The organism is uncultured Candidatus Kuenenia sp. (genome assembly GCF_900696675.1).
GTDB classification, from domain to species: Bacteria; Planctomycetota; Brocadiia; order Brocadiales; family Brocadiaceae; genus Kuenenia; species Kuenenia stuttgartiensis_A.
The window spans coordinates 1-57671 of sequence record NZ_CAADGZ010000006.1; the positions used below are offsets into that span (position 1 = coordinate 1).

Consider the following 57671-nt stretch of genomic DNA (forward strand, 5'->3'; position numbering starts at 1 on the left):
CACCACATGTCATGAAACGTCTTGAACATGTATTGGATGAATCTTGTGATTCGCTTAAAAGAGGGTCAGTTGTTGTTGTAGAAGAGACACGACATCGTATCCGTAAATTACCCATAAAGACCGAAGATGATCGGTGATAACAATGAAACCAATTATTTTTATGGAGATTAAATTTTAAGCACTAATTGGACACAGATAAACTTTGTGCAGCCTTTGGCCGCAACCAAATTCGAAATATAAAACAATTTCAAATGACAAAAAACCCAATGCTCCAGACTTGTAGAGACGCACAGCCGTGCGTCTCTACTAATCAATGCCTTACGGTTGCTTCGACAAGCTCAGCACGAGTATGCATTTTGAAAAACGAGCATAAAAAACAAGAAGTTGATGGATAGTAGTACGGATGAGCACGAATGAAGATAAAATTTTGTATAAGGATTTATCTTATAAAATTGTTGGATTAGCCATGCAGGTGCATAATAAACTGGGGTATGGCTTTTTGGAGAAAGTTTACGAGAATGCCTTGATGGTACTGTTTAGGCGTGAAGGTATTCAGGCAAAACAGCAAGCGCCAATAACTGTCTACTTTGAAGATGAGGTAGTAGGCGATTATTACGCAGATATTTTAGTCGAAGATAAAATTATGTTGGAGCTTAAATCTTCAGAAGGGATAATTGATGCCCACAGAGCACAAACTCTTAATTATTTAAAAGCAACAAAACTGCGGTTGGCAATTATCCTGAATTTTGGGAAAGAGAAGTTGGAGTACGAAAGAATAGTTCTATAAATTGTTATTTATTGTCTTAATTCGTGGCTAATAATATAGGGGATTATTATGAATTCTGTGCAGACTTCTTATGAACATATCGTTATAGGTGAAAGAGGCATTCCTTTAATTGCCGGTACCACAATGAAGGTGGTTGAACTTGTTGTTGAAAAGCTAGCATATGGATGGAGTGCAGAAGAGTTATTTTTTCAGCATCCCGATCTCAGTTTAGGTCAAATATATTCCGCACTAGCTTATTTTGCTGATCACCAAGCCGAATTTGAAAAAGATATAGAGAACCGTTTGGAACTTAGTATTAAGCTGGAAAGAGACGCTGGGACTCCACCTTTACTAACCAGATTGAGAACAAAAGGATTAGTTACGTGATTGCTCTGTATATGGACGAACACGTCCCAAGGGCGATTACAATTGGATTAAGGCTAAGAGGAATTGATGTTCTCACAGAAATAAAGAATCAGATAATATTTTTGCCGTTAAAAAAGTAGAAGTTTATCGTCTTTATTTGTGTAAATTTGTGTTTATTTGTGGCTAAATAATGTCTGATAAAAGTAAGGAAAGATTTTCAACTATCAAAGAACTCAATAAGGATGTTTATGACATTCTTATTAATGACAAACTCGAATTTGATCGCCTAACACGATTAAAAAAGAGAGTTAAGCAGTTACTAAGAAAATACAAGGTGGGGGGATTAAGTGCCATTTTCAATAACCTGTTTTCAAAGAAGGTTATTGATAGAATAAATTCCCCTTCAGATAAAAAGAAAATACTTTACATCACAATTACTCCTTCATTCAATCTGCTCCGCCAGAGTATCTATATTCGAAAAAGTGGAGACTACGAAACGATTCTTCTTATGGAAAGTCCGTGGTTGCTCAAGCTCATGGAAAAGCATTTTGATGTTGTACATATTTATGATACTTACTATGAGCTGGCACACATTCTTAAAGAGGTAAAACCTTATCTAATACATGTACAGGGATCAATGCTGGGCTCGGATTTTTTGTGTATGTTAGCCAAACTGTTAAGCAGTTCAAAAATTGTTTTTGAATTTTATGATGTACCGAGTCTTACCATTAATAGGGAAGATAGTATCAGCGCCTGGGGAAAGAAAGATACGGAGCTTGGATTTTTTGCAGAACAATACGCATGCGAAAATGCAGATGGCATTATTTTAGGCTATTCTAATGAAGCAGCAGAGATATTAAAAAAACAATACAACATAAAAGCCCCGATTTTAGAGTTCCATACTTACGTTTGTAACGAATTTCTCACCAACGGGAACAATGCTAAATATTCACAAAAAGAAGGTAAAATCCATTTAGTGTATGGTGGATACGTATATACAGCTAATATTCCTAAAAACGTAAATGATAGTTTTCAATTTGTAGAATTAATAAAGGAAATCACAAGACAAGGGATATATCTGGATATTTACACTTCTCCACACATGAGTGCAATAAAGTTTGAACAACTCTTCGCAGACTATATAGTTCTTTCCAAAGAAAATGACCTTTTCCGATTCATGAAAGGTTTTCTTCCCCATGAAGCGGTCAACGAATTTTCGCGATATGATTTTGGAATGCTGCATTTGTTTGATCAGGGATCTTCTTTGAATAAATCTAATAAAATTCGGTTGCCTGGAAAATTCTTTTTCTATCTTGAGGCAGGGCTTCCCATTTTAATCAGTGAAGAGTTTGAGTACGGGTCAAAGTTGGTAAGAGAGCATGAAATTGGTATCGTTGTGAGTCAAAAGGATATGTATAACCTTTCTAAAATAATCCCTACGTATGATTACGAAAAATTAAGAAATAATGTCATGGCTGCACGGAAAAAACTTTCTATGGAAGCCAATATTGACAGACTTCTTGATTTCTATGAAGATATTAGGAAATCGTAGAAGAATTTCCGGAGAAACCCGTGTTGCGTATTGATAAACTATATGAAATCTTGCTAAAGTTACACGCGGCGCTTCCCTATAAGTTGGGAAATGGTTTTGCCTTGCCGCTATTGAAAATAGGATTGGAGCTGACGTATCGATGTAATATGAAGTGCATATTTTGTTTTCAACAAGAACTAAGGGGGAAAAAAGAAACCAACGAGTTGTCGGCAGATGAGTTTATTAACTTTATCTCGCAGATTCCTCGGTATACGCTCATTACCTTTACAGGAGGTGAGCCTTTCATCAAGAAGGATAATCTGGAAATAATTAAACATGCCCTGAAAAAACATTGGTGTAATATCATCACCAATGGTGTGATGATGACAGAAGAACATGCGAAAACCTTTGTTGATAATAAATTGGTGCTATTGGGGGTATCAATAGATGGAATTGGCAAATCTCATGATCATGTAAGAGGGTTGAGCGGGGCATACGATAAAATAATACACAACGTAAAATTACTTCAAGGATATAAAAAAAGCAAAAAAGCAAAATACCCCAAGCTTGACATTAAGACCGTAATTATACAAGAAAATCTTGATATGCTGGAAGATGTATACCAATGTGCCGTTGATCTGGATGCAGATTTTCTAACACTATCTCTCTTGAAAGGATCGCCAATGCAATATCGGTCGGAGTTTATGGGTAATCTGAAGGACGATATGCTTTATGCCTCTTCACCGGTAGAACCTTACGTTGACCCAAAAGAAATGGTTCGTAAAATATCCAAGATCATGGAGATGAGTCAAGGCAAGAGATTAAAGATTAGATTATATCCTATGACGTCGCATGCACAAGGCATGGAAACCCATTTCGACAACACAAGGGAACTCATACACCGTTATAAACCATGCCTGATGCCATGGTCATGCTTAATGATTTCTCCGGTGGGGGACGCCTACCCATGTATAGTATATAAAGTTGGAAATATCAGGGAATCGAGCTTGAAATCTATTTGGAATTCTTCAAGATATCGGGAATTCAGGAGAAAACTCAGCGTTGCGGGCCTTTTTCCAAGCTGTGTCGGTTGTTGTCTTCTTCACGAAAGACCTCACGCAAATCTTGCAAATTAGGAGTGTGTACCTGTAGGGTCACTTCAAAGCCTTTCAGGCAAGGTGGTATACTGTAAGAGTTCACAAATAGGGATTTCTAAAATTAGATTTAACTTTTGTTGACATAAATAGTTATAGCATTTCTGGAATCACATTTTGTGCACCCCTTGAGTATATATTAGAATGTTTGTTTAAATAGAATTTTTTAATCTAAAAAGTGATCTATGAAATATAAACTAAGCGCCATAATGCCTGCTTTAAACGAAGAAGGTAATATTGTTGATGCGGTGGAAAATGTTATCGACTCTTGTCGGAAGGTTGGGTGTTCCGTAGAAGTGATTGTGGTGAATGATGGCAGTACGGATAAAACGGAACTCATGGTAAATGGTTTAATGGAAAAATATCCGTTTGTTAAAATGATCCGCCATGACAAGCCCAAAGGTATAGGAGCTTCATATTGGGAGGGTGTTCGAAAATCACAGGGGGAGATGGTTACGTATATCCCTGGAGATTTTCAAAACGACGCTTACGAAACCTTGCGTTATTTACCGGTAATGGATCATGTCGATATTGTGATACCATTTTTTTACAATATGAATGTGCGAACATGGAGCCGAAGAATGATATCAAAATTTTATAAGGGAATTATTAATGTGTCATTTGGCATATTGTTAAACTACATGAATGGTCCTGTGATATTTAGAAAATGTGTCCTGGAGAATGTTGTATTAAAAAGCACTGGTTTTTTTTATCAAACAGAGCTATTGATCAAGTGCCTGAATAGTGGCTATCTGTATGCGGAAGTTTCCTGCGCGGTCAACGAGAGAACAATCGGAGTATCTAAAGCACTTACGCTCCGTTCGTTTTATAAAGTCATAACCGATTATCTCTACACAATGGCTGCTGTCTACGTATTTGACCGGAAAGATAAATCCATCATGCCGAATTCAGTTACCGCTTTACGGCATGAACAGCATGCGGAATTTATAAAGAACCAGCAATTGGGCGGAAAGGCGGCGGGATGAAAGCCACATTCGTCAATTTCTCACAAAACTTCTTCGACAAGCTATCGGTTTATCCTCTGGCAGCGCAACTGAAGAAGCATGCAATTGGCCTGGACTATATAAACATCAATAATTTTAGAAAAGCCATTCGCTATCTGGAGAAGACCTGTCCGCATATAGTATTGTATTCCGCCTTCAGCAAGGACATTTCTATTTATGTCCGATTTGACAAAATACTCAAGGAAACACTTCCCTATCAGATCAAGTCGATAATTGGTGGAGCGGGGGCAACCTATGATTCAGAGCTGCTGGCAAAGAGTTCTATTGATTTCTTATGTGTGGGAGAAGCAGAATATGCCCTTCCGGCGTTTCTGACAAATGGATTTGTTCCCCACAAGAACATTATTACCATGGGAGATAAATACCCTACGGAGTTTTACCCTTTTGCCGACTTAAATGAGCTACCTTTTGAAGATCGAGGGGTAGTTTATGATGAGGATAAGGTTTTGCGAAACATGGCGGCTAAACAGTTTCTCAGTGGTCGAGGGTGCCCTTATCGGTGCACTTATTGCCACAACCACGTCTTCAATGAACGATTCAAGAGCTGTGGGCCTATAGTTCGGCAAAAGAAGGTTGATTATATTATTGAGGAGATAAACCGCGTAAAAGCCTCTTATCCCTTACGGAGAGCGGTCTTTTATGACGATACTTTTATTCTCAACAAAAAATGGCTCAGGGAATTCTGCGGTTCCTTTCCCAAAGAAGTGGGCATTGAGTACACCTGTCAAATTCGTGCTAACCTTATTGATGAAGAAATAGTAAGTTTGCTAAAAGAGTCTCAGTGTGTCCTTGTAACCTGGAGTATCGAATCAGGGAATGATCACACCAGAAACAAAATACTCAAGAGGAACATGAGCACGGATGATATTTTGAATACGGGGAGATTGCTCGCCAAATATAAAATACCCAGTAGAATAGGTAATGTTATTGGCACGCCGGGCGAATCGTTTGATAACATCCTGGAAACGCTGGAGTTGAATATTGAAAGCCGTCCGCAGTTGGCAATGGCTTGGACTTTTGTCCCATATCCTGGACTGTCATTGACAGATTACGCATTAAAAAACGGGTTCCTAAATGCCGGACACCCAGATGACCTCCCCGCAAATTATCTTCGTTCTATTCTCAATTTCTCCAAAGAAGATAAAAAGAGAATTGCCAACCTAACGTTCCTTTTTCCTGCAATGGTGAAACATCCCAACTTGCTCTATCGCAAGAAGAAAGTATTTTATTTCTTAATGAGTTTGTCCCCAGGGATGTTGAGAATTTTCTGGGAGATCTATTACGGTTATCAGGCGTATAGATTGGTGTTCAGCGTGAAACAACCATTTGTATTCAAATTTCGCCTTCTTCTAAGGCATTTAGGAAACATTTATCATTACATTGTTAGGTTTTGATTTTATGTTGAAAAAAATATTATCTGAGAAAAGTATATTGTTTTTTATATTATTTATAGCCGTTTTCCTGCGTTTTTCTTCGCTTGCTGTTTTTATGTATAAAAACGATATTACCATTAGTGAAAATGGAATGTCTGCATATCCTCTCGGTGACGATTCTCAGATATACTATAATACTGCAAAAAATCTTGTGGAAGGTAAAGGGTATAGCATAACAACTACGGAGATATACCAGGAATTGCCCGTATTCTTCAAACCAACCGGTATTCCCAATACGTATTATCAAAATTACTATCCCCCTGTTTATTCGGTATTTTTAAGCATCTTGTACCGTTTATTCGGCACGAGTATCTTAGTATACGCCATACCTCAGATAATTCTTGGAGTCGCGACTTGTTATCTTGCATACTTTATCGCGAGGACCGCTTTTTCCTCGAAGATGGGATTGTTGGCTTGCTTTCTCCTGGCAATTTATCATCCTTTAATATGGTGGACCGCGTATATTCGAGCCGAAACCTTGTTTATATTTTTACTACTTCTTACCATTATTTTCTTGATGAAGGCTGTCCAAAAAAATCTTGATCTAAAATATATCATTTTTTCAGGGATTGCTTTAGGTATATCTTGCTTATGCAGAGCGGTAGTGTTGTATCTGCCGATATTCATTGTGTTTTATTTTGCAATACTACTCTTTAAAAAAGACAAAAAAAGACTCTTTTTGGGCACTACTGTTTTTTTATTAACATTTTGCGTTACACTGGCGCCTTGGTCTTACAGGAACCATAAAATTTTCAAAACGTACTCCGTTACCTCTAGCGATGCATGGGCTACCTTTTATGGTTGTAATGTTATGTCGCCAGACTTGCCATTTTTTGATTTATACGAATTGAAATTTCCTGATGAAAAAGTGGAGATCCTGTTGCCGGGTGATGAAAAGGCGGCAAGTATTGCCTTTGTAAAAGACCGCCCTTTAACTTACGCAAAATTATGCCTCAAAAGATGTATTGCTTTTTGGAGTCCTATCACAAAAAAGCCTTCATTGATAAAAAAAGTTTTGGACACTATTATTTACATCTTTGTCTTTCCAATGGCTTTTTACGGTTTTTATAAATCAAAATGGTGGTTCGATGTAGGGGCAGGTTTGAAACCTGCCCCTACTCTTCTTATTACGGTTATTTTGTATTATACGATATTACACTCTTTGGTAGGTGTTGATGATGCCCTCATATATCGATATCCCATAATTCCTTTGATATGCATTTTTTCTGCATATGGGTATTATGCATATTTCACGCGTATAGGGCACAGACCAACACTGGTAAACACAGATAAAACATTAGAGAGTGTAATGGAGCAAAAAATTGATACGTGATTTACAATTATATAAATTAAGAATACCTGCCAAAAGAAAGGCTATCATATATGAAGGATAGAATTACAATAGACCCTAATATATGCCATGGACAGCCATGTATTAAAGGAACGAGAATAATGGTTTATCTCATCCTGGAGTTAATCGAAGCGGGTCTTACGCCTGATAAAATTATCAGGGATTACTACCCATCTTTAACAAAGAAAGATGTCCAATCGGCGATACATTACGCTGTGACCTTGATAAAAGATGAAGAATACATACCTTACGAGGGAGTTTTGTAAGGAATGTTTCTTGCCGATGAAAATATCCCACCAAAAGTTGTAGAATTTCTAAGAAACAAAGGCTACAAGGTAAAAGATGTTAGGGAAGAAAATTTAAACGGCATATCTGACGATGCATTGATTAACTTAGCGAAGAAAGAAGTTTTTGCCTTAATAACTTTTGATAAACACTTTGGGAATATCCTTCTGTATCCACCAAAAGAGTATCACGGAATCATTCGCATTAATATCCATCCGCCTATTTTAGAAGATATCTTTGAAGCCTTTAACAAATTTTTAAAAAGGTTTGATCTCTCGACACTCGCTGGGATTTTGGTGATACTAGAGAGAAAAGGGTTCAGAATAAAAAGATAACTAAATTATGACAAAATCAAACAGCAACCATAGAATATCCATTGTCGTCCCTACCTATAATGAAAGAGAGACCATTATAAGTTTTCTGGAAAAGGTAACTAATCAGATTACAAAGAATAATTTTGATGCAGGAATCATTGTTGTTGATGATGGGTCTCCAGACGGGACCGCAGAGTTAATAAACGATTTTAGTAAGACGCACCCTAATGTCACTTTACTCAACAGGCGTGAAAAAAGGGGACTGGCTTCTGCCTGTGTTTATGGTTTCAACCACACAAATAGCCACATTCTTGGTGTAATGGATGCTGATTTGAGCCATGCCCCCAGTGCGTTACCTTACCTGCTGAACCCGCTTTTACATAACATGTGTGATATTACGGTGGGAAGTAGATATGTGCCTGGTGGGCGTATTTTAAACTGGCCGTTTAGTCGTTACATGCAGTCCAGACTCGCATGTGCCGTGGGTTCACTGCTTACCAGTATCAGGGATGTTACATCGGGTTTTTTCTTTTTTAAACGAGAGGTTATTGATGGGGTTCAGCTTGACCCTCTGGGTTTTAAAATCTGTTTAGAGATTCTCGTCAAGGGGAATTATCAGACAGTTATGGAAGTACCCTATACCTTTTGTGACAGGATAAGTGGAAAAAGTAAAATGGGTATGAAACAAATTATAGAATACGGTAAACAATTAAAAAGGCTTTACAAGTATAAAAAGAAGAGAAATGTCCAACTATAAAGCCCTCCTTATTAACCCCCCCAGAATACAGGGATATGCATGGACGCGGGAAGGCCGTTGCCAGGAAAAAGAGGGCGTGTTGGGGACGGTAAAGCCACCAATTTCCCTGGCTCTTTTGGGGTCAATACTCAGAAAGAATGCAGTAGACTTTAAACTGCTCGATGCAAATATATTGGATCTTGATTCCAAAGAAATATGTCACTGGTTATCTGAAAATCAATTCACTCCGGAGGTAATCATTTACGGTACGACAACACCCACCATAGTTGATGACACACGAGCCCTTTCCTCAATTAAAAAACGCTATGGCTCAAAACTCATAGCGTTTGGTGCGCATATCACAGGGTTGCCAGAGGGGACGTTGGAGGCATTACCTGAAATCGATATTGGTATTATTGGTGAGCCAGAGTGTGTTATTCTTGATATCATAAAGAATGGAAATCTTCAGGAACTTGAAAAGGTTAATAATATCGTTTACAGGAATTCTACAGGAAAGATTGTTGTTAACAAAATACACCTTTTACAAAACGGGTTAGACGATCTTCCCCTGCCTGCATGGGACTTGCTCCCATTAGAAAAGTATACTTTGCCTTTTACGGGGGAAAGATACCTCCTTGTTGAAACAAGTCGAGGTTGCCCGTTCTCCTGTGATTTTTGTGTAGCCCCCCTGTTTCACGGAACGGTATTCAGACAGAAAAGAGCTTCCATGGTGGTGGATGAAATAGAAACGTTACAGAAGAAATTTAAGATAAATACCTTCTATTTGTGGGGAGATACCGTCACTCTTCATAAGAAGTTTATGAGTGATTTTTGTGATGAGGTTGTCAGGAAAAAACTGGATATCAAATGGTTTTCTAATAGTCGTGCAGATACATTGTCGGATTTCGCTCTCGTAGAAAAAATGAAAGCATCGGGGTGCTGGATGCTTTCCATAGGGATAGAATCTTTGAATGAAAAAACATTAGATAGTATAAATAAGAAATTAAGTGTGGAAAAGATTGCAGATTCGCTAAAATTACTTAAAAAGGTGGGGATTGTTTCTTTTGGGTTTTTCATCCTCGGCCATCCGGATGAAACAATGAACGATATTAACAAAACACTGGAAATGATCCTTAAACTGCCCCTTGATTATGCTAATTTTTATCCCGCAGTTCCTTATCCTGGTACACAATTCTATGAAAAGTGTGTTAAAAATAATTACCTGGTAAAGGGAAATGAATGGCAAAAGATGGAGTATTCTCACTACGTCCTCAAAACAAATGAATTTGATGAGGCAATCGTAATGAATGAAATATCACGTGCGAAGAGGAGATTCTATCTTAGATTGTCTTTCATTGTCAATCATGTGAGATTAATTGGTTTTTATAATACCGTGGTTTTTATTATTAAATACCTGTATAAAATGGCACATGTTTCTCATCATAAACATCATGCTACTAACAGCATATAGGGAATTAAAAACTTTCGGAAAGATTTTCTTATCGAAATATTTTAAGAGGAAATTCCTCCTATCTACAAGCTTTGTCGTTACCAATAGGTGTAATTCCCGGTGTAATTATTGTAATTCCTACAATATTAAGTCAGATGAAATGGATACCCGTGACGTATTCCGAATGATAGATGAGTTTTCCGCCTTAGGAATTAAACGTATGGGATTCACCGGTGGAGAACCGTTGTTGCGTGAGGATATTGGTAATATAATTTCTTATACCCACGAGAAAGGCATTACGACTACGCTGTTTTCCAACGGGGCGTTAATTCCTAAAAAGATAGGAGACCTCGAACACCTGGACTTGCTTTTACTTAGTTTAGATGGCCCACCCCAGCTTCATGATTCCATTAGAGGGATGAATGGGTCTTTTGAACATGTACTGAGTGCAATTCACGCTGCGCGAGAAGTGGACCTGCCCGTGTGGATTAATACCGTTATAACAAAGGCCAATGTTGATCAACTTTCCTATCTGGTTAATTTTGCTTTACAAAACCACGTAAAGATTATGTTTATGCCTGTTTTCAATTATACATTGACAGCGGGACAAGGCACTATTGATGATTTGAGTGCGCACGAGTGGCCTTTTAAAACTGCGATTCACAACCTGATTACTCACAAGAAAAAGGGGGCACCGATAGTTAATTCAACAAGTTATTTTCGATATATTCTTGAAAATTGGCCGGACTCAAACCATCTTCAGTGCAAGGCCGGATTCAACTTCTGCGCAGTAGGGCCTAATGGGATGGTATATCCATGCCACTATCTTATTGGCTCTGACTGTGGTGCAGATGGGAGAAAAATTGGATTTAGAAACGCATTTGAAAGCCTGAAGATACCCAAATGTAAAGGATGTTTTGGTAATGCTTATGTGGACCTGAATTTGTTTATAGAAGGGAACCTCAATGTAATCTTGAATACCCTCAAACACATCGAGCTGAGAAAGCGTGCCTAACTATGTTTCAGTACTTTGCGAATAGATAAACTACCCCGTTTGCCATGATAGAACAGCATACCTCCTCTTTTTTCCTGATATACACGATGGGGATATTGTCAACGCTCGCCATCGTGGCGGCATTTTTCTTTGTTTTTCTGAAAAATGCCTTTCTCCTCAACCAGGCAAGGCTTGTTTTTATCTGTTCATTAATCTTTTATTTTGCCGGTATCTTAACGTTCCAACTCTTAAAGCTCCACACATTCAAATATTACGGTGACTTTGCCATCTGGCTAGAATTATTTTCTAATATTGTTGACGGACGAGGCATTATTTCTACTTTACACCAAACATCGTTTGGATTCGGTGACACACGGAACTATCTGGCATTACATTTTGTACCTTTAATATACATTCTTGTACTTCCACTTCATATCTTCAAAAACTATCCTGTATATATAATCGTATTACAGACCCTCATTCTTGCTTCATCTGTCATTCCCATATATCTTTTTTCAAGAGATATCTTCAATAATAAAAAAATAGGCTATCTGTTTGCGGCATCTATTCTATTCTTTCCTACCATTCAATACATCAATCTCTATGATTTTGAGTTTTTGAGGATTTCTATTCCATTATTATTATTTAGTTTCTATTTTGTGTATAAAAAGAAATATATTGCCTATTACATTTTTTTTATTTTATCTATTTTAGTGCGTGAGGAGGTGGCTTTAACTACGTTCTTATTTGGATTTTATATCCTTTTTGTTATGAAAGAAAAAAGAATCGGCATAAGCACCTCTGCCATTTCAATGGTATATTTCCTTGTAGTATTCAAAATCATCATGCCATACTTTGCCGGCAACTCAAACAGCATGCATCATCACCTGGCATTTGGGAATTTTTCATATATGGGGAATACCCCTTCTCAAATATTACTCTATATTATTTCTCATCCATTTACGATTATTTCAAATTTGTTCGATAAAATAAAAATAGCCAATTTTTTAATGTATGTTTTGCCGCTCAGTTTTGCCTCTTTCTTTTCACCATCGATTCTTTTAATTTCTGCAGCAAATCTCCTGCTCAATTTTTTGAGCGTCTCAATTTCTCATTACTCATATATTCTCTACTATCTCTCTCCCAGTATCCCCTTTTTGTTTCTGTCCGCAATTAACGGGGTAAAAAATATAGGCGACAGATGGATTCCTTTCCTGAAGCATAAGAAGATTTTGCCGGATAAACTTGACAATAATTCGTTGACTTACTCCCTGGTGAGTTGTATCTTTATTGCCTGTGTATCATCAAATATTTTCTTTGGACCATCTCCGTTATCTATCCAGTTTTGGAACCATGGGTATAAATTAGCGCCTTATAAAACTCATAATTTCCACTATTCCCAATATATTCCTACCGAACATCATAAAAAGGCCTTTTCATTTTTACCTTTAATTCCGGATAATGCATCTGTTTCTGCGGAGCATTTTTTCTTACCTTATCTTTATATGAAAAAAACCTTAATGGTATTCCCTATTTTTGAAGGGGCTGATTATGTATTAATTGATAAAAAACATCCCATTAAATTTGGTACTATAGGGATCGATCCGATAGCGGCACGAAAGAATCCTCAACAGTTTTATGATTTGGTAGAAAAGCACACAGATAGCTGGGAATTGATTAAAAAAGAAGACGGCATATTTTTATACAAAAAAAGACAATGGAATTAGAGAGAGATTGTGAAAATTAGCGTCATTATCCCAACCTTTAACAGTGCAAAAACGATACAAGATACCCTTGAGAGTATAATCAGCCAGAACTGGCCAGATCTTCAAATTATTGTTCAAGATGGTGGATCTATAGATAGCACCAAAACCATCGTTGCACATTATCCATCTGCCATATTAGGATGGGAATCAGAGACAGATAAAGGTATATATGACGCCATGAATAAAGGCATCAATCGTGCAACCGGCGAAATCATTGCCATTCTTAACAGCGACGATACATGGTTGCCGGGTGCCCTGGAGCGGGTCGTGGCGGTATTTTCGCGTAATCCGAACGTTGGTGTGGTCTCCGGGTCTATTGAAGTGTGGGAAGACTCTCAAAACGGGGCTAAAGTAGTTTTGAAATCGAGTTTGCTCCATTTACACAAAGGAATGACTGTTCAACACCCTGCTACCTTTGTACGGCGGAGTGTATATAATAGCGTCGGGCTTTTTAATACGCACTATCGCATAGGTGCTGATTATGATTTTGTACTACGGTGTCTCAAGGTTAATATTCCATGGGTCATACTTGAAGACGTTCTTACCCTTATGCGAGCAGGCGGTAAGGGTGGATCGACCTTTAACTTCGATGACTGGACGATTCGACGGTCTCATAAACTTTCATCGGTTATTAGCGAAACCTGTATTTATGCAAACAATTTCACACGGTATTTAGCCAGGCAGTCCACTTTGAAAATATTCGGAGAGAAAGCAATATCAACACTGAGAAGTTATTTGTGGCGAAAGCGGGTATATCGATAAAAAAGTATCTGAAGGAAAACCACTAAATGTGGTATTGGTTTATTAATAAATGTTAAAGAATACTTTCAAAAACTTTCAAAGTATTCTTTGCTGTATTCTCCCATGAAAAATCTTTTGCCCTTGTTAATGAATTTATTTTCAATGTGGAGATTAAATTTTTATCCATTAATGTCTTGAAAATTACATCAGCTATTGCGTTAGGATCCATCGGATCAAAATAGTTAGCCGCATCTGCACAAATTTCCACCATCGGTTCTACCTTAGAAGCAAGTATTGGAGCGCCGCAAGCCATTGCCTCTACTAAGGTCATTCCAAATGATTCGCATATTGAAGGATAAACAAATATCATACAGCTAGAATAGAGATAAGGCAGTTCTTCATAGGGGATACTGCCCAAAAAAATGATGCGGCCCTCATATCTATGCTTTCTAATAAAATCCTGCATCTCTTCGTAATATTCCTCATCAAAGCATCTTCCTGCAAAAACGAGCTGAATATCACCGTCTATTTTGTCCTTCAGTAGCACAAACGCCTTTATAAGCTCAAAGAAATTTTTATACCTTTGGATATGGGATACATAAAGGATGAATTTATCTAAACCATATTTTTTTTTAAATTGAAGGGATATATTGTCTTCGATACCGGGATGAAATATTCTTTTATCAATGCCATGATGGATAACTTCGGCATGATGCATTAAAGTGCCAGGCTTTTCTGTAAGAGTACGTGCTTTCATAGAAGGGAAAATAACTCGCTGGGCCTTTTTGATTGATAGCATTGTTAATAATTTTAATAGTTTCAACCTTATTCTTTGAGTTAAACCCCTTCCACTTGAGAGATCGTCGTTAAATGGCTCGATGTTCTGTACCATGATAACGTTCGGGGGTTTACTGAAAAGAGGGCATATATTCCCTGGAGAAAAAAGAACATCAACGCCTTCTTTTTTCAGGATAAAAGGCAAGATTAATTGTTCCCACAAGATGCGTAGTAGAGGATTTCCTGAGGCCATTCTAAACGATAAAAATGTAAAATCGGGGTGTTGAAAATAAAATACATCTTTTCCTTTGAGTGTTGTGAGTATAAGAAATTGATGGTGAGTGTTTATTTTTGACAAATACGTTAAGAGATTTTTTATGTAGGTGACACCTCCGCCGGCAACGGCAGATGTCGTATTAATGGCTATTTTCATGTAATATTAATCCAGTAGGGCACGGATAAATACTGATAAACGCGGATTATATAACATTCCCGTATCTGAAACAACGAATAAAATATTGTGTGACAGTTCTGTTTACCGCAGAGAAAGCGGAGACTTCGTCGCGAGTCTTCGGTGTGAGATCAGACGAACACTCAGTTGAACGATCGCAGAGGCAGCAAGGTAGGTAATGGTTCACCAGGCGCAAAGGTAGTATTTTTAGAAAATTTTTCTTTGCGTCTCTTATTATAAGGAGTATAACCTATAATTATCCTTCGGAGGAGCTTGAAGAAGAAATCAGGAAAGATTTAAATACTTTAAAGAATGTGATAAATTAAAAGATAAAGGTTGCTGGCTTGTCAGTTTTAGTAAATATCGTTGTCCCTGTTTTCCAATGTTGCTGAGGCACTTAGACATGCATGGCTTGTGTAAAGTAAATATGTCAGCTATGAACATTGGAGTGTCAAGATTCAAGATCTGACCCTCGGTACTGTCATATCAGATGGAAAGCGATGATAATGCAGTAATAAACGGCATACGTCAGAATACAAAAACCGGCAGACCTTGCGGTGGCAAGTCTTTTATAAAAAAAGAGATTAATGGCATTATCAAAGGGAAGACCGCCAAAGAAAAAATAAATGGTTGCCATCCCTATTATTCCCTCATATCGATAGGTGTATAATGCCTTGCTGAGAAGGGAGCAGGAAAGCCGTATGAGGGAAAAACCTCACGTAAGGTTTGATGAGAAGATGCTGGAAATAGGGTATGGTTGAGATGGTGTGTGACACTCTCAGAGGAAACGGAGAGAAACAGGGAACACAAATCTTAACCTGTAGCCACTACACCAGTGTTTTGCTCTACATTTAATAAGGAAGATTGTTAAAGATATGATTGATGCTATGCCAGAGGACGAGCTTAAAAAAGTCTTTGAAATCCTGGAACGTCTTATAGAAAAAGACAGTAATGAAACGTGGTCCGTATGGGAAGAACTTGGTAAAGACGCAGCGGAAGGTAAATGGAATGATGCTTCAGAAAGACACGATTTCTATTTATACGGAATAAAGAAATGAAAATCTTTATTGATACCAGCGCGTGGGTTGCCTTAGAAAACAGAAAAGACATTCACTTGATAAAGATTTTGAACAAATGGGCTTTGCAAAAAGCCCTTTGCTAACGTATATATGACGTGGGGAATATTTTCCAAACTACTTTTAAACAAATATGGAAATCACAAAAAATATTCACAGTTTCGCAATCGGGTTCATAATAATGTTGTACCCTTTTCAGTGCCGGTTTTGCCCGTCATTCCATGTTTCTACGTATCAAGAAGATACTGAAGAACTCAAATGTTTTCTAATTAAATAAAATGAGAATTTATTTTGATAGTTGTAGCATTCAAAGACCATTTGATGATAAATCTCAAATTCGTATTAGAATTGAGACAGAAGCGATTTTAAGTATTATAGCACTGATTTAGGATGGAAGGATTGATCCGATTACCTCATCAGTGGTAGAATTTGAGTTAAAGAAAACACCTGATCCGGAACGAATATCTTCTGGATTAAAAGTAATATCGTTACATTCAGAAAGAATTACTTTGTCTGATAAAATTGTTAAGCGAGCCAAATAATTTGAAATGCGAAATATAAAGGCGATCGATGCGCTACACCTTGCGATTGCTGATGTAGAAAAAATAGATTATCTTTGCACATGCGACGATAGGTTTCGCAAAAGTGCAAGCAAGATCAAAAAGCTAGATACAAAAATTGTTTCTCCTATAGAATTTATAGAGGAGTATGAAAATGATTACGATAACAAATAATGAAATAAATAAAGAAGCGTTTGAAGTTCTTTTTAAAGAACTTGGCGTTAGCAAAACGATACGGTTTATAAACCAGTTTAGCGCTGGAAGAGGAAACTATACTGAAATGAAAGATAAAATATTTAAAGGAATGACGGTGGATGATATAGTTTCTGAAATCGAATCAAACAAAGAGTTACCATAAAATTTATGAGGAGATTCGTAACGCAACGTTTTTAAAAGGAGAGAGAGGATGCTATGCCAGAGGAAGAATTTAAAAAAATCTTCGAAACACTGGAATGTATTATGGAAAAAGACAGTAATGAAGCGTGGTCAGTATGGGAAGAACTTGGTAAAAACGCTGCTGAAGGCAAATGTAACGATGCTTCTGAAAGACACTATTTCTGTTTGTACGGAATAAAGAAATGAAAATCTTTATTGATACCAGTGCGTGGGTTGCCTTAGAAAACAAAAAAGACATTCATTTGATAAAGATTTTGAACAAATGGGCTTTGCAAAAAGACCTTAGCTAATGTGTATATGCCATGTGAAATATTTTTCGAATTCTTTTTAAACAAATTTGGGAATTAGAGAAAAATATTTCCACTTTCGTATCCGGGTTTATAATAGGAGCATTTCCGATTTTTTGTAACCGTTTGCGTGATTGGGGCAAAACAACGCAGCAAGGGATGTGGCAAGCCTGTCCCCCGCTGGCGGGGGATTAAGGGGGTGGAATTGTCTGCGGAGGAAATCTGGGAGGTTTATAACATGAATAGCCATAAATTTTTCTTCTCATTCCTACGTTCTGCGGGAATGCATGTCACTAAACAGGATAAAATTGTCCATTTGACCAGTCTGCGGAGCGTGGGAAAGAGGGTCAAATTTGTTTTCATAATAAAGGGGTAGTTGAATCGATGGAGAAATCCAGTCCACCCCCTGCACCCCCGCCAGCGGGGGACATAGTTTGAACAACAGGCGCATTCCCGATTTTTGGTTAACTAATTGTACATTGTAACACAAACATCCTGCTTGTGGCATTTTACCCTCAAACAGGAAGCTTGTGTTACTATTCCTTTCCCTCTCCCCGCTAATGGCATTTTTACAAAAAATCGGGAATGCTCCCATATCGCGGGATAATGAGAAGTTGGATAACACTTTAGTTTTTTTGAAAAACGTAAGAGCAGGGACGAAGCACGAAAGACGAAGGATGTTCATCATCCGTCGTCCCTACACTATGCGCCAAACATTGCTATTATTGGAATTTTTCAAAAGACTAAAGTGTTACGATAATTGAAATATGGAGGTTTGACCCCACTGTTGCGACGATTTTTAATGTCTAAGAAGAAATCCATGAGCGCTCAGCCCGGCGCCGAACGCTACCATTACACACCAATCGCCGGGAGCAATGCTTTTCCTTATAATTTCTTGCAACACAAACAATACTGTCGGGGAAGACATGTTTCCATACCTCGCCAAAACGTCACGGGTTGGTTGTAGTTGTGATTCGGAAAGTCCCAGCTCGTTCCTGATAGCATTGATTACTTTTTCCCCTCCCGGATGGAAGGCCCAGTGTTCAATATCCTCAGGTTTTAGTTTCCAGGGTGTTAGCAAGTCCATTACAACCTGAGAAACAGTTTTACTGGCAATCGCAGGTAATTTCTGAGAAAGCTGGTTACGCAATTGCCCATTTTTGTATATGTATCGTATATCTTCGCGATGATGAGTGTCACACCTGCTGGCAGAAGCAACCAAGGTAAATATTCCAGGACGTTTCCATAGAACGGTTGCCGCTGCCCCGTCAGCAAAGATCGCATTTGAGACGATTAAACTCAAATCGTCTGCCATTTGAAATGTTGCGCTGCAAATTTCTACCGAAACACTTACGACCACTCCATCTCCATTCGACTGTATCATATCTTTACAAATCTGTAGATTGGGGATAGAACCGCCACAACCGCTTCCTACAAGGTCGTGAATCCTTATTCGTTTAGATAAACCAAGCTTTTCTATAAGGTATGTAGAAATTCCCGGGCAAATGTATCCGGTACAGGTGTTTACTACCAATCCTGTTATGGTATCTTTCGTTAAACCAGCCTGTGCGAGGGAGTCATTAATTGCTTGCGACGAAAGCTCTATTGCCCAATTTGTGAAACGGGTAATACGACTATCCGGATGTTCATTGACAAGGCATTCAATGTTATCTGTTGCAATATGTCTGCATAATACACCCGGATGAGCGAAAATCTTTTTCATTCTTGCAAGACTTTTTGGCCCTAATTTACTGGCATAATGTTTTGCGAGAAAAGCTTCCGCTTCTGCCTGTTTTATCACATACGGCGGTGTTACTGTAGATAATGAGGCTATAGATACATTTTCATTAAACATAAGCAAGATTATTACATTATATATCTCTACCCAAATATCTAAGCCCTCTGCGAATGAATCGTGTATTTTTCCAGAGAGGAGGTTTGATTCCCAGCCAATATCCTATACGATTCAGAGCAGGAAGGAACGGCAAACCGATAGCTTTGGGAGTCATAAAATTCATGTGTACCGACATGGCAGAACGGATTGTTTTCAATAACCATTCCAACTGAATGGTTGGAGAAAAGTAAAATACCGGTTCAAGCATGTTATGGGGAGAAACGGTTAATACGTCCTCTGACCGTGCTATATTTTCAAGCTCAGTACCTGGATATATGCGTATTCCTATCATAAAAAGCGCTACATCTTCAGGGCGAATTTGTCTTTTCGCGAAATCAAGTGTTTCCATAACAGTGTCTTCCGTTTCACCTGGCCCGCCGAACATAAATATCCATAAACAAGGCATAGTATGTTTCCGGATTATTTCAGATGACCTATAGATCTCACGCGCGGTAAAACCTTTCTTTAAACGTTCAAGGACGGGGTCGGCAGCGCTTTCAACGGTAATGCCTATACCAACAAAACCTGCACGTTCCATTACATGAAGAAGTTTATCGTCAATAAAAAGAGGATTCAACTCCACCGTTTGGAATCTGGCATTTATTCCAGTCTTTGCAATCGAATCACAGATATCCAGTGCGTGTCCGTAAGGGGAATTAAATACATTGTCTACAAACTCAATATCTTTCATACCACTTTTTGTCAATTCAATAATCGCATTTGCTACCTGTTCAGAATCACATAACCGGTAAGAAATGCCCTCAAGTTTTCTATACGTGCAATAGACACATTGAAAGTGGCACCCGAGTTTCGTTTGAATGGGAATAGTGGAAAACCGTGATAAATATGCGGGCACATTAATCCATCGACGAAAATCAGGGATTACGTTGTTCAATAAAAAATTGTTTCCACTATGAGTATTTATTTTAAAACCTGTTTTGTCATTCCACGCAATACCGGGCACATGAATCGGCTTTTCATTTTTAGAAAGAACATCCAACACTTCGGGAAAGACAACCTCTCCGTTTCCTGTGATTACCCAATCTGCGCCGGTATAATTGAGGAGTTGTTCTGGCATAACCCCTGCACCAGCACCTCCCAGGATAAGCATAGCTTTTGTTTTTGAGCGAATTGCATCGACAAGTAATTTCAAATCTTTATAGAACGCTACCGGATGTAACATATCATTGTTGTCGATATTTCGTACAGAGAGTCCTATGACATCAGGTTGTATTTTATCGATGGATGAACAGAGGGCGCGTAATGGGTTACGAACAAACATTAAGTCTAATACCTGAACATGATAACCAGCCCGTACAGTGGCATCAGCAACCATACATGCTCCGAGGGGCATGACAGGTATTGGACCGCGATAACGATTGGTGATAACAAGAAGGACATTCACTGCTTAAAATGTCAACCCATAAACAGATTGTTTCAACTACCGTTCATCCAGAAAGATTAAAAATATATTCTAGTATGGTTTTTTGTTAATAGCTATTGAATTATTAATTGTTTATTGTACATATTCATTGCTTCAGAATGTGGAGTTTTACCATTATTTCTTCCTTTACATTTCAAAGTTAAAATTGTATTGTTATTTCCCGATAGATTTTCAATATATGAGAAATTTTACTGTGTGGAATAAACGCAAAAAGTGGGAAGTATAGAAGAGAAATTATTTATTTGAGATATGGATTGCAGCGAACAAACAAAAGATAAAGAGGATGGAGCAGATTGTAAGCCCTGGTACAAAAAAGGACTACAGTTTGAATGCCAGCAGTGTGGCAAGTGTTGCCGTGGGGAGCCAGGGGTTGTTTGGGTGAATGACAAAGAGATTAAAGACATTTCCCGATTTCTGGGAATTACTCAGGAAATGTTTGCAAAAAAATATTTAAGAAATGTTTATGGGCGAATTAGTTTGGTGGAATATGGCAATGGCGATTGCGTTATGTATAACAACGGTTGCGTTATATATGAAGTTAGACCATGCCAATGCAGAACGTTTCCTTTTTGGTCTTCGAACATCAAAGAAAAGAACGAGTGGGAAAAGTTAAAGGGGCAGTGTGCAGGCATAGATAAAGGGCGGTTGCATAATTTGAAAACAATACGAAAGAATTTGATAATGTATGAAAATCGATTTGCCGGATAATAGTATTATTGCAGAAAAGGAAACAGCTCATAATGATCAACTGTTTTCGGAGTTAAAGGAACTTTATTGTCTCTTAGAGCATGAAGTGTCTTTGATTAATCCCAGATGTAATAAATGTGGAATGTGCGGCAATTTCGGGGAATATGACCATGTGCTGTATGCAAGCAGTGTTGAAGTTGATTATGTAACTAAAAATGTGTCTGTTCACGATTTTGATATTTCAAGAGATGTTTGTCCATTTCTCAAAAATGATTTATGCAGTATCAGGAACTTTCGGATGCTTTCCTGCAGGGCATTTTATTGTGACGAAAGACATAAAGATGAAACCCAATCAATACATGAAAAATACCATCGGTTAATCAAGACGCTCTATAATAAATACCACCTCGAATGGGAGTATAGTCCATTTCTCCCACAACTTAAGAGATTCAAATCAAACACGTTGAAAAACGGCAACATCATTCTCCCTCCGGATATTTAAGAAAGAGTTCATCAAATCCTCTACGCAGAAATTACTTGACTTAAACCGGAAAGGAAGTAGACTGTTTTTGCTGAGACTCATTATCAATCAAGCCAGAACCAAACATGCACGAAATACTAAAGGCGGAACCACAGATTGCACAGATTAAAAAATTAAATATTCGGATTCCACCATTAAATATTTTGCTACAAAGCACGCACTGACGAATGGAAGTGTGCAAAGAAATTACTGATAAGGTACTAAACGTTAAATTAAATGAAAGAGCAGTTACGGGTAATACGTATATGAATATTAAGAGTGCAGGTACCTTCAAATTGGCACTTGTCGGAAACCCGAATGTCGGAAAGAGTGTTATTTTTGGGTTACTTACGGGTAAATACGTAACAGTATCAAACTATCCGGGCACCACGGTGGAAGTATCGCGTGGGGTATATAAAGGGTATGAAGGGGGTATCGAAGTGATAGATACGCCGGGCGCGAATAGTCTCATACCGCTTTCTGAAGATGAGGCAGTTGCAAGGGATATTTTGCTGGAAGATTACGATAAGCGCATTGTTCAGGTTATCGATGCTAAAAACCTGAGGCGTGGTTTATTGATAACAACCCAGATCGCTGAAATGGGGTTGCCGGTCTTGCTGGTACTTAATATGTGGGATGAACTCCTTGACAGAGGGATGAATGTTGATATCAATGCCTTGCAGGATTATTTGAAGATTCCTATAGTGAAAACTATTGCAACACACAAGGTAGGTTTCAGAGAGTTGTTTCATTCGGTGCCTCTTGCCAGTGTGCCGGACATCCGGATTAATTACGGCAGATATATTGAAGAAGGAATTTCAAGGGTAGGCAAGATACTTAACAATCTAATGGTGGTGAACGACAGGGCTTTGGCGATTATGTTGTTATCGCATGACGAATCGCTGGAAAGAAAATTAAAGGAAAAATTACCGGAAGTTTCGTTGCAAGAAATTGCCGGAATACGTGAAGACGTGCAGAGACATTTTAGTAATCCGTTAGGGTACGTTATTAGCATTAAACGCTCACATTATGTTGACCGTCTGATTGAAAAGGTTACAACCGCAGCGGGAAAAGAGGCGGAAACCCGGCCGTTTATGAGGGGAGTATTTTTCTTCTTTTTGGTACCCCTGACGACTTTTTTAATCGGATATAAACTTATGTCGTTGCTCATGTATGCAATTACCATGAAGTTGCAGGTATCCGATGTCCTTGAGACCGTGCTGGAACTTTCTGCCGGCGGCATAATGTCCCTTTATTTTACGTTGTATCTTTATAAAAATGAATTTAAAACACGGAGTAAAATTACCGAAGTTTTGGGGCGGATTACCATGCATCCCATAGCTGCATTTCCCCTGTTGATAATAATTTTGTGGATAGTTTACAAATGGGTGGGAGAGTTTGGTTCCGGTGTGTGTGTGGACTTTTTAGAAAACAAGATATTTGGCAGTGCGGAAACGCCCTCGGATGGCTTTGATTTATGTGTGTATATTCCTTTTCTTAAAAAGGTTTATACTTTTACCCACATCAATTTCGAGGGAATAAATTATTATATTGGACTGTTGGCACAAAAAATAATGAGTAAAGATAATTTGATTTACGAATTATTTTTAAATGCGCAATCAGGGCTGATTCAGGTAGGACTTACCTATGCGATTGCAATCGTTTTCCCCATTGTAGGGTTTTTCTTTCTTGCATTTGGCATTATGGAAGACAGCGGGTATTTGCCCAGACTGGGGGTGATGGTGGACAAGACATTTAAGCGTATCGGATTAAACGGAAAGGCCGTGCTTCCAATGGTTTTAGGTTTGGGATGTGACACGATGGCAACGATGACCACCAGGATTTTAAATACGAAAAAGGAAAGGATTATTGCCACCCTGTTGTTAGCATTGGCGGTACCCTGTTCCGCGCAGCTAGGGGTGATTGCAAGTGTTCTCGGTAGTATTTCCGGGATATATTTTGCGGCATATTTTCTTATTATTTGCTCACAGCTTTTTTTTGTTGGTTATTTATCAGCAATAATCCTGCCAGGCGCCCCCTCTGATTTTATAATGGAGATACCTCCGTTTCGCATGCCAAAATTATCCAATATATTCATAAAGACATTTTATCGGGTTAACTGGTTTATGAAAGAGGCCGTACCTTTGTTTGTACTGGGTACGCTTGTTTTATTTGTTGCTACAAAGTTGGGAGTGTTATCTTTTGTTGAGAAAATAGGGCAACCAGTAATCGGATATTTTTTAGGATTGCCGGTTGAAACGACCCGCGGATTTATTTTAGGGTTTTTAAGAAGAGATTATGGAGCGGTTAGTATTTTTAAAGTGTTGGAAGAACAGGGGGTGGGGCATGTAATAGATCCAAAACAGTTACTGGTTTCCCTCGTGGTTATCACCTTGTTTATTCCCTGCATTGCAAATTTTTTTGTTATGATCAAAGAGCGCGGTGCGAAAAACGCATTTTTAATGTTTGCATTTATATTGCCCTATTCTATACTCGTTGGGGGTTTGTTAAGAATTGTTTTGCGTTTATTTTGATGGGACAAATGATAGGCAGGATTGTTTCTCTTTCGGAAGAGTGTGCAGAGGTATGTATTGTTGATACACAAAGCGCGTGTAGTAACTGTTCGTCATGCCCCAAGAAAACAGGAACAAAAGATATCATAAAGGTAGCCGGACTAAATAAAGTAAAGGCTGGACAGCTTGTTATCTTGCGTGATAACAGAAACTGGATAAATAAAAATAAAATAATATCATTAATTGGCGGCTTTATTTTTGGAGTAATTCTTTCAGAAGTATTTTCAAAAATTATAGTGTTTCGTACATATCGTTCGGAATATGATTTCATCGGTGGCGGTATTATGGTTGTCATCATGATAATTCTTATAAAAATAACAAAACCAAACTATTGTTTGAGAATGGAACTGTATGGAGAAAAAAAACGTGAACATAATTGAGTCTTGCCATGAAGAATTGCTGGAGCTGATATGGACAATTGAAGAAGAACATGGTGAAACCGAGAAGGAATTGCTGATCAGGAAGGAAGGCAGTTCTTTTGCTGAAGCATATCTGAAAACACTTGTGAATAATGGATATATTTTGTTAAAAGATAATAAAGTTATTCTGACGGAAAAGGGTCAGGTGGAAGCAAAATTAATCATCAGAAGGCACAGACTTGCGGAAAGATTATTGCACGATGTTTTAGAGGTAAAAGAAGAAGCCATGGATTCCAGCGCGTGTGATTTTGAGCATTTTTTGAGCGAAGAGGTAACAACAAGCATATGCACGCTTTTGGGTCACCCATTAACATGTCCTCATGGGAAAAATATCCCTCCGGGTGATTGCTGCAGGAAAACTGATCAGGAAATACGCCCTGTAGTATTTCCACTTACAGAATTACAGCCTGGGAAAAACGCTAAAATTTCTTACATTGTTACGAAATTTAACGGTAGACTGGACAGGCTTTCTTCAATGGGATTATTGCCAGGGATAAAAATCCACCTACACCAGAAATACCCCACCTATGTGATACAAATGGGCCAAACACAAATTGCAATCGATTCAACTGTTGCACGCGATATCTATGTACGGCATGGTTGAGTAAGAGGTCATGGTTGTATTTGTTTGACTAAAGTTGAGAAGTTCCACTAAATTGACATAAAAATTTCCCCCGTCAGTTGAAGAAGCATATTATTTCATATCTGGACATACCGCTGCGAATAAGAAAACCGATACATTATCCACGGCAAATATCTGCAATTTAAATCCAAATATATACATAAAAAGAACTTGCGTAAGTTTTAAATAGAAGGTAATATTTCGAGAAAAAATTTTATGAACACGAAATTTGTTTTAAAACGTTATCATTTTTTTGCATGGAGAAAATAAATTATGGATCCTGGTGCACTAATAGGGATAATAATTGGTGCTGCGTTGATATTGGTATCTATTGTGATGGATGGAGGTGGAGCGGCAGTTATTGCTTACATCAACATACCTTCCATAATGATTGTAGTTGGTGGGACGTTGGCTGCGACCATCGTACGATTTCCGATACCGACAGTAATTGGAGCGATTGCCGTAGCAAAGAAAACGGTATTTGTTAAATTTGGGCCAATTGAGGAAGAAATCAAGCGGTTGGTTGAATTTTGTAAAGTCAGTCGTCGCGAAGGTCTTTTGGGACTCGAGAAAGAGGTTGAAAAAATAAATGATCCATTTTTGGTTAAGTCGGTAAGATTACTGGTGGACGGTTCGGACTCGGATGCCTTAAGGGATATTCTCGGAACTGAAATTGATAAAATAAGACAAAGACATACATCTGGCAAGGGTATTCTTGATTTTGCAGGAATGGTGGCTCCTGCTTATGGTATGATTGGAACGTTGTTGGGCCTTGTTAATATGTTAAAAAACCTCGATGACCCCTCAAAAATTGGCGGCGGTATGGCGGTTGCGCTTATAACTACATTGTATGGGGTTATTTTGTCAAATCTTATTTTTATACCACTTGGTGGCAGATTAGAAACGTTAAGCAGCAAAGAACTTTTGTCGAAAGAAATCATACTGGAAGGCGTTGTTTCAATACAAAAAGGTGATGCACCCATGATTACCGAAGACAAATTGAAGGCGTTTTTGCAGCCGAAGGATGCGATGAAAATGTCTGAAGAAAATAAAAAGGAATAGAAACAATGTCAGAAGAAGCGCCGAAAGGCCCGGAAACTCCAGGATGGTTGCTAACATACGGCGATATGGTGACATTGTTAGTAACATTTTTTGTTATGTTAATAAGCCTTTCTACGATCAATGTTGATAAATATAAAGAAGCCATGAAACAGGTTCAGGCTAGTATTGGGGGTACTCATGTATTGGAAGGCAGCAAACAACCTCTAGACAAAGATGCAAAGTCCGACATTGTTGATATTAAAGAAGTTGATTTTCCGCCCACGCGAATGCAGGAATTGACGGAAACGGAAAAATTTGTTGAAGATAAAGAATGGTATCAATATTTAAACGATTTTGTTACGAAATCCGAATTAAGCAATTATATTGACATTGAAGAGATAAAGGTAGGATATATTGTAAAAATACCAGTAGATGTTTGTTTTGAAAAAGGTGAGTCAATTTTAACATGGGAAGCAAATAATATTTTTAAAAAACTGAGTTCTGTTTTGGGAATGACGCGCGGAAAGATTATTGTGGATACGAGTGTTGGGGGTGTCGAATGGCAGAAAATTTCAGCACAAAAGAAATTGATAATTGATAGGGCAGGGCGTATTGCAGATTATTTATTATCATTTGAAACGATTGCTCCGGCAAGGGTTGCAATCTCCGGCAGACGGATTGATGAAATAAGAGATACAGACAAAATTGCTATTGTTGTATTAAAAAAAGCGAGCTAATATTTTTGTGAATTTTATTGGAAAATACATTTAGATGTCTTCTCGCAAAAAGAAAAAGAAGGGTTTCTTTCCTGCAAAGCCGCCGGACATGTTTTTGTTATCGTATGCAGCATTGGCAACGTTGCTTCTGGCTTTTTTTATCATTATTAATACTTTTACTGAAGAGAAAAACAAGAAAATGGTTGAAGCATTTCAAAAATCGTTTCAAAGAAATGTTATAACATTAGGTATGGGGGGATTGTTGCCGGAGAGCAGTAGTATTGAAGAGAGTAAAAATATCCATGATATGAAATATACCTTTTACGATGATGATATGGATGATATTCCGGCGCAAACAGGCGATAAGGAAGTAGATAAAATGGAGAATGAAGCAGATCATATACCTGCCGCTGCAGTAATTTATTTTAAAGAGCATGGAGCAACATTGTCGCTGGAAGGCATGCATTCTTTAAATAACCTGGTTAATTTGACTGCTGACAGACCTGTTTTGTTAATGGTAGAGGGGCATACGAGAGTGGCCTTTAAACCATCTAAGGATTATGAAACAAGCTGGAAACTATCGGTTGATAGAGCGAGAGCTGTTGCTGATTATTTGCACGAAAAAGGGAACATTTCTCACAAAAGGCTAATAACTGTCGGACATGGCAACAATAATTCTTTTGTTAAAAGCCCTGGCGGCGACAGATTTAATGACAGAGTATCTATTATCATCAAAAAGTTGAGATAACGGCTTGCTATGTATCGAAAGAGTTTCAATTACTTGGGTGCTATTTATGCGGGGGGATTGTTAATAGTATGAAAAATATTACAATAAACAAAATATTGATATTTATGTCTATTTTCGCTCCTGTAAACAGCGGCCTATTTTTATTTAGCAACAATACCAGCATCTTTGCCGCAAATGATCACGGAACATCCATTTTACTGGTAGGAAAAGATGATATCATATTGTATAAAAAAGATATTATTATAAGCACTGATGATCTAAAAAATATTAAAAAGAATAAGACGCCACTCAGTGAAAAAAGGAGTGTGTTTAACATAGGTATGATTGATGAATATTTAAAAGAGGGGAAAAATTATGAGGCGAGAAATCATCTTTCGGAAATTTTTTTAAATAAAAAAATCCCTGAAAAACAGCATGAAATTAAAGAATTATTAGATAAATTGAACAGTGAATTGATATTTTCAACCAAACCTTCCGAAGATGCGGTATTGTATACCGTGCAGGCTGGGGAAACGCTTTCGAAGATTGCAAAGCAATTTAATACCAATTATGAACTTATTATGAGAATAAATAAAAAACCGGATTCACGACTGAATATTGGAGAAAAACTCAAGATTCTAAAAGGTAAAACAAAGATATTGATTAGTAAGAGTGAATTTACCCTGACGGTGCTGCTGAACGACCGTTATGTAAAACAATACCGTATCGGTACCGGTAAGAATGATAAAACGCCGGAAGGAACGTTTGAGGTCAAGAACAAAATGAAGAATCCAACATGGTATTCGCCTTATGGCGGTGTTTATTCTTACGGAGATGAGAAAAACATATTAGGGACACGGTGGATAGGTTTTAAAGAAAAAGAAAATCTTGCCGGATTCGGGATTCATGGTACAACGATGCCTGAAACAATTGGTACCGCATCTTCAGACGGGTGTATTCGAATGAAAAATAGTGATGTTGAAGAAGTGTTTGATTTTGTTACAACGGATACCGGGATTATCATACAAAGATAACAGGCCATGATGTATTTAAATGAGTCCATTGAAAAGTATTTGAATGATTCGGCTGCCCGCATTCCGGCGCCTGGCGGTGGGAGTGCGTCGGCATTAATTGGGGCGTTGGCGTCAGCAATGGCTTCAATGTCGATTCATTTTACTGTTGGAAAACAAGGATTTGAACAAAATACCGGACGGTTAAAGGAATTACTGAAAGAATGTGAAAAGAGCAGAGAAGTGTTAACGGCATTAATACAGGAAGATGTTGATGTTTATAATGAAGTAGACAAGACATTACGGATGCCAAAGATTACAAGTGATGAAAAGAAATTTAGACTCGAATCCATTATAAGGGCAAAGATATTTGCGACGATGGTACCCTTAAAAACCGCAATGACGTGTCTTTATGTATTAAAATTGACCAGAGAATTTGCGGAAATTACCAATCCAAATCTCATATCAGAAGTAGGTGTAGCTGCGATACTTGCTGATGCAGGATTTCAATGTGGTAAGATAAATGTTGATATTAATCTTTCGCATTTGGACAACCAGGTAATGATTCAAAAGGTACAAAATGAGATGCATCAGGCAGAGAAAACTGCCAAAATTTATTTTAATGAAATTTATAAAATCGTACAGAAAAAATTGTGGAGAGAAGAACAAGCTATCTAAATTGCGCTATGGAATGGAGAATAAATAAAGGGAATACCAAATGCAGTGTTTGTGAGAAAAAATTCGAAGAAGAAGAGGACTATTATTCAGCCCTTTTTGATGAAGATGAAAATTTTACACGAAAAGATTTTTGCGCTACCTGTTGGAAAAGAGATGCGCTTGAAAATCTTTTTTCATTCTGGAAAACGAGGATACCGAAGCAGGGCAAGCCCATTAAAAAGTTTGTCAATATTGGCCTGATTCTGGATATATTTTGCAGATTAGAAGATAGCGAAAATGCGCACAAAAAAAATTTACGATATGTTTTAGCGCTATATTTAATCCGAAAGAAGGTATTTAAATTCAAAAACCTGCAAAAGCAAGAAGACAAGGAATGTATTGTTGTTCAATATCCCAGAGAAGATAAAGAATATTATGTTTTTAATCCAAATATGAGTGAGGAAGAAATTGAATCACTCACGAGAGAAATGTCAGATCTTCTCGAATACCCTTATACAGAACAAGGTATTTTAAATAATGTGTAATATTCGCATTTCTAATGAAACATCCATGACCTAAAGGTCACAAAGTGGGACGAAAATAAATAATCCACAGATTACGCAGATCAAGAGAAGATTAAAATAGTTTTTTTTAAGTGCTAATCTGCAGAATCTGCGGATAAAAAATATTTTCCAATAAATTATTGCTTATTATATATGCAGGTACCGCATTCGACCGCAATGCCTATGCTCTTTCTTTTTCTTAAAGCATTTCTAAGGCTTTCAATTTGCGATGAATCTGGATTCTTTTGCCTTTGCGCAATCATTAACTGTGTGTGCATTTGTCTGGTCTTCTTAATACTTGGACATACTGCTTTTTTTATACCTACCGGACAGATACCGACTATTTTCTTTTTATTCAGTTGCCTTACCATAAATTACCTCCGTTAATTGTTTAAAATAAAGAGAATCATTTAGTTACACGCAGAAGATTTAATTTGAATCGGGTGTTAATATTTTCAAGGCTTCTTTCGCGGCAGATTGTTCTGCTTCTTTTTTGCTTTTTCCCCATCCCCGGCCATATTCACTCCCCTTAATTGACACCACTATTTCGAAGGATTTGCCATGGTCTGGCCCTATTTGTTGCAATAACCGGTAAGTTGGGGTAATACCATATTCTTTTTGACTGTATTGTTGCAATATCGATTTGTAATTTTTTTTGTGCTGGTTTTTACATACGAGATCTATTTCTTTTTTTAAATATCTTAAGGTAAACTCACTGGCGGCTTCTATGCCTCCATCAATATAAATTGCTGCAATTAAAGCTTCAAAAACATTTGCGAGCAAAGATTTCGGAAAAAGGTCCCTGTCGTTTAATCCTCTTCCCACTAAAAGAAATTCTTTTAAGCCGGCCTCCATGCCAACTTTTGCCAATGTTGATTGGCTTACAACAACAGACTTTACATTTGTCAACTCTCCTTCGCTATAATGCGGCATTGTTTTGTAAAGATAGTCGGAAATAATCATACCTAATACTGCATCGCCAAGGAATTCTAACCGCTCGTTTGAAAAATTATTCTCAACCCGGCATGATGTATGCGTCAATGCCTTTTCTAGTAACAACATTTTTTTAAAAGAATAGCCAATAATGTTCTGGCATGCAATAAATTTTTCCGGGTTTGTTTGAGAGTTAGTTTGCAGTATCATTTTTTTGAAACTTTTTTTCCTTAAATAGCATAGATTCTTCTATAGCGGTATATTTTGTAGAAACATTGATGAGTTCTATGGCGGTACTACGTCGAAAAGAAACAGTTTCAACCCTACAACCATGGTATTTCAATAGCTCTACCAGTGGTACAAAATCCCCATCACCAGTAACCAATACAACTGTGTCCAGTTTGGATGCAATTGAAATTGTATCAATTGCAATACCCATGTCCCAATCACCTTTTGCGGTGCCGTCAGGCCTCAGTCGCAGGTCCTTCGTTTTGATCTCATACCCTAATCGGCACAAAGCGTCTGTAAAACTGGATTGGTCCACATCCGGTTTCTGTACGATATAAGCTATTGCCCGTACTAAATTTCTACCACCAACGATCTCTAATAAAAGTTTACTATAATCAATCTTAGACTGATGTAACGCCTTTGCGGAATAAAACATATTTTGAACATCAACGAAGACCCCAATCCTTTGCGGAGAGTTGCCTATTTTTCCTACTGCCATAAGTATACAATCCTTTCTGAACAGGTTAATATAAATTCATATAATACAAATACTTAAAAACGTAAGATAATGATATTGAAGCTCAGGTAGGAAAATAATAAATCAATCGTAAAAATAGTATTTAAAAGAACGATGGCATCGTTATCGTTTTACATCATAACATGCCTAAATGCAAAATATTAGAGCAAAAATAAATTTTATTTTAATGATTTTAACAATGTTTCGTCTACAGTCAATTAAAAAAACTTCAAATGACTTAATTTTATTGACTCTCTTGAGGAATTGTGATAAATTTAGTTGAAATTTTACCTATAAATGCTTTGTTATCAACGACTAACCTTAAATAATTACTATTTGCTGACTGGTTAAAATAGACATGAGTATCGATGATTTAAGGAACGAAATTGACATAATTGATGAGAAGATTGTAGATTTACTCAACGAAAGAGCAAAATTCGTTTTAAAGATTGGAGAAATTAAACAACAAAATCGTTCACAGGTTTACGTTCCTAATAGAGAGCAGGAAGTTTACCTACGAATTACATCAAAAAATAAGGGGCCTTTATCTAATGAATGCTTAAAAGCTATATACCGTGAATTAATGGCAGGTTCTTTGGTGTTAGAGAAGGCTATTAGGGTTTCTTATCTCGGCCCTGAAGGAACGTTTAGTTATTTTGCCGCAAAACAGAAATTTGGTTCGTCTGTTGAGTACATCCCGGCAAGGGGCATAGAGTGTGTTTTCAGTGATGTAGCCGGCAATAGATGTGATTATGGCATTGTTCCCGTTGAGAATACCATTGAAGGTGGCATTCGTGAAACATTGAATATGTTTGTAAAACATGATGTAAAGGTATGTTCTGAAATAATTTTGCCAATCCATCATTATTTGATGGCAAATTGCAAAAAAGAAGAAATCAGAAAGGTATTTTCGAAACCACAAATATTAACACAGTGTAAAAATTGGTTGGCGGTTAACATTCCTTGCATTGAACTTATTGAGGTAAGTAGTAGCGCAGAGGCTGCAAGAATAGTTGCAGGTGCTCAAAAGTCGGAGGAAGGCAGGTGTTTTGCCGTGATTGGCAACTCTGAGATTTCTCACAAATATGGATTAAAGATTCTTTTTGAAAATATTGAAGACGACCCGAGCAATACGACAAGGTTTTTTGTCCTCGGCAAAGAATATAGCGGCCCCAGCGGAAAGGACAAAACAGCGATAATGTGTTACGTTAAAAATCGTTCCGGGGCATTGGTAGAAATCTTAGGCCCATTTAAATCGTACAGCATCAATCTCACGAATATAGAATCACTGCCTACGCGAAAAAAGGCATGGGAATATTGCTTTTATTTGGATTTTGATGGACATGTATCAGACCAGAATGTTCAAAAAGCACTTGAAGAGATATCAAAAAAATGTTTTGATGTTAAGATTCTCGGCTCTTTTCCAAAAGGAGATTAAGAGGCATTGAATTCAGACAACCAAAAAAAAAGACCGATTATTCTGGGCAATTGGAAGATGAATAAATCCCTGAAAGAGGGGGTTCAATATGCCAGGTCTTTAAAAGCGGCTATAGCGGGGAAAACCTGGATTATGTGCGGTATTTGTCCGCCTTACGTTTTCCTCAAAGATATTTGTGCCATTTTGGAGGGCAGTACGATTTGCGTTTCGGCTCAAAATATGCACAGTGAAGCCAGTGGGGCATTTACAGGTGAAATTGCCGCTCCAATGTTAAAGGAAGTCGGGTGTTCTCATGTACTTGTTGGCCATTCAGAGAGAAGACATATTTTTGGAGAAGACGATTTCTTCATAAATGATAAAATCAAAAAAGCCATATCCTTTGAATTAGTTCCAATACTTTGTATTGGTGAGACGTTGGAAGAACGAGAGGCCGGGAATACAAAAGATATCGTTCTTCGGCAGCTTAAAAATGGATTGCGTGGTGTTGGCATTGAATTAATAAAATGCATTATCATTGCGTATGAGCCGGTTTGGGCGATTGGCACTGGCAGAACGGCTTCTCCTGAACAGGCAAACGAAGTTCATTCCTTTATCAGGACTATTTTATCTGAAGACTATGGTAAAGATATTGCAAAGAAGTTGAGTATTATCTATGGAGGGAGCGTAAAAGCAGATAATACTGAAGCATTGATACATCAGCCGGAAATTGACGGTCTTTTGGTTGGCGGTGCCAGCCTTGAATTAGAATCTTTTTTAACAATTATTGAAGTTGTACAGGGTGTTGATTTTTAGTTTGATAGTGTGATTTTTATGAATAGGTAGGAGAGTTAGATGATTAAGGCGGAAAAGGCGTTTAAATGGGGGCTTGCTATTGTTGTTATCTTTGGCACGCTGAATGCATTCTTTTTTTTAAATTGGATTGTTGCATTGAAAATAACATTGCCAATTTTATGCGTATTTTTAATTGGTGCAATATTATTGCAGTCCGGAAAAGGAGGGGGGTTGGCTGCTATTGGAGGTTTGGGCGATCAGTCCGCTTTTGGCACAAGAACAAGCTCGTTTCTTACGCAAGTTACCTATCTGATTGGCGCCGCCTTTATTGTTGCAACAATTTTCTTGTTTAAACTTTCTTCGCCTACCGGAGATTTAGGAACAATGATGACACATGAACATCGGGAACCGCAGGAACCGCAGGAACACGAACACAGTGAAGATTGTGATCATGATTAATGCACGTATGAAGGCGAGAACAATGTTGAAAATGCCGGGCTAAGGGTGTGCCTAAAAGTCTCTTTGACAATGTAATAGATGGATTACCGTGAGGCAAAACAATGTTAAATAAACAATTATTAAATATGGTGATGAAACAAAAATGCAAAGAAATGATAGTCTGAGAGTCCGTAGGTATAGATATGGAGCCTTATTATGCTTAAGAGTATGACCGGATTTGGAATTGCTGAATACAATGATGATAGGGGTTCGATGCGTGTGGAAATCCGCTCTGAGAACAATAAATTCTTAAAAATAAATACACGTTTGCCGGAACAATTTCAGTCTTTTGAAAGTGAGTTTGATCGGGCTATAAGGAAAAAAATTGTTCGGGGTTCTGTTGTTTTATCGCTGAACTATAAATCGTTTCGGCAAGAGAATGATTTTACATTAAATACGGAGAAGATAGAGGAGTATTATCGTTTAATAAACGAGCTTAAAGGAAAAATCAAATGTACTGATGAAATTTCAATCAATTCGTTAGTACAATTGCCTGGAGTTTTACAAAAAAACAAGGATGATGCGAATGACGCTGAATCGTTATTGAGTATTTGTCATACTCTTATTAACGAGGCTCTGGAAAAATTATCAGAAATGCGCATAACCGAAGGGAGTCATATAAAAAAAGATATATTACAGAGAAAAGATTTTATCGTGTCAATGATGGATAAATTTGAGGAACGATTACCATTAATAATTCAGGAATATGCAAAACGGCTGCACAGCAGGGTAGCATTCCTGCTTTCTGAAACCAACGTTGAACTTACAGATAGTAATTTATGTCGTGAAGTCGCCATATTTGCAGAGAGAAGCGATATTGCAGAAGAAATAAACAGACTTAAAAGTCATATACATCAGTTGCAGGAGACATTAGATTCTAATGAATCTATTGGTAGGAAACTTGATTTTATTATTCAGGAAATGTTTCGTGAGACAAATACGATGTGTTCTAAAGCTAACGATACAGTATTGTTGAAAGACCTTATTGATATTAAAATGGAAATTGAGAAAATCCGTGAGCAGGCATTTAATATTGAATAAGGGAATTGTTATAATGAGAAACAATAAATATTTTAATCTGTTTGCCGGCATAAGCATATTTTAATGGGGAAAATTGTAATTATTTCAGGGCCTTCAGGGTCTGGCAAAACAACGGTTTGCAAAATATTGAAGCAACAGGCGCATGTCGAAGAATCAATTTCGGTAACGACACGCTCACCCAGAAACAACGAGAAAGACGGCGAATCATATCATTTTGTTTCTAAAGATAAGTTTATGGAAATGATTAAAAATGGTGAATTTGCCGAATACGCAGAATATTGCGGCTACAATTACGGCACACCTCTAAAACCACTGCAAGAGGCAACCAAAAAGGACATTTTTTATCTTCTGGAAATCGATGTGCAGGGGGCTTTGCAAATAAAAGAAAAATTTCCTGAGGCCATTTTAATTTTCTTATTGCCGCCGAATAATGTAACCTTGAGCCAACGCCTGATTAACAGAAATACCGATAAGGCACAAGACCTGGTGAATCGCCTTAAAATGGCGGAAAAAGAACTGGAATACAAAGATAAATATGACTATTGCGTTGTAAACGATGATTTGGACGCAACCGTCAATGCAATTCGTAACATTTTGTATATAGCGTAATTATGCATAATTGTATAGTTGTTGGGGTGACAGGAAGCATTGCTGCTTATAAGGCGGTTGAAATTGTATCGGGCTTGGTCAAAAGAGGCAGCGCCGTGTTTGTGGTAATGACGTATAATGCGCAACGTTTTGTACATCCGGTAACGTTTCGTTCCATTTCCCAAAAAAATGTCATTACAGAGTTGTTTGTCGAAAATGAAAATTATAATCCTAGTCATGTGTCTCTGGCGGAGAGAGCAGATTTAATTGTAGTAGCTCCTGCTACGGCAAATTTTATTGGAAAAGTGGCTGCCGGAATTGCTGATGATGCATTAACCTGTACGGTTATGGCCGCGAAAACCCCTGTAATTATCGCTCCGGCAATGAATGATAGCATGTATTTAAACCCAATAGTGCAGCAAAATATTAAAAAGTTAAAAGAGCATGGTTATATAATTATTGAACCGGAAGAAGGTCGTTTGTGTACAGGGAAGATGGGAAAGGGAAGACTCGCTTCAAACGAAATGATAGTTTCTGTAATATTAGAAACACTTAAAAACAAATAAATGCTGTGAAAACGGTCAGAGTAAAATTAAAGAGAAAACAGGGAACGGAGGACTTGCCATTGCCGCGATACATGAGTGATGCGGCAAGTGGTATGGATCTTTATGCCGCCGTTGAAAGCGATTTAACATTGAAACACAGTGAAATTAAACTCGTACCTACGGGTCTATATATTGAATTGCCCTTTGGATATGAGGCACAGTTAAGACCAAGAAGCGGTTTGGCATTGAAGCATGGTCTAACACTTTTAAACACTCCAGGCACAATAGATAGTGATTACCGCGGTGAAATCGGAATCATATTATGTAATTTCGGAAAAGAACCGTTTGTTGTGAAACGTGGTTTAAGAATTGCTCAAATGGTAATTCAACCAGTAGTGAGGGCAGAATTGATAGAAGTAGACCAGTTGGAAGAATCAAACCGTGGAGAAGGGGGTTTTGGTCACACAGGACATTAATTATTTTCAATAATTTCCATATCAACTGAAGGGAAATACCATGAGGAATCGGAGTACGCTCTCCCCGACAGAAATAACAAACGATTTATTACGTTTTTAGAATTAAAAGAATTTCCGAAATTATCAGGTACTAAAAAACAATAATCATGGTAATAAAATGCTTTCTATTTGCTTACGTCGCGTCATTGCGATTTCTTTTTTAGCCTCGAAGTTATTCATCTTATTAAGTTTTATTAGTTATTCTCATAATGACCCGCCATTCGCAGACTATCCGCCTAACATCCCGATAGCTAATATTTGTGGTATAGCCGGCGCACAAATTTCCGGATATGCCATGGAAACCTTAGGCAAGGCTTCATATGTAATAGTAATTATTCTTGGATGGTTTAGTTTGCAGTTTTTTTTCGGTGGAACGATAAAAGACTTCTGTGTAAAGTTGTTGGGAGCCTTTCTTTTAATTTTCACCTTATCACCACTCTTAACGCTTGCAGTATGCACTTTTAAACAATCTCTTTTATCCATGAATTTGGGAGGCATATTTGGTCTGGTAATTACCTCCAGGCTATGTACATACTTTAACATTACCGGCACTGCCATCATTTTAGTATCCGGTATGTTGATTTCAATAATGCTTTTGGCAAATCGAACGCCATTTTCTTTATTTATACGTTCCCCTAAAACAAAACCGGAGCCGGAAGAGGTAAGAAAAGCTCCTTTGAAAAAAGAGAAAAATAATACTTCTGCAATGATATCGCCACCAAAAAAGATGGAGAATAAGCTTCTGAATGTTGGAGAAATATCGAAACGAAAAGAAAGTGAAATAGGGTATGAACCGCAAATAAAGAAAGATATAAATGAATCCCTTGGTGAGAAAAAATACAAAGAAAGCGGCGAGACTGATATTTCCCCTTCGTTCACTAAGGCCAATGGAGAGAATAGTTATAAGTTACCGTCAGTTGAGTTGTTGGAAAAACCTTCGGCAAGACATCACAAGGATGATTTAGATCATATTACACAGGGGGCGCATGTATTAAGAGACACACTTGCACAATTCAATGTAAACTCTGAAATCGTTGATTTACAAACAGGTCCTGTTGTTACAATGTACGAAATAGAATTAGCCCCGGGTACGAAAGTTGGAAAGGTAATAGCGCTTTCTGACGACCTTGCAATTGCATTGAAAGCGCTAAGTGTAAGGATTGTGGCGCCATTGGAAGGAAGGTCTTCTATCGGTATTGAAGTCCCGAATGCACATAGAAGGAAGGTGACTTTTAGGGAATTGCTGGAAGTCGCTGATGAAGCGAAAAAAAAGATGGCCATTCCGCTTTTAATAGGGAAAGATGTGGCCGGAAGACCTCTTATCTCCGATTTGGCATCCATGCCGCATCTGTTAATTGCCGGTACGACCGGGTCTGGTAAATCCATATGCCTGAATTCCATTATATTAAGTATTTTGTATACCCGATTCCCAAATGAAGTTCAGCTACTGTTGGTAGATCCAAAAATGGTTGAATTTTCATTGTTCGCTGAAATACCTCACCTGATAAGCCCTGTTGTGACAGATATGAAAAAGGCGGCTGCGGTACTTGAGTGGGCGGTGAATAAGATGGAAGAACGATACGCGTTACTTGCCAGCGTAGGTGTTAAAAACATCAGTGGGTATAACAAATTATCCGTATCTGAGATAAAAAAACGACTAAATGCTGAAGAGGACGTTAAATTAGATGATATCCCTTTACACCTTCCACACATTGTTATTGTCGTGGACGAACTGGCGGATTTAATGATGGTTGCATCAAAAGAAGTGGAATCTTCGGTGATCCGTCTTTCACAAAAATCACGTGCTGTTGGGATACATCTTATACTTGCCACACAAAGACCGTCTGTTGATGTAATTACCGGATTAATAAAATCAAATATGCCCTCAAGGATATCATTCTATGTATCATCAAAGGTTGATTCCAGGACAATACTTGATCAAAATGGGGCTGAAAAATTATTGGGAAGCGGGGACATGCTTTTTTCGCCGCCTGGGACTTCCAAATTAGTCCGTGTTCAGGGAGCTTATGTAAGCGAAGAGGAGGTTAAAGATGTTGTTGATTATCTTAGAAAGCATGCAGAACCAAAATATAACAAAGAATTGAAGAAATGGAAAGATATCTCTGATAATGATAAGAACGAACCACTGTTTGATGCGGCAGTAAGAATCGTATTGGAAACTCAAAGAGGTTCTGTTTCTCTATTACAAAGGAGATTGGAAATCGGGTATTCCCGCGCTGCGAGACTAATAGAGCTTATGGCGGAGGCGGGGATTGTTGGGGAATATAAAGGCAGTCAGGCTCGGGAGGTTTATTTAACTTTAGATGAATGGGATTTACAAACATCTTCTGCGGACAGAGAAGAATATAAAGATGATTAGCAAATCAAAAACGGTAGCATTAATTAATTTGGGATGCACTAAAAATTTAGTGGATGCAGAAGAAATGCTCGGGCGAATTGCAGCGAACGGCAGTACTATCTGCCAATATCCGGAAGACGCTGAAGTGCTTGTTGTAAATACCTGTGGTTTTATCGATGATTCAAAAAAAGAATCAATTGATATGATTTTTAAGATGGCAAAACTCAAAGAAAATGCGCAGTGCAAAAAACTGATTGTTACCGGTTGTCTGGCGCAGCGTTATTCTGCTGAATTGAAAAGTGAAATTCCGGAGATAGATGATGTTGTCGGGTTAAAAGATTTTGAGAAAATAACTCATTTAACAGGTAAGCGTCAGGTGGATAACAGTACTATTTATCAAGGGGATGACTGGAGGAATCGAATCAGACTCACCCCGAAACATTATTCGTATTTGAGAATTTCAGATGGTTGTGACAATAGATGCACTTACTGCGCTATTCCCGGAATACGTGGTAATTTTATGAGCAGATCTATTGAAAATATCCTGGAAGAATCAAGACAAATGGCTTCTGAAGGGGTGAAAGAAATTAATATTATCTCGCAGGATACGACTTCATATGGTTTAGATATATATGGGAAACAGATGTTGCATGTATTACTTGAAAAAATTGCAGCGATTGAAGGTATTCAATGGATACGATTGTTATATGCGCACCCTGGACATTTTTATCCTGAATTAATTAATACCATTAACGAACACGAAACCATTTGTAAATATATCGATTTGCCTATTCAGCACATTAATGATACTATACTGGGGAAAATGGGCAGAAACACTACCCGTAAAAGTATTGAGACCCTAATCAATAATTTAAGAAGATCAATACGTTCCATAGTTCTAAGGACTTCGGTAATTGTTGGATTTCCCGGAGAAACTGATGAACAATATCAGGAACTTTTAGAATTTATTAAAAAAACCAAATTTGAAAGGCTTGGGGTTTTTGCATATTCTAAAGAAGAAAATACGCCTGCGGCAAAGTTTAAGAAACAAGTAGGTAAAAAAGTGAAGCAAGAACGGTTAAATGAAATAATGCTGGCACAACGTGAGATTGTTTGGGAAAATAACAAAAATCTTATCGGGAAGAAGGCCTCTGTAATTGTTGATGAAAAAGAGGTTGTTTCCGGAATGTTAATAGGGCGGACGTCCGGGGATGCACCTGAAGTAGATGGAAAAGTATTTATAAATGACAAGCAAATAAAAGTGGGTGAGATAAGAGAATTAGTTATCAGTAATGTAAACGGTTATGATTTGGTGGCTTGATTATTTTCTATCACCTGTTTGTACAAACGATTTTTATTACTATTTGATCTGGTTGCATGCGTCGTATGGACAAACTTTGTTTGTCTATGCCTGCAGAAGATTTGTAGGGTATGTGGGCATTCCTACATACTTGTGTAATTTGGGTGCGAGTTGTTGATTATGGATTTCCAAAAATCTACCATATTTAACCTTCCGAATAGCCTGACATTATTCAGGCTCTTGTTGGCTATTATATTCTTTATTTTCTTGTCCTATCATTATTATGCGCTCTCCTTGCTCTCATTTTTAGCAGCGTCATTAACAGATTGGTTAGATGGTTATGTAGCAAGGAAGAAAGGTCTTTTGACTGATTTTGGACGTATTGCCGATCCTTTTGTGGACAAAATTATTGTTTGTGGGGGTTTCATTTTACTAATAAAACATGGCTATGAAAATGTCCCGCCATGGATGGTATTAGTGATTGTTGCCAGAGAATTTTTTGTCAGCAGTATAAGAAGTTATTCTGAAGCAAGAGGCATTGAATTCGGTGCTACATTATGGGGGAAAGCGAAAATGTTTGTTCAGGCGTTGACTATCAGTTTGATGTTGCTTTTTTCCGCTTATTTAAAACATGTGGGAAGTATAAAGAACATAATCATTGTTCTGTTATGGTTGACGGTGATTATTACTGTGGTCTCCGGTATAAAATATATGGTAAAGGCCAGCCCGGTGTTGTTAGAAAGATAAACTATTGGCTTGAGACAACACTCACTTCATTGAAGCATTCAAATCCCTTAACAAATCCTCTAGATTCACCGATACAATTTGAACGGCTTGTCCCAGGCTTATTGTTCTTGCCAGGGTATTTCTTAACACAGGATTCTTTAGCTGTTTAAAACCATATCCTATTAAAATGTCTAATGTTTGCGGATATTGTCTGATCAATTGATAAACATTTGTAGATGCAGTTGCCGAATTTATTTGTTCGGCAATTTCTTCCTGGGTAGATTTCAGCGTTTTCCATATATTAATACTAAAAAGGAAGATAGCGGCATATTCTATAAATCCACTGAGTCCCAGCAAAAAATAAAATTGCGGATTGAGGTGAAATGAAACAGGTTGGGTGACAACCCTGAATACGCAACCTAATATGATGAGGAAAAACGTTACATTCAGTAATTTAGGGCTGTACAGTTTTACTCCTTTACTTAGCGGGATCATTTTAGAGGCGCATCCGATAATCATCATACTGATAAATCCTACAAAAATTGCGTGCCTATATGCTCCAAATAAAGCATGAGAAACCTTTTCTCCTGCAAATGTCTCATATAGGGTAAAAGTTAAAAAGGCACTTTCAGAGACAAACAACCAGAATAAGGCAGCCCGAATGTATTTTCTGAAACCAGTGGGGAGTTTAACCTTGTTTTGAACAAGCTTCTTTTTATCGAATAAGTTTAAATTATAAATAAATAGAAAAATTCCGAGGGCTTCTAAAAGTCCTGAAATAAAAGATATTGCGATAAAAAATCCGTGAAGATTTTGTGTATAGCCTTTGTAAAATTCGGAGAATACCCTTAACGCTATTGAGAGGTTTAGCAGATACAGCACATATGCGCTATTTTTTCTGTTGGGGATTTGTATGCCGAGAAATATGGGTAACGTTTTAGTGAAAATACCAATTATTACCAAACAAGAAAAACCGACAATTTGAATATGCCTGATAGGATCTTTAAAATATGCTGGTATCTCTGTGTTACCTACTATGCAGTAATGGAAATGTAAGGCAGTAAAAACAAATGCTTGTAAAAGAAACCATAGAAAACTCGATAGTATGAAACCTTCATAAACTTCATAGTCACGTTTTTCTGAAGAAAAATATGTTCTGCATAAAACATACATAAAAATAGCAATAGAAGCCGTTTGCAATGACAATCCCACAAATACCGGAATTTTTAAAAAAAGTCCCCCGGAATAATAAGAAATCGTTTTGAAAACAAAAGATAATAAAATTCCTATTACCATTAGAAAAAAAGATTTGTATGCCAGTTGCGTGCTATACAAAATCGTATTCCAAAACTTTGGCAAAGCAAAAAATGAAAGGCCCATTATGAATAATCCCACCCATCCATAAACTTGTGTATCGCCGTGTGTCTCCAGTAACACCCAAGGAACGGAAAGGAACGATCTCTTATATGCCATGTATGCCAACATTACAGCTCCATACAGACAACCGGTGGAAAGTACGATGATGATTGATGTTTTTATAAAAAATTCATAGATATGCTCTGTTTGAGGTTTGATTAAAGACACTTCATCATTTTCAACTTCTTTGCCGTCAATAAGGTTTTGTAAGTCCTCTATTAGTGTAGACGGATTAATGTTGTGCATCCTGGCGAAAAAAGAAATAGGTTTGTCCGGAAGCGAATCACCTCCACACATTATCCCATAGGTATCAAATATCTTTCGGGTGACCGGAAATTTTTCTGCAATTTCCTTTACCGTACTATTTTCCCGAATCCTGTCCATAAAAAATAATCCTAAAAATTTTTAAGGTAATTTCATAGAATGACTGTTTTTAACAGTGATTATTATGATTTATGATAAAGTGATACTCTACTGTGACCAAATATACAAAATATAAAAATCTAACCAAGAATAGTTAAATAAAAATACTATATCAGGCTAAAAAAGCAGTGTCAATGACTAACTAATAAATATAATGCAATTTTGAATACCCATAAAAAATTGCGGAAGGTTCAATAAAATTAGTGTAGAGAAACCTTTTTATTTTGGTTATATTCACACATTGTGCTATTTTTATCCGAATCGATAAAGATCACTCATAAAACTATTTAAATGTTACATTTATTTTAATATTTTTCATTTTTTCTCAATTGAATAAATAACAATATGCGTAGTATTGCGCTGACAAATCAAAAGGGTGGTGTTGCTAAAACAACGACAACGGTAAATCTTGGTGCCTGTCTTTCTGAAATGGGAAAGAAGGTTTTATTGGTTGATTTGGACCCTCAGGGCAACATGAGTTCATGGTTTGGGCTCGATATACATTCCTTAGAAAAATCGATGTACAATGTCTTTTTGCAAGAGGTTTATTTTGAAGAGATTCTGAAAGATACTTGTGTTCATAATCTCACCCTCGCACCCTCAAACGTTGCGTTGGCAGGTGTGGAAAGAATTTTGGCAAATGAAAAAGAACGCGATCTTATCTTACGCAAAAGAATCGCTCCTGTTGCAAATAATTATGATTATATTTTGTTGGATTGTCCGCCTTCATTGGGCTTGATAACGATAAATGCACTTACTTTTGTAAAAGAAGTCTTTATTCCTCTTGAAACAAAAGTGCTGGCGTTGAATGGGCTGGTAACACTTGTAAATACCGTTCAGATAATAAAGGAACGGCTTAATCATAAACTGGAAGTCACCGGTATTATTGCGTGCAGATTTGATAGCAGGACAAATCTAAGTAATGAGGTGTATAAACAAGTGAAAGAGCGTTTTCATGAAAAGGTTTTTAATACAATAATTCGTGAAAACGTACGTTTGGCAGAATGTCCAATTTCCTCAAAACCTATTACTATGTATGCACCTGAAAGTTCCGGAGCAAAAGACTATATAGCGTTAGCAAAAGAAGTAGTAGGATTAGAAACTACCAGGGAAAAAGATATGCCAGAAGAATAATTTATACTCTATTTATTGTACAAATAAACATACAGAATAAATGAATGTCTCCATAGATTGCTAACTACAGGATCTTCCAAGAATCATGGGCATGTACGAGCGATGTAAGCTCTCAAATGGTTCCTGACTAATCTATCTACTTCCGAAAATATTTGATGTACGCCAACACGGTCTTTTTTAGGGGTATGTCCTTTAATCCAGACGAGCTTTGGCAAAAACTCATCATAGAGCGCAAAAATGCTTTTATAGATATCCGCATTCCGCAAAACAGAGCCCTTTCTTTTACTGAGATAATAAACGTCCTCAAGCCTCCTCCTTCGTCCAGGCAAATCAACTGCGGTACGGCAGTCTGTATAAATTGTTATGAAATCCCTCTTTTCAGAGGCCTTGTTCCCGTTTTCTAATGTGAGGGATTCAAGTGCCCAAAGAAGTGTCTGAAGTTCCAGCCGCGTATTCGTTGTATTCTCCACAATCCTTGTTTTCACTGCATCCGGAAAATACCATGCCTCGAACATGTCTTTGTTTGCAGGTGTTTCACCGGGGTTATGCGGAATACACAAAAATCCACCTACGCCAAGCTTTCTCTTTGGGTTGTAGCTGGAATCAATAAAAATCGTTAAATGAGATTTATTCATGGAGAATCGAAAATATCACCTTCTTTATAAAAAAATTTGAAAAAAGTATACAGTCCGCTCCTATTGAGTAATTAGGTATAGAGCCGCAAAGTGTGTTAAAATGTGGGTTCTAACGCTCCAAACATGGGTGTGCACTGTACGTTTAGCAATGCGATGAAACCTGCCCATTGACAAGGGACAATTAAACGTTAAAATACGGCATGGAATTAAATCACAGTGGCATCACAAATAAGAGTGAAGATCACGCCCTGAAATTTTATCGGGACTTTTTAGGTCTTGAAAAAACAAGAGAAATACTTTTACCGCCGGAACTTTCAAAGCAATTATTCTCTCTTTCCCGAGAGATCAAAGTGTTGGTTTTTGAAAAGCCCGGGATAAAGATTGAGGTATTTATCTCTGATTTTAAGCATGCATATCCAAATTTTACGCATTTCGGGATGATGATTGAAAGCTTTTCGGATATTGCAGAAAAGGCGCGGCGATTTGGTGCGGAACTTATTAAGGGAAAACATAAAGATAAGACAGTATATTTCCTTAAGGATTTTTCCGGCAACCTGATTGAAATAAAACAAAAATCCCAATGAGGAATGCCTTATTGACGAAGCCCCTTTTTATTTTGCCACTGCATTTTTCATATTCATACCTTAAAACACTGAGATACACCTGAAGAATCTTTTCCGGGTAATTTTACAGCAATAAAGATTCAATCCCCCTGTCGGTATTCTGTGTTTCAATTTATACAATGCAATTTCAGATTGACAAAGGCCTTCTAAAGGACGAGTCCAATTCCCTCTGGACTTTTTTGATTTACAGGACGTGTAATTTGCTGACCTTGCGGAAATGGTAGCCGTAAACTGCAAGGGTAATGGAAAGTGGTAATAATTCCCGATGGTGAAAGGATGTCCATAACAAGAGCTTCCAAAAGTGAAAGCGTTCATTGCCAAGGATGCCAAGGTAGTAGATGGCGCGGAATAACGCCAGTATATCATTAAAGGTAATTTGCGCTTTAATCTTTGGCGTTTTATATTCCCGAAAGAGGGTCTTTATGCGCTGATAGTGGTTTTTGGGAGTATAAATGTGTTTCAATATTTTTTTATATCCTTCCCGGAATGTATCAATATCCATTTTAGGGATAATGTTAGTGGTGCCGTCTACATTGTCTCCAGACATCTGTCCAAGCAAGCGCCCCTCCTGCATTAGGCGTTCGTATAGCCGCGTTCCTGTCGGGGCCTGAAGCAGGCCAATCATCGCAGACACAATCCCGCTATTTTGTATAAAATCAATTTGTCGCTGAAAGATGGATGGTGTGTCGCTGTCAAAACCAACGATAAAACCCGCTTGTACCTGCAGTCCGGCCCGCTGAATACGCCGTACGTCTTCGAGGAGGTTACGGTTTTTATTCTGTTTTTTGTTACATTCTGCCAGGCTATCCGTATCCGGCGTTTCGATCCCGATAAAAACCGTAATAAAGCCCGCCTCGGACATCATTTGCATCAGGGATTCATCATCGGCAATGTTAATGGAAATTTCGGTGTTAAACGTTATCGGCACATGTTCGCCTTGCCATTTGATCAGGGCTGGCAGTAGTTCGTTTTTGAGGGTTTTTTTATTACCTAGGAGATTGTCATCTACGAAGAATACAGGCCCACGCCAACCTCTGTTATAGAAACTATCCAACTCGGCAATAATCTGTTCAACAGTTTTGGTGCGTGTACGTCGTCCAAATAATGAAGTCACGTTGCAAAACTCGCAGTGGTATGGACAACCTCGAGAGTACTGTATGCTCATTGAGGCGTATTGATTCAGATCGGCTAACTCCCACAGAGGGGTTGGTGTTTTTTGAATGTCGGCAAAATTAGATGAGATGTATACACGTTTAGCGCAATTATTATTCAGGTCTTCCAAAAAGGGTGACAGGGTTAGCTCCGCTTCGTTGAGTACGAAATGATCGACATTCTCAAACTGTTCATGTTCGCTCGTGAATAAAGGGCCTCCGGCAACCACCTTAACACCGGCTTTACTGCAACGGCCAATGATATGTTTTGCCGACGTTCTTTGGACAACCATGCCGCTGATAAACGCATAATCTGCCCATAACAGATCGTCATCCGTGAGTTTTGTTACATTGACGTCTATAAGTCGCTTTGACCACTCCGACGGCAGCATTGCAGCAACTGTCAGGAGTCCTAGCGGGGGAAAGGATGCCTTTTTGCGTATGAATTTAAGGGCGTGTTTAAAACTCCAGAATGTATCCGGGAATTCAGGGTATATTAATAATATATTCAATATGTTTTATTTAATAAGTGATAGGAAACCACACTTTCCATGTAGAACACATGTTAAACTAAAATGGAAGACGATTGCAAGCATTTTTAATTTTTTCGGCAATATTATCAAAATTATAACAATTTGGCTGTTTGAAAATTGATCATAGTTCGCCCACATTTAATCTGAACAAATCAAGGGCCAGGCAATCAGGAGATAAAGAAATACGAAGCACGAAATCCGAAACAAATTTTAAAATGCAAAATCCCAATGAAAAAAAAACGGGTTTTGAACATTTGAACATTTGAAAATTTTACACCGTCTGCTACACAATTATAGTCAAACAAATAAGGTTTTCGAAAAATTTACACCTCCCAGTCCCCTCTATAAAGAGGGAATTAAGGGGCGTGCTTGTATAGTATGCTTAGTCAAATAAATCTGTTTTTTAGAAAGCCATTTTATCGCCAAATTCCTAAAATCATATTTGTTTGGCTATATCTGAATTATCTAACAATAGTAAATGCACTATTGAATGTTATATAGCGGGGTGAATTTAGGATTTGTTTCGGATTTCGTGTTTAGTATTTATTTATCTCCTGCTTGTTTGGTTCCGAAGATGACAATTTAGGGATGTTTAAAGAAAAGGTAAAATGCAGAGTAAGGAATATTTTTATCATTTAACTGGTAAATTTATTATTATACGATATTATTATGTGGTTGATGATGAATTTGGGCACTGTTTAATTTGCTAAATATACGAAAATAATAAAAGAAAGCATAAAGAAAGCATGTTGTAATATGATTTTCTGCGAAACATCGTCCACAAATTGTTCACAACCTTCTCTTTTGATGAAAAAAATCGTTACCTGATTCCCAATACTCTGTTTTTCAGAGGTATTTTTTTTAAGAGAAGAAAGAACATTATCATATCCGTTACTAGCCTATTACATGAGTTGTTCTTCCGCCATATACCAAAAAAACATAGTTTTATCAAATAATTCTAAAAGGAATTATAACGCAGCCAATCACGATCCCGACGTTGTGTTGTTTTTGATGTATTTGGTTTTCTTTGAAAGTTATCAGGGAATCGGAGGGGTTATATTTTAAACATCCCCGTAGTTCCTTCCTTGTGCAAGAGAGGAAATGACGGGTAATTATATATACAGATGTCACGTTTTTACAGCGACGGGAAGCATGTTGCTGGCCTGACAATAGTACAATAGGAATAGTTTATTCCTACAATATTTTATGAAAGAAGGGGTTTATGAAAAATTTTCAAACGTTTAATTTTAATTCTAACATTGTTGCAGGTATAAAATCGGTCGGGTATGTCACCCCAACGCCGATTCAATTACAGGCAATTCCGCTGATTTTGGAGGGGACAGATGTAATGGGCCTGGCGCAGACAGGCACCGGCAAGACAGCCGCATTTGTGTTGCCGATACTACACAGATTGATGCAGGGAGAACGCGGCAAAATACGTGCTCTTGTTATCGTCCCAACCCGTGAACTGGCTGAACAGGTTCTTCAGGATTTCAAAACCCTCGGGTCAAAAACATCATTAAGAAGCATTAGCATTTACGGGGGCGTTAGCATTACCCAGCAGATCAATAGACTCAGAAGCGGCGTAGAGATTGTTGTTGCCTGCCCCGGAAGGCTTTTGGACCATATGAAGCAAAGGACCATCGATCTTTCAAGGGTAGAGGTGTTGGTGCTCGATGAAGCGGATCATATGTTCGACATGGGATTTCTTCCGGATATCAGAAAGATAATAAAGTGTCTGTCGCATAAACGGCAAACATTGCTTTTTTCCGCGACCATGCCAGATGAGATCCGAAAGTTGGCGCAGGAAGCGCTAACAAAACCGGTGACTGTTCAATTAGGGAAAACCGCTCCGGCATCCACGGTTAAACACGCCTTATATCCGGTGAAACAACATCTTAAAATACCCCTTCTTCTGAAGATATTGCAACATACAGACACCCAGTCTGTGCTGATTTTTACCCGTACCAAGTACCGGGCAAAGAGCCTGGGCGACCGGTTAATAAGGGCTGGGTACAAGGCGACGTCGTTTCAGGGGAATTTGTCACAACCACAACGACAGGCGGCTTTAGGTGGGTTTAGAAATGGCGCCTACCAGATCCTTGTGGCGACAGATATTGCAGCACGCGGCATAGACATTTCACAAATTTCACATGTTATTAACTATGATATTCCTGATACCCCGGAGGCATATGTCCATCGTATTGGCAGAACAGGTCGTGCGGCGCGTACCGGAGATGCTTTTACCCTGGTAACAGAAGATGATAAAGCAATGGTACGCGGTATTGAAAACATCCTTGGCTCACGTATCGAACGATATACCCTGGAAGATTTCGACTATTCTATGCCTGCATTAAAAAACACCGGAACACATGCTGCACCAACACAGAAAAAAATTGTACGCAATAAAATGGATTGGCACCAAAAAAGGGATATTAGGGGAAAGACTGATTTAAAAAAGGATATGAGCACTTCCACAATGAAAAAACAATATTCCTTTATAAAGACCAAAACTACCCGTCCCTTATCCGCAAATATAAAGACCGCGCCACGTCCATTAAAACATAAATAAGTGCGCCGTGTGTGGTTTTTCTGAATGTAAATGGTTTAAGAAACTGATTTAAAAATAGGAGCGGTTGCTGTGGGAATGTTAGGTGTTGCACTGGTGTATGTTGGCTTTGTTCTGTTTATGAATGGCTTGATGGTTTTGGGAAAGTTAAGCGCAAAGCATGTATTTCCAATGAACCTGTTTGCCGGTGCTCTTATTGTGGCCGGAGCTATGAGGACTGTTTTCATTCACGGTGGAGAAATAATAACCTATTTTTATGCCATGCAGTCCTTGTTGTTTGGATTTACCTATTTATGGGTAGGCATCAACGCTATAGGGAACCATGAGGGCAAGGGATTAGGATGGTATTGCTTATTAGTGTCTGTAGTCGCCGTTCCGACGTCATTTACTGCAATGCCTGATATAGGATTACTGATATTGTGGTTAATGTGGGCGAGTTTGTGGTTTATGTTTTTTCTGCTGCTTGGACTCGGAAAGGCTATTGACAAAATTACCGGTTACTGGACAATTGTTAATGCCATAGTAACTGGTATTGCCGGATATACAATCTTAGTCGAAATCTGGCCCTGGCAATAATGCAATAATATAGTACCTTGTCAGTAATTTCTTTGCACTTCAGGCAGGTTCAGGTTTGTAACATGGGCTAATAGTTTATTTGGCGAATAGAGGTTTATGTACTTTAATGGTCAAATCTCTCCTACTGGCTGGCAGGAACAATATAAAACGCGGGGTTCAAGTTGCAAACTTGAATCAGCCATGTGTAATTTCTTTGCACACTTCCATTCGTCAGTGCGTGCTTTTTGACAAAATATTTAATGGTCCCTTTTGCAGTCAGCAATCTAAAGTCGGCAGTAGGTGGTGGACCAATGACTAATGACTGTTTAGTTCTGGCTATGCCAGGTTAGGAGGTATCTAAATAATGGAAAAACGGAAAGAACTAATCCTTCCCTATAAGACTTTAAAACAGAGCAAACCAGTATCTACACTCACAGAGCTTCCGCCTTTAGGGATGAGCGCTAAAGATATCGGGGAAGAGTATCGACGGTATTTTAGTAATACCCTGGGGCGAGACAAGCATTGTCGTTTATTACACTATTCATATAATGCGCTGGCGTTAGTGCTCCGTGACCGGTTATTGGAACGTTGGAAAAAGACCCGCTATGCCTATCATGAAAGCAAATGCAAATGTACGTATTATTTGTCTATGGAATATCTCCCCGGGAGGACGTTGAGCAATGCCATGGTCAATCTTGGCATTGTTGACGAGGTTTCCCATGGTATGAAGGAACTTGGCTACGTATTAGAAGAAGTGAGCGAGGCGGAACACGACGCCGGTTTAGGCAACGGAGGCCTGGGACGGCTTGCCGCATGTTTTCTTGATAGCTGCGCCACGATGCAGTTGCCGGTTGTGGGATACGGGATTCGTTACGAATACGGAATGTTTCGGCAGTGTATAGAAAATGGCGAACAGGTGGAAGAACCCGACCGTTGGCTGCGCTACGGAAATCCCTGGGAGCTGGAACGTCCGGAATACATGTGCCGCGTGCATTTTGGCGGACGAACTGAATTTTATCGCGGCGAAGACGGAAGGTTGTTCGCACGTTGGGTAAATACGCAGGATGTATTGGCGACGCCCTATGACATTGCGATACCAGGGTACCGGAATGGAACCGTAAATACGTTGCGATTGTGGTCTTCTTCCGCCACAGATGAGTTTAATCTGGGAGAGTTTAACGCGGGCAGTTATCCTGAATCTGTTGCCGCGAAAAGCGCCGCGGAATATATTACCATGGTTTTATACCCGAATGACGTCAGTGAAAACGGCAAGGTGCTGCGCCTGAAACAGCAATATTTTCTCGCATCAGCAAGCCTGCAGGATGTGTTACGCCATTGGGTGCGACTATATGGGTATGATTTTAGCGAATTTGCTGAAAAAAACTGTTTTCAAATGAACGACACTCATCCCGCTATCGCAACGGCGGAATTGATGCGCTTGCTGATGGATGAATATCGAATGGAATGGGATGAGGCATGGGACATTACCCACAACGTTATGGCATATACAAACCATACCTTACTTTCTGAGGCGCTGGAAAAATGGCCGGTGCGTATGTTCCGCGAACTGCTGCCGCGATTGCTCGATATTATCTATGAAATTAATGCACGTTTTATCTCAGAAGTGGCGCGACGTTGGCCGGGCGATATTGAACGGCAAATGCGCATGTCGATTATCGGAGACGGCAATGAACCATATGCCCGTATGGCACACCTTGCTATTGTCTGCAGTTTCTCCGTAAACGGCGTCGCGGCACTGCATACTAAATTATTAACGGAAGGATTGTTTCGTGATTTTTATGAGCTATGGCCGGAAAAATTCAACAATAAGACAAATGGCGTCACTCCACGAAGGTGGCTGGGCTGGGCAAATCCGGCATTAAGCAGCCTTATCACAGAAAAAATCGGGAATGGATGGATAACTGACTTACCGCAATTACACCTGCTAAAAAACTATGTTAACGACAAGGAATTTTGCTTGCGATGGCGGGAGATAAAAATGCATAATAAAAAACGCTTGGCGGCGCTTATAAAACAGGGTTGTGGTATTGTGGTTGACGCATTCGCCCTGTATGATGTGCAGGTAAAGCGTTTTCATGAATATAAACGTCAATTGCTTAATATTCTCCATGTGGTACATTTGTATGATCGCGTGAAGCGTGGCGACGATGCAAATTGGACTCCGCGACTCATCCTTTTTGGCGGAAAAGCCGCTTCGGGATATTTTATGGCAAAAACCATTATTAAATTGATAAATAATGTTGCGGAGGTAATTAACGCCGATCCAAAGATGCACGAATATTTAAAAGTGGTTTTTTTGCCGAATTATTCTGTAACTGCCATGGAAATTATTGCCCCTGGCACAGACCTTTCCGAACAAATTTCTACGGCAGGAAAAGAAGCCTCGGGCACGGGAAATATGAAATTCATGATGAACGGCGCTATAACTATCGGCACACTCGACGGCGCTAACATTGAAATTCGCAAAGAAGTTGGAGATGAAAACCTCTTTTTTTTTGGTTTGACTGCTGAAGAAGTTTTCCAATTACGAAAAAACTATAACCCGGATGCGATTATTCACACGGACGAGGACTTGCTTCGCGTGATGCAGTTACTTACAAGCGGCCATTTCAACCAGTTTGAATATAAAATATTTGATAGCATTATTCATTCGCTTACCAGTCCGAACGACCCGTGGATGACGATTGCAGATTTCAGAAGTTATGTCAACGCTCAGAAAAAAGTAGCAGAGGCGTATCGGGATCAGAATAAATGGACGAGGATGAGCATCTTGAATACTGCCTGCAGCGGCAAATTTTCCAGTGACAGAACGATAGAAGAATATAATAATGAAATATGGAAAATGTCTCCGGTGCCAGTATAATTCAACGTTAAAGAATTTAAAACTATTCTTGTATAGGGCGTATTGCACGTATTCTCTATGATTGATGGGTCTGCCAGGACAATCACATCGTAATCACTGCAAAATTAACGATATTCCCGCCCGTTCAGGTTTGCAAGCCAATGTCATTAAGTTAATCTACCTGCCGCAAAAGTCTCCCTTAATAAAGGGGGATAAAGGGGGTTGTTTTTAATCAAACAACTTTAACTTAATGACATTTGGTTGCAACCTTAACCACCCATGCTGGAAAAAATACAGGATAATGAAGTGGAAAAGATTTAATTTGTGAAAAATTAAGGTTTATGTTTAAGGAGATAGATTTAAAAAAATGATATGAGTAAAAACTTTTTAATTAACCCAATGCCATTGTGTTCTATTTATGCGGTCATTGCCTTGTGGAGGGGGATAACTATACATGAAATTCAGCGACCTTGAGCTTTCTGCAGACATCCTCAAAGCCCTCGATAAAATGGGATATAATGAAATGACTCCCATCCAGGAGGCGACTTACCCTATAATCTTCGCAGGCAATGATTTATGTGCCCTGGCAGAGACTGGGTCGGGAAAGACGGCAGCCTGCGCCATCCCACTTATTCAAAAAGTTGATCCCTCCCTCGACGCCATTCAGGGACTTGTGATTGTTCCGACTCGTGAATTGTGTATGCAGTATGTGGAGGAGATCAGGAAAATAGCGGCAAAAACGGACGTTATCCCTTATGCCGTTTATGGCGGATTTGATAGGGCGGTACAGATAGCCAGAGTAAAACAGACAGTGCATATTTTAGTGGCAACCCCAGGACGGCTCATAGATCTTTTGTACGAAGGGATACTTTCATTTGCACGGATAAAATGTGTTATCCTTGATGAGGCGGACGAGCTGCTAAAGGTAGGATTCCTTGAGGATATCGAATTCATTTTGTCATGTATACGGCACAAACATCAAACACTGCTTTTTTCCGCAACGATGCCCGATGATATAAAAAAACTTACACAAGACTGTTTGCATGAACCCCAGTATATATCGCTTGTTACAAAGAGATCTGCACCGGAAAGCATTGAACATTATTTTTCTTATGTCAACCCGAAACAAAAGCATGAAGAACTCGTTAAATATCTCAAGGGCGAGGAGGTGAACCAGGCGCTTATCTTCTGTAATGCACGGCACATGGTTGACTCTCTGTTTCGGCTGCTTAGGAAAGATTTTCATGATATTGAGTATATGCACGCCGGACTCGCACAGGACAAGCGTTCATCAATTATTCGCAGATTTAGAAGCCAAAAAATCCGCTACCTTATTGCGAGCGACGTTGCGGGAAGGGGGCTTGACTTTTCTCATGTATCGCATGTGATTAATTGGGATATGCCAAGAGATGGTGAGCAATATACGCATCGTACAGGACGTGCAGGCCGTATGGGAAGGAAGGGAATAGCCTTTACCCTGGTTGCAAAAAAGGACCTTTCGCTCCTCAGTAAAGTTATTTCCAGCAGGAAAATCTCTCCCTGTTGGATAGGAAAAAACCCTTTTAATGAAGAAGCCAGATCACGCCAACGAATACCCCGAAAGAAAATAAATACCCCTTCACCTGCGCCATTGCAAGACAGGAAAATACCAGAAAAGGAAAGCGAAGGGCAAGGATAATACGCTCTGCCTGAAAATGAAATGATTGGTAACAATTTGGCTTTTTGAAAAATTCCAATAATAGCAATGTAGGGGCGAAGCATTTGCTGTAAATTGTCATAAATGCGTTCACACCCAAGCGGGCAAATGCTTCGCCCTTACTTTTTCAAAAGACTAAGGTGTTACTAAGCCCACTAAATTCATGTAGTGCGACGAGGTTCGTCGCACTACAAATGACAATTTCCAGTTTCAAAAGACCAAAGTGTTACCATCTCCATAAACTATTACACATTCACATTTTCAAACGTATGAACAATTATAAGATATTTATCAGCGCGGGAGAATCCTCCGGGGATATCCACGGAGCAAATCTGATGCGCAGCCTCCTTAAGAAAAATCCCAATATCACCTTTTATGGTTTGGGGAAAGAACGTATGAATGAAGCGGGCCTGCATTGTCTTTGCGATATGAAAACAAAATCACTCATGTGGCTTCACGCCTTGACAGAATTATCCGCTTTTTTGCGCATGAAAAAAGATTGCGTTCGCTTTTTTCAACATGAAACCCCTTGCGCCGTCATCTTAATTGATTATTGCGGTTTCAATTTCCAGCTTGCGAGGGCAGCAAAAAAATTAAAAATACCGGTAATTTATTACATTACTCCACAATTATGGGCGCACGGGCCATGGCGAATAAAAAAACTAAGGAAACTGGTCGACTTCTTAATCGTCATCTATCCATTTGAAAAATCTTTTTATGAAACTTCCGGACTGCCGGTCACGTATGTTGGACACCCATTGTTTGATGAATTAGACAGGGAACGACGCATCAATAATCACCTTTCGATGGAAGAAAAACAAGTGGGGGAGTACATCGTTTCCCTGCTTCCCGGAAGCAGAAAACAGGAAATTATCCGACTGCTGCCGCTATTGCTCCGGGCAGCAAAACAAATAAAACAGACCATCCCTTCCATAAAAATCCTCGTTTCCTGTACCAGCGAACAGTATTTCTCTCTTATTCGTTTAATAGTAGAAGCATCTCATCTTCCCGCCGAAATTATCGTTGGCTGTGTTCGCAAGATAATTCAGTCTTCCGATATCTGCCTTGCCGGCTCTGGAACTGTTACACTGCAAATTGCCTATTACCATACACCAATGCTTATTGTTTATAAAATTTCACCATTCGCTTATTTTATTGCCAGGCCGTTCCTTACCACCCCTTATATCGGACTGGTAAACATATTGGCAAACAAGATGATTGTTCCGGAAACGCTCATGTGCAGTAACAATTATTCCAGGCTGGCCAATCAGGCAATAGAATTGCTCAGGAATAACCAAAAAAGACACCTGTGTATTGAAAACCTACGCTCACTCATGGATGATATAGGAAAACTAGGAGCATCTGAACGTGCGGCGGAAGAAATATTCCGTTTTCTCAGGCAGGAAACACAGCCTGTAATTGTGAAATCCGAAACAAATTCTAATGACAAAATGATCTGACATTCTAAACAAGCGCATTTTTCGTATTTCGTGCTTCGTGTTTTTTATCTCGTGCTTGTTTGCTTCTGGCTATGCCAGCTTCGGTTTGTATATAGAGGGCAGATATCTGTCAAAAATATATCTGATAGTTTGCCAGGCTGCTTCGTATTTTGACAAAAGGAGTCTCGGATATGAAGATGGGTTTGGACGCAAAAGGGAAACATTCGGTTTACAAAAGGCGTCTTTTGATCCCAATATTTGTTATTAAATGGAAGCAGGAGCTTCCAGGGCACGTACGTTCCCAAGTCGGAACTTGGGAACGAGAATGGAGTTAGGCCTTCGGCGTAGTGCGACGAGGCTCGTCCCATTACATAAAACTAAAAAAAATCTTGCATCTTTTACATGGTGTAGAATATAATAATTTCAATTGACAATGATTTGCCCAAAAGGGCTTATTATTGTGTCAATACACTTAAGATTCTATAACACTAATTAATGCAAAATTAATGCAAAATGTGGAGGGGAAGCTGTTGAAATTTAATTTTAATCCTTTCAGGAAAGGGCTGAATCAGGTACTGGGGAAACTGGAAGAAGATATTATGAATGCATTGTGGATGAAGGGTGAGGGCAGCGTGAAGGATATCCTGGAATCGTTTCCTCAGGAGAGGAGTGTTTCTTATTCGACCGTGATTACTGTCACCAACCGGATGACGAAAAAGGGGCTTTTGACCAGAAGAAGGGAAAAGAAGGCCTTCCTGTATAAACCTTTGTATAGTAAGGAACAGTTTTATGAGATGGTGTCGAAGGCTGTTGTTGAGGGGATTTCAGGTCTGTCGCTAAAAG

The 57671-nt window shown here is 38.5% G+C and carries 57 protein-coding genes (1 of these 57 running past the window's edge); 48 read left to right on the forward strand and 9 right to left on the reverse strand.

Annotated elements, in window-relative coordinates; translation table 11 throughout:
• The first annotated feature begins 403 nt into the window (after positions 1-403).
• The 14 genes from QZT26_RS01930 to QZT26_RS01995 all read left to right on the forward strand — a co-directional run bounded on the left by QZT26_RS01930 (position 404) and on the right by QZT26_RS01995 (position 13933).
• Entirely contained in the window at positions 404-787 is a 384-nt protein-coding gene (locus QZT26_RS01930; RefSeq protein WP_295100222.1) for a GxxExxY protein, read from the forward strand.
• A gap of 48 nt (positions 788-835) precedes the next feature.
• Positions 836-1153: a DUF433 domain-containing protein gene (locus tag QZT26_RS01935; RefSeq protein ID WP_295100223.1), complete on the forward strand. Its 318-nt coding sequence runs from the start codon at positions 836-838 to the stop codon at positions 1151-1153.
• A 169-nt stretch (positions 1154-1322) separates the two neighbouring features.
• Positions 1323-2684, forward strand: coding sequence for a hypothetical protein (locus QZT26_RS01940; protein ID WP_295100225.1), 1362 nt, complete (start codon positions 1323-1325; stop codon positions 2682-2684).
• A gap of 20 nt (positions 2685-2704) precedes the next feature.
• On the forward strand, positions 2705-3799 hold the full coding sequence (locus QZT26_RS01945) for a radical SAM protein (protein WP_295100227.1): 1095 nt from the start codon (positions 2705-2707) through the stop codon (positions 3797-3799).
• Between the two features lie 203 nt (positions 3800-4002).
• Positions 4003-4803 (forward strand): glycosyltransferase family 2 protein, encoded by an 801-nt coding sequence (locus QZT26_RS01950; RefSeq protein WP_295100229.1) that lies wholly within the window; start codon positions 4003-4005, stop codon positions 4801-4803.
• Complete coding sequence (locus QZT26_RS01955; protein WP_295100231.1) at positions 4800-6236, forward strand: radical SAM protein; 1437 nt, start codon at positions 4800-4802, stop codon at positions 6234-6236. Before QZT26_RS01950 ends, QZT26_RS01955 begins: the two co-directional genes overlap by 4 nt.
• Positions 6237-6240: 4 nt before the next feature.
• The gene (locus QZT26_RS01960) at positions 6241-7608 is read left to right on the forward strand and encodes a glycosyltransferase family 39 protein (RefSeq protein ID WP_295100233.1); all 1368 of its coding nucleotides are present in this window, start codon (positions 6241-6243) and stop codon (positions 7606-7608) included.
• A 50-nt stretch (positions 7609-7658) separates the two neighbouring features.
• Positions 7659-7892 carry a DUF433 domain-containing protein gene (locus tag QZT26_RS01965; protein ID WP_295100235.1) on the forward strand — a complete coding sequence of 78 codons (234 nt, stop codon included), beginning with the start codon at positions 7659-7661 and terminating at the stop codon, positions 7890-7892.
• 3 nt (positions 7893-7895) lie between these two features.
• Positions 7896-8246 (forward strand): DUF5615 family PIN-like protein, encoded by a 351-nt coding sequence (locus tag QZT26_RS01970; RefSeq protein WP_295100237.1) that lies wholly within the window; start codon positions 7896-7898, stop codon positions 8244-8246.
• A 7-nt stretch (positions 8247-8253) separates the two neighbouring features.
• Positions 8254-8982 (forward strand): polyprenol monophosphomannose synthase, encoded by a 729-nt coding sequence (locus QZT26_RS01975; protein ID WP_295100238.1) that lies wholly within the window; start codon positions 8254-8256, stop codon positions 8980-8982.
• Positions 8969-10432 (forward strand): radical SAM protein, encoded by a 1464-nt coding sequence (locus tag QZT26_RS01980; protein ID WP_295100240.1) that lies wholly within the window; start codon positions 8969-8971, stop codon positions 10430-10432. The genes QZT26_RS01975 and QZT26_RS01980 overlap by 14 nt, the downstream gene beginning before the upstream one ends.
• Positions 10413-11426: a radical SAM protein gene (locus tag QZT26_RS01985; protein WP_295100242.1), complete on the forward strand. Its 1014-nt coding sequence runs from the start codon at positions 10413-10415 to the stop codon at positions 11424-11426. Before QZT26_RS01980 ends, QZT26_RS01985 begins: the two co-directional genes overlap by 20 nt.
• A 44-nt stretch (positions 11427-11470) precedes the next feature.
• On the forward strand, positions 11471-13132 hold the full coding sequence (locus tag QZT26_RS01990; RefSeq protein ID WP_295100244.1) for a DUF2079 domain-containing protein: 1662 nt from the start codon (positions 11471-11473) through the stop codon (positions 13130-13132).
• Between the two features lie 9 nt (positions 13133-13141).
• Positions 13142-13933, forward strand: coding sequence for a glycosyltransferase family 2 protein (locus QZT26_RS01995; protein WP_295100246.1), 792 nt, complete (start codon positions 13142-13144; stop codon positions 13931-13933).
• Positions 13934-13985: 52 nt separating this feature from the next.
• Here QZT26_RS01995 and QZT26_RS02000 read toward each other — a convergent pair whose 3' ends face one another.
• Positions 13986-15122 (reverse strand): glycosyltransferase family 1 protein, encoded by a 1137-nt coding sequence (locus QZT26_RS02000; protein WP_338140404.1) that lies wholly within the window; start codon positions 15120-15122, stop codon positions 13986-13988.
• A 508-nt stretch (positions 15123-15630) separates the two neighbouring features.
• Here QZT26_RS02000 and QZT26_RS02005 point away from each other — a divergent pair.
• The 5 genes from QZT26_RS02005 (at position 15631) to QZT26_RS02025 (ending at position 17358) form a co-directional block, all read left to right on the forward strand.
• Positions 15631-15810, forward strand: a complete 180-nt coding sequence (locus QZT26_RS02005; protein ID WP_099325496.1) for a hypothetical protein — start codon at positions 15631-15633, stop codon at positions 15808-15810.
• 205 nt (positions 15811-16015) lie between these two features.
• Positions 16016-16198, forward strand: coding sequence for a hypothetical protein (locus QZT26_RS02010; protein ID WP_295100249.1), 183 nt, complete (start codon positions 16016-16018; stop codon positions 16196-16198).
• A 566-nt stretch (positions 16199-16764) separates the two neighbouring features.
• On the forward strand, positions 16765-16950 hold the full coding sequence (locus QZT26_RS02015) for a hypothetical protein (RefSeq protein ID WP_295100251.1): 186 nt from the start codon (positions 16765-16767) through the stop codon (positions 16948-16950).
• A complete protein-coding gene (locus tag QZT26_RS02020; RefSeq protein WP_295100252.1) occupies positions 16931-17134 on the forward strand; it encodes a hypothetical protein in 204 nt (67 codons plus the stop codon). Before QZT26_RS02015 ends, QZT26_RS02020 begins: the two co-directional genes overlap by 20 nt.
• 53 nt (positions 17135-17187) lie before the next feature.
• Positions 17188-17358, forward strand: coding sequence for a hypothetical protein (locus QZT26_RS02025; protein WP_295100254.1), 171 nt, complete (start codon positions 17188-17190; stop codon positions 17356-17358).
• A gap of 900 nt (positions 17359-18258) precedes the next feature.
• Here QZT26_RS02025 and QZT26_RS02030 read toward each other — a convergent pair.
• Both QZT26_RS02030 and QZT26_RS02035 read right to left on the reverse strand, forming a co-directional pair.
• Positions 18259-19314, reverse strand: coding sequence for a type III polyketide synthase (locus tag QZT26_RS02030; RefSeq protein WP_295100256.1), 1056 nt, complete (start codon positions 19312-19314; stop codon positions 18259-18261).
• 16 nt (positions 19315-19330) lie between these two features.
• Positions 19331-20707 carry a radical SAM protein gene (locus QZT26_RS02035; RefSeq protein ID WP_295100296.1) on the reverse strand — a complete coding sequence of 459 codons (1377 nt, stop codon included), beginning with the start codon at positions 20705-20707 and terminating at the stop codon, positions 19331-19333.
• Between the two features lie 339 nt (positions 20708-21046).
• Here QZT26_RS02035 and QZT26_RS02040 point away from each other — a divergent pair, with 339 nt between their 5' ends.
• The 11 genes from QZT26_RS02040 to QZT26_RS02090 all read left to right on the forward strand — a co-directional run bounded on the left by QZT26_RS02040 (position 21047) and on the right by QZT26_RS02090 (position 30314).
• On the forward strand, positions 21047-21505 hold the full coding sequence (locus tag QZT26_RS02040; protein WP_099323793.1) for a YkgJ family cysteine cluster protein: 459 nt from the start codon (positions 21047-21049) through the stop codon (positions 21503-21505).
• A complete protein-coding gene (locus tag QZT26_RS02045; RefSeq protein WP_099323792.1) occupies positions 21483-21986 on the forward strand; it encodes a hypothetical protein in 504 nt (167 codons plus the stop codon). Before QZT26_RS02040 ends, QZT26_RS02045 begins: the two co-directional genes overlap by 23 nt.
• Positions 21987-22192: 206 nt before the next feature.
• On the forward strand, positions 22193-24538 hold the full coding sequence (locus tag QZT26_RS02050) for a ferrous iron transporter B (RefSeq protein WP_295100260.1): 2346 nt from the start codon (positions 22193-22195) through the stop codon (positions 24536-24538).
• Entirely contained in the window at positions 24538-24957 is a 420-nt protein-coding gene (locus QZT26_RS02055) for a hypothetical protein (RefSeq protein ID WP_099323790.1), read from the forward strand. Before QZT26_RS02050 ends, QZT26_RS02055 begins: the two co-directional genes overlap by 1 nt.
• A complete protein-coding gene (locus tag QZT26_RS02060) occupies positions 24944-25600 on the forward strand; it encodes a metal-dependent transcriptional regulator (protein WP_164995136.1) in 657 nt (218 codons plus the stop codon). The genes QZT26_RS02055 and QZT26_RS02060 overlap by 14 nt, the downstream gene beginning before the upstream one ends.
• A gap of 291 nt (positions 25601-25891) precedes the next feature.
• Positions 25892-26680, forward strand: coding sequence for a MotA/TolQ/ExbB proton channel family protein (locus QZT26_RS02065; protein ID WP_099323788.1), 789 nt, complete (start codon positions 25892-25894; stop codon positions 26678-26680).
• Positions 26681-26685: 5 nt separating this feature from the next.
• Entirely contained in the window at positions 26686-27396 is a 711-nt protein-coding gene (locus QZT26_RS02070; protein ID WP_164995135.1) for a flagellar motor protein MotB, read from the forward strand.
• A 34-nt stretch (positions 27397-27430) separates the two neighbouring features.
• Complete coding sequence (locus tag QZT26_RS02075) at positions 27431-28123, forward strand: OmpA family protein (RefSeq protein ID WP_099323785.1); 693 nt, start codon at positions 27431-27433, stop codon at positions 28121-28123.
• A gap of 68 nt (positions 28124-28191) precedes the next feature.
• Positions 28192-29136 carry a L,D-transpeptidase family protein gene (locus tag QZT26_RS02080; protein WP_099323784.1) on the forward strand — a complete coding sequence of 315 codons (945 nt, stop codon included), beginning with the start codon at positions 28192-28194 and terminating at the stop codon, positions 29134-29136.
• Positions 29137-29142: 6 nt separating this feature from the next.
• The gene (locus tag QZT26_RS02085; RefSeq protein ID WP_099323783.1) at positions 29143-29790 is read left to right on the forward strand and encodes a cyclodeaminase/cyclohydrolase family protein; all 648 of its coding nucleotides are present in this window, start codon (positions 29143-29145) and stop codon (positions 29788-29790) included.
• Positions 29791-29798: 8 nt separating this feature from the next.
• Positions 29799-30314, forward strand: a complete 516-nt coding sequence (locus QZT26_RS02090) for a hypothetical protein (protein WP_099323782.1) — start codon at positions 29799-29801, stop codon at positions 30312-30314.
• Between the two features lie 155 nt (positions 30315-30469).
• Here QZT26_RS02090 and QZT26_RS02095 read toward each other — a convergent pair whose 3' ends face one another.
• Genes QZT26_RS02095 through QZT26_RS02105 form a run of 3 tightly spaced genes read right to left on the reverse strand, consistent with a single transcriptional unit; the run spans position 30470 to position 31992 of the window.
• The gene (locus tag QZT26_RS02095) at positions 30470-30703 is read right to left on the reverse strand and encodes a hypothetical protein (protein ID WP_099323781.1); all 234 of its coding nucleotides are present in this window, start codon (positions 30701-30703) and stop codon (positions 30470-30472) included.
• A 58-nt stretch (positions 30704-30761) separates the two neighbouring features.
• A complete protein-coding gene (gene rnc / locus QZT26_RS02100) occupies positions 30762-31475 on the reverse strand; it encodes a ribonuclease III (protein ID WP_099323780.1) in 714 nt (237 codons plus the stop codon).
• Positions 31459-31992 carry an NYN domain-containing protein gene (locus QZT26_RS02105; protein WP_099323779.1) on the reverse strand — a complete coding sequence of 178 codons (534 nt, stop codon included), beginning with the start codon at positions 31990-31992 and terminating at the stop codon, positions 31459-31461. The genes rnc and QZT26_RS02105 overlap by 17 nt, the downstream gene beginning before the upstream one ends.
• Positions 31993-32368: 376 nt before the next feature.
• Between QZT26_RS02105 and pheA the strand changes: the two genes are divergently transcribed.
• The 10 genes from pheA to pgsA all read left to right on the forward strand — a co-directional run bounded on the left by pheA (position 32369) and on the right by pgsA (position 41812).
• Positions 32369-33448, forward strand: a complete 1080-nt coding sequence (gene pheA / locus QZT26_RS02110; RefSeq protein ID WP_099323778.1) for a prephenate dehydratase — start codon at positions 32369-32371, stop codon at positions 33446-33448.
• A gap of 6 nt (positions 33449-33454) precedes the next feature.
• The gene (tpiA, locus tag QZT26_RS02115; protein WP_230405671.1) at positions 33455-34240 is read left to right on the forward strand and encodes a triose-phosphate isomerase; all 786 of its coding nucleotides are present in this window, start codon (positions 33455-33457) and stop codon (positions 34238-34240) included.
• A 39-nt stretch (positions 34241-34279) separates the two neighbouring features.
• On the forward strand, positions 34280-34678 hold the full coding sequence (gene secG / locus QZT26_RS02120; RefSeq protein ID WP_099323777.1) for a preprotein translocase subunit SecG: 399 nt from the start codon (positions 34280-34282) through the stop codon (positions 34676-34678).
• Between the two features lie 195 nt (positions 34679-34873).
• Entirely contained in the window at positions 34874-35758 is an 885-nt protein-coding gene (locus tag QZT26_RS02125; RefSeq protein ID WP_099323776.1) for a YicC/YloC family endoribonuclease, read from the forward strand.
• Between the two features lie 63 nt (positions 35759-35821).
• Positions 35822-36367, forward strand: a complete 546-nt coding sequence (gmk, locus tag QZT26_RS02130) for a guanylate kinase (RefSeq protein ID WP_164995134.1) — start codon at positions 35822-35824, stop codon at positions 36365-36367.
• 2 nt (positions 36368-36369) lie between these two features.
• The gene (locus QZT26_RS02135; protein ID WP_295100272.1) at positions 36370-36912 is read left to right on the forward strand and encodes a flavoprotein; all 543 of its coding nucleotides are present in this window, start codon (positions 36370-36372) and stop codon (positions 36910-36912) included.
• A 5-nt stretch (positions 36913-36917) separates the two neighbouring features.
• A complete protein-coding gene (gene dut, locus QZT26_RS02140) occupies positions 36918-37367 on the forward strand; it encodes a dUTP diphosphatase (protein ID WP_295100274.1) in 450 nt (149 codons plus the stop codon).
• 157 nt (positions 37368-37524) lie between these two features.
• Positions 37525-39786, forward strand: a complete 2262-nt coding sequence (locus QZT26_RS02145; RefSeq protein WP_295100276.1) for a DNA translocase FtsK — start codon at positions 37525-37527, stop codon at positions 39784-39786.
• Entirely contained in the window at positions 39779-41086 is a 1308-nt protein-coding gene (rimO, locus tag QZT26_RS02150) for a 30S ribosomal protein S12 methylthiotransferase RimO (protein ID WP_295100277.1), read from the forward strand. The genes QZT26_RS02145 and rimO overlap by 8 nt, the downstream gene beginning before the upstream one ends.
• Before the next feature lie 159 nt (positions 41087-41245).
• Complete coding sequence (gene pgsA / locus QZT26_RS02155) at positions 41246-41812, forward strand: CDP-diacylglycerol--glycerol-3-phosphate 3-phosphatidyltransferase (RefSeq protein WP_099323770.1); 567 nt, start codon at positions 41246-41248, stop codon at positions 41810-41812.
• A 21-nt stretch (positions 41813-41833) separates the two neighbouring features.
• Here the strand turns inward: pgsA and QZT26_RS02160 are convergent, their stop codons facing one another.
• Positions 41834-43591 carry a DUF1858 domain-containing protein gene (locus tag QZT26_RS02160; RefSeq protein ID WP_099323769.1) on the reverse strand — a complete coding sequence of 586 codons (1758 nt, stop codon included), beginning with the start codon at positions 43589-43591 and terminating at the stop codon, positions 41834-41836.
• 384 nt (positions 43592-43975) lie between these two features.
• Between QZT26_RS02160 and QZT26_RS02165 the strand changes: the two genes are divergently transcribed.
• Positions 43976-44764 (forward strand): ParA family protein, encoded by a 789-nt coding sequence (locus QZT26_RS02165; protein WP_099323768.1) that lies wholly within the window; start codon positions 43976-43978, stop codon positions 44762-44764.
• An 83-nt stretch (positions 44765-44847) separates the two neighbouring features.
• On the opposite strand, the gene QZT26_RS02170 is transcribed toward QZT26_RS02165, so the two are convergent.
• On the reverse strand, positions 44848-45399 hold the full coding sequence (locus QZT26_RS02170) for an RNase H family protein (RefSeq protein WP_164995133.1): 552 nt from the start codon (positions 45397-45399) through the stop codon (positions 44848-44850).
• 200 nt (positions 45400-45599) lie between these two features.
• Between QZT26_RS02170 and QZT26_RS02175 the strand changes: the two genes are divergently transcribed.
• Complete coding sequence (locus tag QZT26_RS02175) at positions 45600-45983, forward strand: VOC family protein (RefSeq protein ID WP_295100280.1); 384 nt, start codon at positions 45600-45602, stop codon at positions 45981-45983.
• Positions 45984-46206: 223 nt separating this feature from the next.
• Here the strand turns inward: QZT26_RS02175 and QZT26_RS02180 are convergent, their stop codons facing one another.
• Positions 46207-47685: a B12-binding domain-containing radical SAM protein gene (locus QZT26_RS02180; protein ID WP_157820308.1), complete on the reverse strand. Its 1479-nt coding sequence runs from the start codon at positions 47683-47685 to the stop codon at positions 46207-46209.
• A gap of 1243 nt (positions 47686-48928) precedes the next feature.
• On the opposite strand from QZT26_RS02180, the gene QZT26_RS02185 reads away from it, so the two are divergent.
• From QZT26_RS02185 to QZT26_RS02210, 6 genes are all read left to right on the forward strand, one after another.
• Positions 48929-50278 carry a DEAD/DEAH box helicase gene (locus QZT26_RS02185; RefSeq protein WP_295100282.1) on the forward strand — a complete coding sequence of 450 codons (1350 nt, stop codon included), beginning with the start codon at positions 48929-48931 and terminating at the stop codon, positions 50276-50278.
• 75 nt (positions 50279-50353) lie between these two features.
• A complete protein-coding gene (locus QZT26_RS02190; protein ID WP_295100298.1) occupies positions 50354-50851 on the forward strand; it encodes an AmiS/UreI family transporter in 498 nt (165 codons plus the stop codon).
• 343 nt (positions 50852-51194) lie between these two features.
• Positions 51195-53714: a glycogen/starch/alpha-glucan phosphorylase gene (locus QZT26_RS02195; RefSeq protein WP_295100283.1), complete on the forward strand. Its 2520-nt coding sequence runs from the start codon at positions 51195-51197 to the stop codon at positions 53712-53714.
• A gap of 433 nt (positions 53715-54147) precedes the next feature.
• The gene (locus QZT26_RS02200) at positions 54148-55371 is read left to right on the forward strand and encodes a DEAD/DEAH box helicase (RefSeq protein WP_164995132.1); all 1224 of its coding nucleotides are present in this window, start codon (positions 54148-54150) and stop codon (positions 55369-55371) included.
• A 287-nt stretch (positions 55372-55658) separates the two neighbouring features.
• Positions 55659-56849 carry a lipid-A-disaccharide synthase gene (lpxB, locus tag QZT26_RS02205; protein WP_295100285.1) on the forward strand — a complete coding sequence of 397 codons (1191 nt, stop codon included), beginning with the start codon at positions 55659-55661 and terminating at the stop codon, positions 56847-56849.
• A gap of 509 nt (positions 56850-57358) precedes the next feature.
• On the forward strand, positions 57359-57671 hold the 5' portion of the coding sequence (locus QZT26_RS02210; protein WP_157820306.1) for a BlaI/MecI/CopY family transcriptional regulator. It continues 122 nt past the right edge of the window; 313 of the gene's 435 nt are visible here — the first part of the coding sequence; the start codon lies at positions 57359-57361; its stop codon lies beyond the right edge, outside the window.

Coding starts and splice junctions, on each gene's coding strand:
- QZT26_RS01950 (WP_295100229.1), top strand. CDS start 4,003: ATGAAATATAAACTAAGCGCCATAATGCCTGCTTTAAACGAAGAAGGT.
- QZT26_RS02070 (WP_164995135.1), top strand. CDS start 26,686: ATGTCAGAAGAAGCGCCGAAAGGCCCGGAAACTCCAGGATGGTTGCTA.
- QZT26_RS02085 (WP_099323783.1), top strand. CDS start 29,143: ATGATGTATTTAAATGAGTCCATTGAAAAGTATTTGAATGATTCGGCT.
- QZT26_RS01985 (WP_295100242.1), top strand. CDS start 10,413: ATGCTACTAACAGCATATAGGGAATTAAAAACTTTCGGAAAGATTTTC.
- QZT26_RS01955 (WP_295100231.1), top strand. CDS start 4,800: ATGAAAGCCACATTCGTCAATTTCTCACAAAACTTCTTCGACAAGCTA.
- QZT26_RS01980 (WP_295100240.1), top strand. CDS start 8,969: ATGTCCAACTATAAAGCCCTCCTTATTAACCCCCCCAGAATACAGGGA.
- QZT26_RS02145 (WP_295100276.1), top strand. CDS start 37,525: ATGCTTTCTATTTGCTTACGTCGCGTCATTGCGATTTCTTTTTTAGCC.
- QZT26_RS02170 (WP_164995133.1), bottom strand. CDS start 45,399: ATGAATAAATCTCATTTAACGATTTTTATTGATTCCAGCTACAACCCA.
- rimO (WP_295100277.1), top strand. CDS start 39,779: ATGATTAGCAAATCAAAAACGGTAGCATTAATTAATTTGGGATGCACT.
- QZT26_RS01975 (WP_295100238.1), top strand. CDS start 8,254: ATGACAAAATCAAACAGCAACCATAGAATATCCATTGTCGTCCCTACC.
- secG (WP_099323777.1), top strand. CDS start 34,280: ATGATTAAGGCGGAAAAGGCGTTTAAATGGGGGCTTGCTATTGTTGTT.
- QZT26_RS02160 (WP_099323769.1), bottom strand. CDS start 43,591: ATGGACAGGATTCGGGAAAATAGTACGGTAAAGGAAATTGCAGAAAAA.
- QZT26_RS02005 (WP_099325496.1), top strand. CDS start 15,631: ATGGAAAGCGATGATAATGCAGTAATAAACGGCATACGTCAGAATACA.
- QZT26_RS02035 (WP_295100296.1), bottom strand. CDS start 20,707: ATGCCCCTCGGAGCATGTATGGTTGCTGATGCCACTGTACGGGCTGGT.
- rnc (WP_099323780.1), bottom strand. CDS start 31,475: ATGATACTGCAAACTAACTCTCAAACAAACCCGGAAAAATTTATTGCA.
- QZT26_RS02020 (WP_295100252.1), top strand. CDS start 16,931: ATGATTACGATAACAAATAATGAAATAAATAAAGAAGCGTTTGAAGTT.
- QZT26_RS02000 (WP_338140404.1), bottom strand. CDS start 15,122: ATGAAAATAGCCATTAATACGACATCTGCCGTTGCCGGCGGAGGTGTC.
- lpxB (WP_295100285.1), top strand. CDS start 55,659: ATGAACAATTATAAGATATTTATCAGCGCGGGAGAATCCTCCGGGGAT.
- QZT26_RS02185 (WP_295100282.1), top strand. CDS start 48,929: ATGAAAAATTTTCAAACGTTTAATTTTAATTCTAACATTGTTGCAGGT.
- QZT26_RS02095 (WP_099323781.1), bottom strand. CDS start 30,703: ATGGTAAGGCAACTGAATAAAAAGAAAATAGTCGGTATCTGTCCGGTA.
- QZT26_RS01965 (WP_295100235.1), top strand. CDS start 7,659: ATGAAGGATAGAATTACAATAGACCCTAATATATGCCATGGACAGCCA.
- QZT26_RS02030 (WP_295100256.1), bottom strand. CDS start 19,314: ATGTTTAATGAAAATGTATCTATAGCCTCATTATCTACAGTAACACCG.
- QZT26_RS02105 (WP_099323779.1), bottom strand. CDS start 31,992: ATGGCAGTAGGAAAAATAGGCAACTCTCCGCAAAGGATTGGGGTCTTC.
- QZT26_RS02195 (WP_295100283.1), top strand. CDS start 51,195: ATGGAAAAACGGAAAGAACTAATCCTTCCCTATAAGACTTTAAAACAG.
- QZT26_RS02175 (WP_295100280.1), top strand. CDS start 45,600: ATGGAATTAAATCACAGTGGCATCACAAATAAGAGTGAAGATCACGCC.
- QZT26_RS02190 (WP_295100298.1), top strand. CDS start 50,354: ATGTTAGGTGTTGCACTGGTGTATGTTGGCTTTGTTCTGTTTATGAAT.
- QZT26_RS02045 (WP_099323792.1), top strand. CDS start 21,483: ATGAAAATCGATTTGCCGGATAATAGTATTATTGCAGAAAAGGAAACA.
- QZT26_RS02065 (WP_099323788.1), top strand. CDS start 25,892: ATGGATCCTGGTGCACTAATAGGGATAATAATTGGTGCTGCGTTGATA.
- QZT26_RS01960 (WP_295100233.1), top strand. CDS start 6,241: ATGTTGAAAAAAATATTATCTGAGAAAAGTATATTGTTTTTTATATTA.
- QZT26_RS01990 (WP_295100244.1), top strand. CDS start 11,471: ATGATAGAACAGCATACCTCCTCTTTTTTCCTGATATACACGATGGGG.
- QZT26_RS02125 (WP_099323776.1), top strand. CDS start 34,874: ATGCTTAAGAGTATGACCGGATTTGGAATTGCTGAATACAATGATGAT.
- QZT26_RS01940 (WP_295100225.1), top strand. CDS start 1,323: ATGTCTGATAAAAGTAAGGAAAGATTTTCAACTATCAAAGAACTCAAT.
- QZT26_RS02010 (WP_295100249.1), top strand. CDS start 16,016: ATGATTGATGCTATGCCAGAGGACGAGCTTAAAAAAGTCTTTGAAATC.
- QZT26_RS02090 (WP_099323782.1), top strand. CDS start 29,799: ATGGAATGGAGAATAAATAAAGGGAATACCAAATGCAGTGTTTGTGAG.
- QZT26_RS02200 (WP_164995132.1), top strand. CDS start 54,148: ATGAAATTCAGCGACCTTGAGCTTTCTGCAGACATCCTCAAAGCCCTC.
- QZT26_RS02080 (WP_099323784.1), top strand. CDS start 28,192: ATGAAAAATATTACAATAAACAAAATATTGATATTTATGTCTATTTTC.
- gmk (WP_164995134.1), top strand. CDS start 35,822: ATGGGGAAAATTGTAATTATTTCAGGGCCTTCAGGGTCTGGCAAAACA.
- QZT26_RS02015 (WP_295100251.1), top strand. CDS start 16,765: ATGCGAAATATAAAGGCGATCGATGCGCTACACCTTGCGATTGCTGAT.
- QZT26_RS01970 (WP_295100237.1), top strand. CDS start 7,896: ATGTTTCTTGCCGATGAAAATATCCCACCAAAAGTTGTAGAATTTCTA.
- QZT26_RS02040 (WP_099323793.1), top strand. CDS start 21,047: ATGGATTGCAGCGAACAAACAAAAGATAAAGAGGATGGAGCAGATTGT.
- pheA (WP_099323778.1), top strand. CDS start 32,369: ATGAGTATCGATGATTTAAGGAACGAAATTGACATAATTGATGAGAAG.
- QZT26_RS01935 (WP_295100223.1), top strand. CDS start 836: ATGAATTCTGTGCAGACTTCTTATGAACATATCGTTATAGGTGAAAGA.
- QZT26_RS02055 (WP_099323790.1), top strand. CDS start 24,538: ATGGGACAAATGATAGGCAGGATTGTTTCTCTTTCGGAAGAGTGTGCA.
- QZT26_RS02165 (WP_099323768.1), top strand. CDS start 43,976: ATGCGTAGTATTGCGCTGACAAATCAAAAGGGTGGTGTTGCTAAAACA.
- QZT26_RS02025 (WP_295100254.1), top strand. CDS start 17,188: ATGCCAGAGGAAGAATTTAAAAAAATCTTCGAAACACTGGAATGTATT.
- pgsA (WP_099323770.1), top strand. CDS start 41,246: ATGGATTTCCAAAAATCTACCATATTTAACCTTCCGAATAGCCTGACA.
- QZT26_RS02075 (WP_099323785.1), top strand. CDS start 27,431: ATGTCTTCTCGCAAAAAGAAAAAGAAGGGTTTCTTTCCTGCAAAGCCG.
- QZT26_RS01930 (WP_295100222.1), top strand. CDS start 404: ATGAGCACGAATGAAGATAAAATTTTGTATAAGGATTTATCTTATAAA.
- QZT26_RS02135 (WP_295100272.1), top strand. CDS start 36,370: ATGCATAATTGTATAGTTGTTGGGGTGACAGGAAGCATTGCTGCTTAT.
- QZT26_RS02050 (WP_295100260.1), top strand. CDS start 22,193: ATGGAAGTGTGCAAAGAAATTACTGATAAGGTACTAAACGTTAAATTA.